Annotated in this window: 43 protein-coding genes and 4 pseudogenes; 19 read left to right on the top strand and 28 right to left on the bottom strand. The window is 69.2% G+C overall.

All coding sequences use genetic code 11. The features are described 5' to 3' along the window. From MCHLDSM_RS20430 to MCHLDSM_RS20415, 5 genes and pseudogenes are all read right to left on the bottom strand, one after another. Window positions 1–320, bottom strand: a pseudogene (locus MCHLDSM_RS20430) (acetaldehyde dehydrogenase (acetylating)); the annotation flags it as partial. Window position 321: 1 nt separating this feature from the next. Continuing rightward, window positions 322–754: pseudogene (locus MCHLDSM_RS39600) on the bottom strand (acetaldehyde dehydrogenase (acetylating)); the annotation flags it as partial. A 1-nt stretch (window position 755) separates the two neighbouring features. Then, window positions 756–1,040 (bottom strand): annotated as a pseudogene (locus MCHLDSM_RS39595) (acetaldehyde dehydrogenase (acetylating)); the annotation flags it as partial. 33 nt (window positions 1,041–1,073) lie between these two features. Further along, complete coding sequence (locus MCHLDSM_RS20420; protein ID WP_048471732.1) at window positions 1,074–1,868, bottom strand: 2-keto-4-pentenoate hydratase; 795 nt, start codon at window positions 1,866–1,868, stop codon at window positions 1,074–1,076. 92 nt (window positions 1,869–1,960) lie between these two features. Beyond that, the gene (locus MCHLDSM_RS20415) at window positions 1,961–2,794 is read right to left on the bottom strand and encodes an alpha/beta fold hydrolase (RefSeq protein WP_109788899.1); all 834 of its coding nucleotides are present in this window, start codon (window positions 2,792–2,794) and stop codon (window positions 1,961–1,963) included. Window positions 2,795–3,084: 290 nt separating this feature from the next. Between MCHLDSM_RS20415 and MCHLDSM_RS20410 the strand changes: the two genes are divergently transcribed. The 8 genes from MCHLDSM_RS20410 to MCHLDSM_RS20375 are packed head-to-tail and all read left to right on the top strand — an operon-like array spanning window position 3,085 to window position 12,301. Then, complete coding sequence (locus MCHLDSM_RS20410; RefSeq protein ID WP_048471754.1) at window positions 3,085–3,855, top strand: MlaE family ABC transporter permease; 771 nt, start codon at window positions 3,085–3,087, stop codon at window positions 3,853–3,855. Continuing rightward, the gene (locus tag MCHLDSM_RS20405; RefSeq protein WP_048471730.1) at window positions 3,852–4,715 is read left to right on the top strand and encodes an ABC transporter permease; all 864 of its coding nucleotides are present in this window, start codon (window positions 3,852–3,854) and stop codon (window positions 4,713–4,715) included. The genes MCHLDSM_RS20410 and MCHLDSM_RS20405 overlap by 4 nt, the downstream gene beginning before the upstream one ends. A 31-nt stretch (window positions 4,716–4,746) precedes the next feature. After that, the gene (locus MCHLDSM_RS20400; protein WP_109788897.1) at window positions 4,747–5,913 is read left to right on the top strand and encodes an MCE family protein; all 1,167 of its coding nucleotides are present in this window, start codon (window positions 4,747–4,749) and stop codon (window positions 5,911–5,913) included. Further along, window positions 5,910–6,941, top strand: a complete 1,032-nt coding sequence (locus MCHLDSM_RS20395) for an MCE family protein (RefSeq protein WP_048471728.1) — start codon at window positions 5,910–5,912, stop codon at window positions 6,939–6,941. The genes MCHLDSM_RS20400 and MCHLDSM_RS20395 overlap by 4 nt, the downstream gene beginning before the upstream one ends. Next, a complete protein-coding gene (locus MCHLDSM_RS20390) occupies window positions 6,941–8,023 on the top strand; it encodes an MCE family protein (RefSeq protein ID WP_048471727.1) in 1,083 nt (360 codons plus the stop codon). The genes MCHLDSM_RS20395 and MCHLDSM_RS20390 overlap by 1 nt, the downstream gene beginning before the upstream one ends. Beyond that, complete coding sequence (locus MCHLDSM_RS20385) at window positions 8,020–9,489, top strand: MCE family protein (RefSeq protein ID WP_048471726.1); 1,470 nt, start codon at window positions 8,020–8,022, stop codon at window positions 9,487–9,489. The genes MCHLDSM_RS20390 and MCHLDSM_RS20385 overlap by 4 nt, the downstream gene beginning before the upstream one ends. Continuing rightward, window positions 9,486–10,736, top strand: a complete 1,251-nt coding sequence (locus tag MCHLDSM_RS20380) for an MCE family protein (RefSeq protein ID WP_048471725.1) — start codon at window positions 9,486–9,488, stop codon at window positions 10,734–10,736. The genes MCHLDSM_RS20385 and MCHLDSM_RS20380 overlap by 4 nt, the downstream gene beginning before the upstream one ends. After that, complete coding sequence (locus MCHLDSM_RS20375; RefSeq protein ID WP_048471724.1) at window positions 10,736–12,301, top strand: MCE family protein; 1,566 nt, start codon at window positions 10,736–10,738, stop codon at window positions 12,299–12,301. The genes MCHLDSM_RS20380 and MCHLDSM_RS20375 overlap by 1 nt, the downstream gene beginning before the upstream one ends. Before the next feature lie 13 nt (window positions 12,302–12,314). Here MCHLDSM_RS20375 and MCHLDSM_RS20370 read toward each other — a convergent pair whose 3' ends face one another. Next, complete coding sequence (locus MCHLDSM_RS20370) at window positions 12,315–12,824, bottom strand: Rv2253/PknI dimerization domain-containing protein (RefSeq protein WP_109788896.1); 510 nt, start codon at window positions 12,822–12,824, stop codon at window positions 12,315–12,317. 142 nt (window positions 12,825–12,966) lie between these two features. On the opposite strand from MCHLDSM_RS20370, the gene MCHLDSM_RS20365 reads away from it, so the two are divergent. From MCHLDSM_RS20365 to MCHLDSM_RS20340, 6 genes are all read left to right on the top strand, one after another. Beyond that, window positions 12,967–13,320, top strand: coding sequence for a hypothetical protein (locus MCHLDSM_RS20365; RefSeq protein WP_048471753.1), 354 nt, complete (start codon window positions 12,967–12,969; stop codon window positions 13,318–13,320). A gap of 1 nt (window position 13,321) precedes the next feature. Then, window positions 13,322–13,753: an Rv2576c family protein gene (locus tag MCHLDSM_RS20360; protein ID WP_063840644.1), complete on the top strand. Its 432-nt coding sequence runs from the start codon at window positions 13,322–13,324 to the stop codon at window positions 13,751–13,753. A 118-nt stretch (window positions 13,754–13,871) separates the two neighbouring features. Further along, window positions 13,872–14,582 (top strand): Rv1363c family protein, encoded by a 711-nt coding sequence (locus MCHLDSM_RS20355; protein ID WP_048471722.1) that lies wholly within the window; start codon window positions 13,872–13,874, stop codon window positions 14,580–14,582. Then, entirely contained in the window at window positions 14,579–15,175 is a 597-nt protein-coding gene (locus MCHLDSM_RS20350) for a twin-arginine translocation pathway signal (RefSeq protein ID WP_109788895.1), read from the top strand. The genes MCHLDSM_RS20355 and MCHLDSM_RS20350 overlap by 4 nt, the downstream gene beginning before the upstream one ends. Window positions 15,176–15,258: 83 nt before the next feature. After that, on the top strand, window positions 15,259–16,116 hold the full coding sequence (locus MCHLDSM_RS20345; RefSeq protein ID WP_048471721.1) for an enoyl-CoA hydratase: 858 nt from the start codon (window positions 15,259–15,261) through the stop codon (window positions 16,114–16,116). Between the two features lie 17 nt (window positions 16,117–16,133). Beyond that, entirely contained in the window at window positions 16,134–16,394 is a 261-nt protein-coding gene (locus MCHLDSM_RS20340; protein ID WP_131722662.1) for a hypothetical protein, read from the top strand. Window positions 16,395–16,419: 25 nt separating this feature from the next. Here the strand turns inward: MCHLDSM_RS20340 and MCHLDSM_RS20335 are convergent, their stop codons facing one another. Then, a complete protein-coding gene (locus MCHLDSM_RS20335; protein ID WP_048471719.1) occupies window positions 16,420–16,851 on the bottom strand; it encodes a hypothetical protein in 432 nt (143 codons plus the stop codon). A 179-nt stretch (window positions 16,852–17,030) separates the two neighbouring features. On the opposite strand from MCHLDSM_RS20335, the gene MCHLDSM_RS20330 reads away from it, so the two are divergent. Continuing rightward, window positions 17,031–18,746 carry an FAD-binding protein gene (locus tag MCHLDSM_RS20330; protein WP_082168988.1) on the top strand — a complete coding sequence of 572 codons (1,716 nt, stop codon included), beginning with the start codon at window positions 17,031–17,033 and terminating at the stop codon, window positions 18,744–18,746. On the opposite strand, the gene MCHLDSM_RS20325 is transcribed toward MCHLDSM_RS20330, so the two are convergent. Next, window positions 18,673–21,204 carry a glycogen/starch/alpha-glucan phosphorylase gene (locus tag MCHLDSM_RS20325; protein ID WP_234714129.1) on the bottom strand — a complete coding sequence of 844 codons (2,532 nt, stop codon included), beginning with the start codon at window positions 21,202–21,204 and terminating at the stop codon, window positions 18,673–18,675. The two genes, MCHLDSM_RS20330 and MCHLDSM_RS20325, sit on opposite strands and share 74 nt — an antisense overlap. Before the next feature lie 111 nt (window positions 21,205–21,315). On the opposite strand from MCHLDSM_RS20325, the gene MCHLDSM_RS20320 reads away from it, so the two are divergent. Beyond that, a complete protein-coding gene (locus tag MCHLDSM_RS20320) occupies window positions 21,316–23,136 on the top strand; it encodes a sensor domain-containing diguanylate cyclase (protein WP_048471717.1) in 1,821 nt (606 codons plus the stop codon). On the opposite strand, the gene MCHLDSM_RS20315 is transcribed toward MCHLDSM_RS20320, so the two are convergent. The 5 genes from MCHLDSM_RS20315 to MCHLDSM_RS20295 all read right to left on the bottom strand — a co-directional run bounded on the left by MCHLDSM_RS20315 (window position 23,122) and on the right by MCHLDSM_RS20295 (window position 28,749). After that, window positions 23,122–24,144 carry an NAD(P)/FAD-dependent oxidoreductase gene (locus MCHLDSM_RS20315; RefSeq protein ID WP_048471716.1) on the bottom strand — a complete coding sequence of 341 codons (1,023 nt, stop codon included), beginning with the start codon at window positions 24,142–24,144 and terminating at the stop codon, window positions 23,122–23,124. The genes MCHLDSM_RS20320 and MCHLDSM_RS20315 overlap by 15 nt on opposite strands. Then, window positions 24,141–24,644 (bottom strand): isoprenylcysteine carboxyl methyltransferase family protein, encoded by a 504-nt coding sequence (locus tag MCHLDSM_RS20310; RefSeq protein WP_048471715.1) that lies wholly within the window; start codon window positions 24,642–24,644, stop codon window positions 24,141–24,143. Before MCHLDSM_RS20310 ends, MCHLDSM_RS20315 begins: the two co-directional genes overlap by 4 nt. 3 nt (window positions 24,645–24,647) lie before the next feature. After that, complete coding sequence (locus tag MCHLDSM_RS20305) at window positions 24,648–25,709, bottom strand: type III polyketide synthase (protein WP_234714131.1); 1,062 nt, start codon at window positions 25,707–25,709, stop codon at window positions 24,648–24,650. Window positions 25,710–25,714: 5 nt separating this feature from the next. Next, window positions 25,715–27,964: an MMPL family transporter gene (locus tag MCHLDSM_RS20300; RefSeq protein WP_048471713.1), complete on the bottom strand. Its 2,250-nt coding sequence runs from the start codon at window positions 27,962–27,964 to the stop codon at window positions 25,715–25,717. A gap of 95 nt (window positions 27,965–28,059) precedes the next feature. After that, window positions 28,060–28,749 (bottom strand): M15 family metallopeptidase, encoded by a 690-nt coding sequence (locus MCHLDSM_RS20295; protein ID WP_234714128.1) that lies wholly within the window; start codon window positions 28,747–28,749, stop codon window positions 28,060–28,062. Window positions 28,750–28,883: 134 nt separating this feature from the next. Between MCHLDSM_RS20295 and MCHLDSM_RS20290 the strand changes: the two genes are divergently transcribed. Beyond that, window positions 28,884–29,132, top strand: a complete 249-nt coding sequence (locus MCHLDSM_RS20290) for a hypothetical protein (protein ID WP_130376781.1) — start codon at window positions 28,884–28,886, stop codon at window positions 29,130–29,132. 4 nt (window positions 29,133–29,136) lie between these two features. Here MCHLDSM_RS20290 and MCHLDSM_RS20285 read toward each other — a convergent pair whose 3' ends face one another. The 13 genes and pseudogenes from MCHLDSM_RS20285 to MCHLDSM_RS20230 form a co-directional block, all read right to left on the bottom strand. Further along, window positions 29,137–30,339: an SfnB family sulfur acquisition oxidoreductase gene (locus MCHLDSM_RS20285; RefSeq protein ID WP_048471711.1), complete on the bottom strand. Its 1,203-nt coding sequence runs from the start codon at window positions 30,337–30,339 to the stop codon at window positions 29,137–29,139. Then, entirely contained in the window at window positions 30,336–31,505 is a 1,170-nt protein-coding gene (locus MCHLDSM_RS39590; protein WP_048471710.1) for an LLM class flavin-dependent oxidoreductase, read from the bottom strand. The genes MCHLDSM_RS20285 and MCHLDSM_RS39590 overlap by 4 nt, the downstream gene beginning before the upstream one ends. A gap of 18 nt (window positions 31,506–31,523) precedes the next feature. Continuing rightward, entirely contained in the window at window positions 31,524–32,975 is a 1,452-nt protein-coding gene (locus tag MCHLDSM_RS20275; RefSeq protein WP_048471709.1) for an LLM class flavin-dependent oxidoreductase, read from the bottom strand. Window positions 32,976–33,130: 155 nt separating this feature from the next. Further along, complete coding sequence (locus tag MCHLDSM_RS20270) at window positions 33,131–35,527, bottom strand: lysylphosphatidylglycerol synthase transmembrane domain-containing protein (RefSeq protein ID WP_048471708.1); 2,397 nt, start codon at window positions 35,525–35,527, stop codon at window positions 33,131–33,133. Between the two features lie 27 nt (window positions 35,528–35,554). Continuing rightward, complete coding sequence (locus MCHLDSM_RS20265) at window positions 35,555–35,857, bottom strand: hypothetical protein (RefSeq protein ID WP_048471707.1); 303 nt, start codon at window positions 35,855–35,857, stop codon at window positions 35,555–35,557. Window positions 35,858–35,985: 128 nt separating this feature from the next. Then, on the bottom strand, window positions 35,986–36,285 hold the full coding sequence (locus tag MCHLDSM_RS20260) for a hypothetical protein (RefSeq protein ID WP_048417729.1): 300 nt from the start codon (window positions 36,283–36,285) through the stop codon (window positions 35,986–35,988). 114 nt (window positions 36,286–36,399) lie between these two features. Then, entirely contained in the window at window positions 36,400–38,070 is a 1,671-nt protein-coding gene (recD, locus tag MCHLDSM_RS20255) for an exodeoxyribonuclease V subunit alpha (RefSeq protein ID WP_048471748.1), read from the bottom strand. 2 nt (window positions 38,071–38,072) lie between these two features. Further along, a complete protein-coding gene (locus tag MCHLDSM_RS20250) occupies window positions 38,073–38,975 on the bottom strand; it encodes an NYN domain-containing protein (protein WP_048471706.1) in 903 nt (300 codons plus the stop codon). Continuing rightward, window positions 38,972–42,277 (bottom strand): exodeoxyribonuclease V subunit beta, encoded by a 3,306-nt coding sequence (gene recB, locus MCHLDSM_RS20245; RefSeq protein ID WP_048471705.1) that lies wholly within the window; start codon window positions 42,275–42,277, stop codon window positions 38,972–38,974. The genes MCHLDSM_RS20250 and recB overlap by 4 nt, the downstream gene beginning before the upstream one ends. After that, window positions 42,277–44,612: pseudogene (gene recC / locus MCHLDSM_RS38555) on the bottom strand (exodeoxyribonuclease V subunit gamma); the annotation flags it as partial. The gene recB and the pseudogene recC, both read right to left, overlap by 1 nt. A gap of 1 nt (window position 44,613) precedes the next feature. Further along, window positions 44,614–45,644: exodeoxyribonuclease V subunit gamma (locus tag MCHLDSM_RS40500; protein WP_412178259.1), on the bottom strand; the 1,031-nt coding region annotated here is incomplete at its 3' end. Between the two features lie 6 nt (window positions 45,645–45,650). After that, window positions 45,651–46,268 carry an HD domain-containing protein gene (locus tag MCHLDSM_RS20235; protein ID WP_048471704.1) on the bottom strand — a complete coding sequence of 206 codons (618 nt, stop codon included), beginning with the start codon at window positions 46,266–46,268 and terminating at the stop codon, window positions 45,651–45,653. A 105-nt stretch (window positions 46,269–46,373) separates the two neighbouring features. Then, window positions 46,374–47,087 (bottom strand): DUF3060 domain-containing protein, encoded by a 714-nt coding sequence (locus MCHLDSM_RS20230; protein WP_053083039.1) that lies wholly within the window; start codon window positions 47,085–47,087, stop codon window positions 46,374–46,376. A 108-nt stretch (window positions 47,088–47,195) separates the two neighbouring features. Between MCHLDSM_RS20230 and MCHLDSM_RS20225 the strand changes: the two genes are divergently transcribed. Next, the gene (locus tag MCHLDSM_RS20225; RefSeq protein ID WP_048471702.1) at window positions 47,196–48,299 is read left to right on the top strand and encodes an NAD(P)/FAD-dependent oxidoreductase; all 1,104 of its coding nucleotides are present in this window, start codon (window positions 47,196–47,198) and stop codon (window positions 48,297–48,299) included. Here the strand turns inward: MCHLDSM_RS20225 and MCHLDSM_RS20220 are convergent. Next, window positions 48,277–49,278, bottom strand: coding sequence for a magnesium transporter CorA family protein (locus MCHLDSM_RS20220; RefSeq protein ID WP_048471701.1), 1,002 nt, complete (start codon window positions 49,276–49,278; stop codon window positions 48,277–48,279). The genes MCHLDSM_RS20225 and MCHLDSM_RS20220 overlap by 23 nt on opposite strands. A gap of 4 nt (window positions 49,279–49,282) precedes the next feature. Continuing rightward, the gene (locus tag MCHLDSM_RS20215; RefSeq protein WP_048471700.1) at window positions 49,283–49,984 is read right to left on the bottom strand and encodes a crotonase/enoyl-CoA hydratase family protein; all 702 of its coding nucleotides are present in this window, start codon (window positions 49,982–49,984) and stop codon (window positions 49,283–49,285) included. Between the two features lie 245 nt (window positions 49,985–50,229). On the opposite strand from MCHLDSM_RS20215, the gene MCHLDSM_RS38185 reads away from it, so the two are divergent. After that, entirely contained in the window at window positions 50,230–50,373 is a 144-nt protein-coding gene (locus MCHLDSM_RS38185) for a hypothetical protein (RefSeq protein ID WP_156455022.1), read from the top strand. Window position 50,374 lies beyond the last annotated feature (1 nt).

Raw genomic sequence — 50,374 nt, 5'->3', positions numbered from 1 at the left:
CGATGAACGTGGTGACGACGTGGTTGCCGCCGTTGACCACCGACGGCTCGTCGAACTGCGGCTCGTTGAGCAACCGGTAGCCCGGCACGTAGGTCTGCACCTCGGCCACCACGTCGGTGATCGACGCGGTGATCGCGGCGTGGTCGGCGTCTTCGGGGATCGCGCAGAAGATGGTGTCGCGCATGATCATCGGCGGATCGGCCGGGTTGAGGATGATGATCGCCTTGCCTCGCTGCGCACCGCCGATGTGCTGCACACCCGCGCTGGTGGTCTTGGTGAACTCGTCGATGTTGGCGCGCGTGCCAACATCGACGAGTTCANGGTGTCGCGCATGATCATCGGCGGATCGGCCGGGTTGAGGATGATGATCGCCTTGCCTCGCTGCGCACCGCCGATGTGCTGCACACCCGCGCTGGTGGTCTTGGTGAACTCGTCGATGTTGGCGCGCGTGCCCGGCCCGGCCGACGCCGAGGACACCGACGCGACGATCTCGGCATACGGCACCCCGACCACGCGGCTGACCGCGTAGACGATCGGGATGGTCGCCTGCCCGCCGCAGGTCACCATGTTCACGTTCGGGGCATCCAGATGCTCGCGCAGATTCGCCGGCGGGATCACCCCCGGACCGACCGCCGCGGGCGTGAGGTCGATGGCGCGGATACCCGCCTCGGCGTACCGCGGCGCCGCGTCCCGGTGCACATAGGCGCTGGTGGCCTCGAACACCATGTCGGGCATCTCGTCGCGGGCCAGCAGCNGCGGATACCCGCCTCGGCGTACCGCGGCGCCGCGTCCCGGTGCACATAGGCGCTGGTGGCCTCGAACACCATGTCGGGCATCTCGTCGCGGGCCAGCAGCCAATCCACACCCTGATGGGAGGTCTCCAACCCGAGCTTGCGCGCCCGCGCCAGACCCTCACTGTCCGGATCGATGCCGATCATCCAGCGCGGCTCCAACCACTCCGAACGCAGAAGCTTGTACAACAGATCGGTACTGATGTTGCCCGACCCGACGATCGCCACAGACGCCTTGTTGCCGGCCATAGAGCTCACTCCTGACATCGAAAGTGGACTGTCTCAGATGAATTCGACGAAGACTTCGCCGAGTCCGGTGAGTTCAGCTCGAAAATGGTCACCCTTGGCGACATCGACAGCGCGTGTGCACGAGCCGGACAGAACGATATGCCCCGCTTCGAGCGCGACGTCGTATGCGGACAGCGTGCGCGCCAGCCACGCGACCGCGTTGGCGGGGTGACCGAGGACGGCGCTGGTGGAGCCGCGGGTCACCAGTACGTCGCGACCGCCGAAGCCCGAGTGCAGCGCCGCATCCACAGTGGCGAGATCGACAGCATCGGGCGCCACGCGGTCAGGACCCAGGACGAATTTACCCGACGACGCGTTGTCGGCGATCGTGTCGATGATGCCGATGCGCCAATTCGAGATACGGCTGTCGATGAGTTCGGCTGCAGCGCAGACGTACTCGGTGGCGTTCAGGACGTCCTCGGGGGTGCAGTCTCCGGTCAACGCGGCGCCGAGAACGAACGCCACCTCCACTTCGATGCGAGGGTGACACAGCGACGACAGATCGACAGCGGCGCCGTTCTCGACGACCATATCGGTCAGCAGATGTCCGAAATCGGGCTCGTCGACGCCCATCATCTGCTGCATCACCGGCGAGGACAGGCCGATCTTGTGTCCGCAGATCTGCACGCCTGCAGTGAGACGTTCGGCGATGTTGGCACGTTGGATCGCGTAGGCGTCGGAGATGTCGAGATCTGGATAGGCGTCGATGAGCGGGTCGATCGGGCGACACTGCTGTTCGGCGTGGCGCAGCATGTGCGCGGCGGCGTCGCGAGTCGCGTTGTCCAGCATGGAGATCCCTTCGGCGGTACGGCCACCTACTAGTGCACCTTAGGAATGCGGCCGCGGGTAGCAGCCGGTGTGTTCCGCCCAGTGGACGTGTGCTAGGCCACCCGGCGAAGGAACGCGGTGACCACCGACTCGAACGCGGCCTTCGCTTCGATCATCGCCCAGTGCCCGCACCGGGGGAACACGTGCAGCTCGGCGCTGGGGATCGTGCGCATCGGTATCAACGCCATGTCCAGCGGGCTGACCCGGTCGTCGCGCCCCCAGGTCAGCAACGTCGGCGCCGCGACCTTGTGCATGCGCGCCCACGGCAGAGGCGCCTCGGAGGAGGCCATCGCGGTCATCATCGCGGCGAACGCTGCCTTGCCGTACATGCGGCGCGAAGCTGCCAACGTCTCGGGATCGGTGGCCAGCGCCCAGCGCTCTTCGATCAACTCCTCGGTGACGAGCGCCTGGTCGAAGACCATCGAGTTGAGCCAGTCGACCAGGCGTTGCCGCGTCGGATCCTCGGTGAACTCTTGAAGAAGCCGAATGCCCTCGCTGGGCCCGGGGGAGAAGACGTTGGTGCCGATCCCGCCGATGGTCACGAGCCGGTCGACGCGGTCGGGCGCGGTGATCGCGGTGTTGACACCCACCCCGCCGCCCATCGAGTTGCCGACGATGTGCGCCCGCTCGATGTCCAGCGCATCCAGGAACGGGGTGACGGTGCCTTGTGCGGTGACCATCGGATGCCCGCCCCAGTCGTCGGACACCCCGAAGCCGGGAAATTCGAGGACCAGACACCGGAAATGCTCAGTGAAAGCCGGAAGGACCCCACGGAAGTTGCGCCATCCTGTCACGCCGGGGCCCGAACCGTGCAAGAACAACACCACCGGCCCCTGCCCGATGTCGTAATAGCGCAAAGTCCCCGCACTGGTGGACGTTTCACGCAGTGTCTCAGCTGCGCCAGACGTGCTCGGGACAGCAGCGGTATGTGACACGGGTCCTCTTTTCGTCGCCGCGGATCGTCACGCCGAGCGTCACACGCGCGCAGCGGTGGGCGCAACGCCGCGTTCCGGTGACCGGTGACTCGGGCGACACCCGGTGGCACCGGATCGCGTTCTCCCGATGGGCGGGACACCCCATGGTCCGGCCGCCGCGAAGCTGCGAGGGTTCCCCGGGACCGAACGTGTCCCCGGTCACATCACCGCCTCAGGTGGTGACGCGCTGAATGGAGGAAGTGATGCCGCAGCGACAACTCGCCGTCCCGCTGCAGGGGATCGGCGGATTGTTCGCCATGTCGGTCGATGCCGCCAAGTTCGTCGTGCGCCGGCCGTTTCAGTGGCGCGAGTTCCTCGACCAGTCGTGGTTCGTGGCCCGGGTGTCCATGGCGCCCACCCTGTTGGTGGCCATTCCGTTCACCGTGCTGGTGTCGTTCACCCTCAACATCCTGCTGCGTGAGCTGGGGGCGGCCGATCTGTCCGGTGCAGGCGCAGCGTTCGGCGCGGTCACCCAGGTCGGTCCGATGGTGACGGTCTTGATCGTCGCCGGTGCGGGCGCGACCGCGATGTGCGCGGACCTGGGATCGCGCACCATTCGCGAGGAGATCGACGCGATGGAAGTGCTCGGCATCGACCCCGTGCAGCGGCTGGTCACGCCCAGAATGCTCGCCTCGGGTCTGGTCGCGCTGCTGCTCAACAGCCTGGTCGTCATCATCGGCATCCTCGGCGGCTATCTGTTCTCGGTATTCGTTCAAGACGTCAATCCCGGTGCCTTCGCCGCAGGCATCACCCTGCTGACCGGCATCCCGGAGGTCGCGATCTCCTGCGTCAAGGCCGCACTGTTCGGCCTCATCGCCGGGATGGTGGCCTGCTACCGCGGGCTGACCATCTCCGGCGGCGGAGCCAAAGCCGTCGGCAATGCCGTCAACGAGACCGTCGTCTACGCATTCATGGGCCTGTTCGTGGTCAACGTCGTGGTCACCGCGATCGGCATCCAGTTGACCAGCAGATGACAGGGGGCACCACGGTGGCTCTTCAATCGACGTACCCGCGCCTGGCGCGGGCGACGAGACGCCCGGCGCTCGTCGTCGGCGGCATCGGCGACCACGTGCTCTTCTACGGCAGAGCCTTGCGGGCCGTGCCGTACGCAGCAGCGCACTACCGCAGCGAGGTGATCCGCCTCATCGCCGAGATCAGCATGGGCGCAGGCACCTTGGCGATGATCGGTGGAACGGTGGTCATCGTCGGCTTCTTGACCTTGGCGACCGGTGGGGTCCTGGCGATCCAGGGCTACAGCTCGCTGGGCAACATCGGTATCGAAGCGCTCACCGGCTTCTTGGCCGCCTTCATCAACGTGCGCATCTCGGCGCCCATCGTCGCCGGCATCGGTCTTGCCGCCACGTTCGGTGCCGGCGTCACTGCGCAACTGGGGGCGATGCGCATCAACGAGGAGATCGATGCGTTGGAATCGATGGGCATCCGGGCCGTCGAATATCTGGTGAGCACCCGCATCGTCGCCGGCATGGTGGCCATCACACCGCTGTACTCGATTGCGGTCATCCTGTCGTTTCTGGCCAGCCAGTTCACCACGGTGGTGCTGTTGGGCCAGTCCGGCGGTCTGTACGCCCACTACTTCAACACCTTCCTCAACCCCATCGATCTGCTGTGGTCGTTTCTGCAGGCCCTGCTGATGGCCCTGGCCATCCTTCTGGTCCACACCTACTTCGGGTTCTTCGCCTCCGGCGGCCCCGCGGGTGTCGGGGTCGCCGTCGGCAACGCGGTACGCACCTCGCTGATCGTGGTCGTGTGCATCACCCTGCTCGTCTCGTTGGCCGTCTATGGCTCCAACGGCAACTTCAACCTCTCCGGTTAGCAGGAACCCGTTGTCTGCCAACGCTGTGCGCATGTGGACCGGCGCGGTTGCCGTCGCGGTGGCCATCGCCGTGATAGCCGGCGCCGTCGTGATGTTCCGCGGCGGGGTCGCCCCTACCGCCTCGGTGACAGTTCTCTCGCCACGTGCCGGTCTGGTGATGAACCCCGAAGCGAAGGTCAAGTTGCACGGCGCCCAAGTGGGCAAGGTGGTCGCCATCGACGCACTCCCCGACGGGCAAGCCGCGATCCGGTTGGCGATGGATCCCGACTACCTCTCGCTGATTCCGGCCAACGCCGGTGTTCAGATCGCCTCGAGCACTGTGTTCGGCGCGAAGTTCATCGACCTGGTGCCCCCACCGACGCCGTCGACCGACACGATGAAGCCTGGCCAGGTGCTCGACGCCCGCCACGTCACGGTCGAGATCAACACGGTCTTCGAGCAATTGGTCACGGTGCTTCGAGAAGTGCAGCCCGAGAAACTCAACGAGACCCTCGGCGCGCTCGCCCAGGCATTCGACGGGCGAGGCGACGAGCTCGGACAGACCGTGACCGACTTCGATGACCTGCTGGTCAAGCTGGACCCCAGTCTGCCTGCGCTACGCCGCGAAATAGCCGTAGCCCCCGGTGTTCTCAACGCCTACGCAGACGCCGCGCCCGCCCTCACCGACACGGCGGCCAACGCGACCAAGCTCAGCGACACCCTGGTCGATCGCCAGAACGATCTGGACACCCTGCTGGTCAGCACGATAGGGCTCGCCGACATCGGCAATGATGTCGTCGCCACCAACAGCGATCCGCTGATCGACGTCATGCGCCTGCTCGTTCCCACCACGACCTTGACCAACCAGTACAACCCCGCGTTGACGTGCGCGCTCAAGGGCGTCGAGCCGCTGGCCTTGGGTGCGCCTCAGCCGCTGCCGGGCGTCATGCTGCTCGACTCCTTCCTGCTCGGCACGGAACGCTACCGGTATCCCAAGAACCTGCCGAAGGTCGCCGCCACCGGCGGCCCCCAGTGCATGGACCTGCCCAACGTCGGCTTCGGGGCACGTCCTCCATTCGTGGTCACCGACATCGACGCCAACCCGGCCCAATACGGAAACCAGGGAATCCTGTTGAACTCCGACGCCCTCAAACAAGCGTTGTTCGGCCCGTTGGACGGCCCGCCACGCAACACCGCCCAGATCGGTCAGCCCGGATGAGCGGCCGCTACGGTACCGCGATCAAGTTCGGGGTGTTCGGCGTGATCATGACGCTGCTGACGGGCGCCCTGTTCGTCATCATGGGACAGTTCCGCACCGGGTCGACCAATGGGTACTCCGCGGTGTTCACCGATGCTTCCAGCCTCAAATCCGGTGATTCGGTGCGCGTCGCAGGATTGCGCGTCGGCACTGTCGACGACGTATCGCTGCAGCCGGACAACACGGTGGTGGTGCGATTCGACGCCGACCGGGATGTGGTGCTGACCACCTCCACCAAAGTCGCCATCCGATATCTCGATCTGGTCGGCAACCGGTATCTGGAGTTGCTCGACAGCCCCGGCTCGACACGCTTGCAACCGCCGGACTCACAGATCCCGCGGGAGCGCACCGAGCCCGCACTGGATCTCGATCTGCTGCTGGGCGGGCTCAAACCCGTCATCCAGGGCCTCAATGCGCAGAACGTCAACGCCTTGACCAACTCACTGATTCAGATACTGCAGGGACAGGGCGGCACCGTGGAATCACTGCTGTCGCATACGTCGACGTTCACCCAGGCGCTCGCTGACAACGGCCAGACCGTGCAGCAGCTCATCGACAACCTCAACACCGTCATGGCGACGGTGGCCCGAGACGGTGAGCAGTTCTCCGGTGCCGTGCAGCGTTTGCAACAACTCGTCACCGGTCTGTCCGAGCAGCGAGATCCGATCGGGGAGGCCATCACGGCCCTGGACAACGGCACCGCGTCATTGACCGATCTGATGACCCAGGCGCGACCCCCGTTGTCGGGCACCGTGGACCAGCTCACCCGGCTGGCGCCCCTGCTCGCCAGCGACGACGGCAAGGCGCGGTTGGACCTGTCGCTGCAGAAGGCTCCGGCGAACTACCGCAAGCTCGTCCGACTCGGCTCCTACGGCAGCTTCATCAATCAATACCTGTGCGGGATGAATGTCCGGGTCACCGACCTGCAGGGCCGGACCGCCTACTTCCCCTGGATCATGCAGACCACCGGCCGTTGTGGGGAGCCCTGATGTTGAAGTACCGCGGGTCCCAGCTCGTTCGCAGCGGACTCATCGGCTTGATCCTGATCGCGCTCGTCATCGCCGTCGGGTTGCAGCCCCAGGCTCTGTGGTCATGGGCCACGGCCATCAAGTACCGAGCTCTGTTCGCCGAAGCCGGCGGCCTCACTGCCGGCAATGACGTCAAGGTGTCCGGCGTGACGAAAGGTTCCGTCACCGACGTCTCGCTCAGTCACGGTAAGGCGTTGGTGACGTTCACCCTCGACAGCGGAGTGCACCTCGGCGCCGAAACAACCGCCCACATCCGTACCGGAACGGTGCTGGGCGCCCGGATGCTCACCCTGGAACCGGCCGGTGCCGGCACTCTGCACTCCGCGGACACCATCCCGTTGACCCACACGTCCTCGCCGTATTCCCTGACCGACGCGGTCAGCGACTTCACCGGCAACACCGCTGCGACGGACACCGGCGCGCTGAACCAGTCGCTGGACGCGCTGTCGGACACCATCGATGCGATGGCGCCCCAGCTTGGTCCGGCCTTCGACGGCCTGACACAGCTGTCGCAAACCATCAACGGCCGCAACGAATCGCTGGCCGATCTCCTGAAGAGCGCCGCGGATGTGACCGGGATCCTCTCCGAACGTAGCCAACAGGTCAACACCCTGCTGCTCGACGCCAATGCGCTCACCGAGGTGCTGGACCGGCGCCGCTACGCGATCGTCAACCTGCTGGCCAACACCTCGGCGTTGGCGCAGCAGTTGTCCGGACTGGTCCGCGACAACGAATCGGAACTCGCGCCGACGTTGAAGCAACTGAACTCGGTGAGCGAGATGCTCGAGAAGAACCGGGACAACATCGCCAGTGCCCTTGCCGGGTTGGCCAAATATCAAGTCACGCAGGGTGAATCGGTCAACAATGGCTGGTATTACAACGCGTTCGTCGGCAACCTGCTGCCGTCGCAGACGCTGCAGCCGTTCCTGGACTACGCATTCGGATTCCGGCGCGGTAACAACGCCGGCCAACCCCCGGACAACGCCGGTCCGCGGGCGGAGTTCCCATGGCCCCACAACGGGATTCCCGGAGGTAGCCGATGATCACCCGCCATCGCGCATCCGTCACGCGCGTCGCGCTGATCGTGCTGGTCGTCCTCGGTCTGGCCGGGGCCGGAGTGCTCGTGCGACAGAACGTCTTCGGGCCGACCACGATCACCGCCGATTTCACCTCGGCCACCGCGATCTACCCCGGAGACGAGGTGCGTGTCGCCGGGGTCAAAGTCGGCAAGATCACCAGCATCGATCCCGGCGGTGACCACGCCACACTCACTTTGGCCATCGATCACGGCGTGGCCATCCCCGCCGACGCCAAGGCGATCATCATGGCGCAGAACCTGGTCTCCGCCCGCTACGTCGCGCTCACCCCCGCCTACGAGGACAGCGGTCCGACGATGGCCGACGGATCGCGAATCGGGTTGCAGAACACCGCTGTTCCGGTCGAATGGGACCAGGTCAAAGACCAGCTCATGCGGTTGGCCTCCGACCTCGGACCCCTCCAAGGAGCGTCGGCCACCTCACTGAGCCGGTTCATCGACAGCGCGGCGGCAGCGATGGACGGCAACGGCGAGAAACTGCACCAGGCTCTCGGACAGCTCGCCGGGGTCGGCCGGATTCTCGCCCAGGGCAGCGGCAACATCGTCGACATCATCAAGAACCTGCAGGTCTTCGTCTCCGCCCTGCGCGACAGCAACACCCAGATCGTCCAGTTCCAGCATCGTCTGGCCAGCGTCACCAGCGTCATCGACGGCAGCCGCACCGATCTGGACGCGGCGCTGACCAACCTGGCGACCGCAGTGGGTGATGTCCAACGGTTCATCGCCGGTAGCCGCGACCAGACGGTCGAACAGCTGCAGCACCTGACCAACATCACGCAGAACCTCGTCGACAACAGACTCAAACTCGAGAACGTGCTGCACGTCGCACCCAACGCGATCGCCAACGGCTACAACATCTACAACCCCGACAGCGGAACCGCCGTCGGCGCATTCGCCCTGTCGAACTTCGCCGACCCGGTATCGGTGGTGTGCTCGGCGATCGCCGCGGTCAAGAACGCCACCGCCGCCGAAACGTCGAAACTGTGCGCCCAGTATCTCGGGCCGGCGCTGTCGCTGATCAACTTCAATTACCTGCCACTGCCGTTCAACGCTTACCTGCGCAAGGCGCCCAGCCCCGACAACCTCGTGTACACCGATCCCAACATCGCCCCCGGCGGCCAGGGCGGAGCGCCACAGCCGTTTTCGGAGCCGCCGGCAGTGTCGGCCTACACCGGGATCGGCGACGTACCACCGCCCGCCGGATGGGGCGCGGCCCCAGGCCCGCCAGGGGCGTACGCGCCGAACCGCTCGGTAGCGGCGAATCCTTCTCCGGCACTGTTCCCCGGCGCGCCGATCCCACCCGGTGTCCCCACGCCGGCCCCGGCAGCATCACCGCGCTCACTACAAGACATGCTGCTGCCGGCCGAGGCCGCGCCCGCCCCTGCAGCACCGGCACCCGGAGGCACTCCATGAGCACCCGTCGATGCCCCGGTCGCCTCGCCGCCGTGGGGTGCGCCGCGATGATCACCCTGACGGGTTGCGCGTTCAACGGCCTCAACTCGTTGCCGCTGCCCGGCACCGTCGGACGCGGCTTCGACGCGGCCACCTATCGCCTGGAACTGGCCAATGTAGGTACGCTGGAGGCGAATTCGCCGGTGCTGATCAGCGATGTCATCGTCGGCAGCGTGTCCCGGATGACCGTGCAGAACTGGCACGCGGACGTCGAGATCTCCGTGAAGCCCGATGTCGTCATTCCTGCCAACGCCGTGGCAACCGTGGGCCAGACCAGCCTGCTGGGGTCCATGCACATCGCGCTCGACCCGCCGCTCGGCCAGTCGCCGACCGGACGGCTCTCTCCGGGAGCGACGCTGCCACTCGACAAGACGTCGATGTACCCGTCCACCGAGCAGACTCTGTCGTCGCTGTCAGTGCTCGTCAACGGTGGCGGCCTGGGCAAGATCGGGGAGCTGGTCAGCGAATTCAACGCCGCACTCGACGGCAGACAGGGCAAGATCCGCGACCTGCTCACCCGTCTCGACGACCTCGTGGGAACGTTCGCCGATCAGCGCGACGACATCAACGCATCGATCGCCGCGCTCAACCGCCTCTCGGGCACGCTGGCGGGCCAACGCGACGTGATCACCGAAGCGCTGCACCGTATTCCGCCGGCGCTCGATGTGTTGGTCAGGGAGCGGCCTCGCATCACAACGGCGCTGGAGAAGCTCGGTCACTTCAGCGACACCGCCACCACCTTGATCAACGCGACCCAGGACGACCTGGTGACCAACCTGCGCAACCTCGAACCGACGGTGCGCGCGCTGGCGGACGTGGGACCCAATCTGGCTGCGGATCTGGCGTTCGTGCCGACCTACCCCTACCCGCAGAACTTCATCGACCGTGCGATCCGCGGCGATTACCTCAACGAGTTCATCACGTTCGACTTCACCATTCCCCGCCTGAAGCGGGGTCTGTTCCTGGGCACTCGATGGGGCCAGGAAGGCGCACCCCTGGTGCCCGCACCCGGAGATCCCTGGTATGCCAACTACACCAAGGATCCGATCAACATGCCGATCACGCCCGCGCCGACCGCCGTGACGACGATGCCGCCGCTGATCGACCCACCGGCAGAGAACGCCGACCCGTCGTCGGCACCGAGCGCACCTGTTCCGCCAGTCGGTGGCGAACCCGCGCCGGCGAACCCGATCGCAGGAGGCAGCTAGTGCTCACCCGGCTGGTTCGCACCCAGTTGATCCTGTTCGCGGTCGCCTCGGTGATCGGGATGACGGTGATGGTGGTGACGTATCTGCAGGCGCCCACCTTATTGGGTATCGGCCGCATGACGGTCACTTTGCAGCTCCCCGGAACCGGTGGCCTGTACCGCTTCTCGAACGTCACCTACCGCGGCGTGCAGATCGGCACAGTGACCGACGTGCGCCCCACCCGAGACGGCGCCGAAGCCACGCTGTCGCTGGCCACCTCGCCGAAGATCCCGGCCGACCTGCACGCCGCGGTGCTCAGCGTCTCCGCGGTCGGCGAGCAGTATGTGGACCTGCAGCCCCGTGACGACGCAGGTCCCTACCTGCGCGACGGTTCGGTGATCCCGGCGACGGACACCTCCATTCCGCAAGCCGTCGGGCCGATGCTCGATCAGGTCAGCGCCTTGATCGGGAGCATTCCCAAGGACAAGATCAGCCCACTTCTGGACGAGACCTTCACAGCCTTCAACGGAACCGGTCCCGATGTCGGATCTCTGCTGGACTCCTCCTCGCGCCTGATCGGCGACGCCAACGCCCACGCAGACCAGGCCAGGGCACTCATCGACGACAGCGCGCCCCTGCTCGACGGTCAGGCCGAGTCGGTCGACGCCATCCGGACCTGGGCCCGCAGCCTTGCAGGTATCACCGGGCAGGTCGCCGCCAACGACCCTCAGGTCCGCACGCTGCTGTCCACCGGACCGGGTGCCGCCGACGAGGCGTCCCGCCTTTTCGACCAGGTCAAACCCACGCTGCCGATACTGCTGGCCAATTTGACCAGCCTCGGTCAGGTCGGCGTCACCTACAAGCCCGCCCTGGAGCAACTCCTGGTGCTGCTGCCACCGGTGGTGGCTTCCACCCAGGCCTATGGTGCTCCGAAGAACAATCCGACCGGTATGTCGCTGGGTGACTTCACTCTGACCATGAACGACCCGCCGGCATGCACGGTGGGATTCCTGCCCCCCTCGGCGTGGCGGTCACCAGAGGACACGACCGACATCGACACCCCGGACGGCCTGTACTGCAAACTCCCGCAGGACTCACCCATCGGCGTTCGCGGTGCGCGCAACTATCCGTGTATGGGAAACCCGGGCAAGCGTGCGCCCACCGTCGAGATCTGCGACAGCGACAAACCTTACGAGCCACTGGCGATGCGCCAGCACGCCCTCGGCCCCTATCCGATCGATCCCAACCTGCTGTCGCAAGGGATTCCACCGGATTCCCGCGTCGACCGTGACGGCGCGATCTACGGACCGCTGGAAGGCACCCCGCCCGTACCCGCCGCGCCGCCGCCGGCCCCGGCACCCGCCGAGTCGGGGCAGCCGACAACGCAGAACGCACCACCCCCCGACAGCGCGGCGGTCGCGCCAAGCGCCTACAGCCCGAAGGAGTCGGACGGTCCGTCCGTGGCGTTCGCCACCTACGACCCGCAGACCGGCCAGTACGCCACACCCGACGGCGCTGTGTATCGGCAGACCGATCTCGTTCCGCATACCGGGCAACGAAGCTGGAAGGACTTCTTCCCCAGCTGAGATCTGTTGCAGCTCAGGTGATTTTGACGAGCTTGAACGGCATCGTGATGAACAGCACCTTGCTGCTCCCACACGACCCGCTCACTCCGGTCGTCGAGTCCTCGCCCATCAAGGTGGTCGATGACGGATCGGTGCCGCTGCCGTCGGCGGTCGCCGGGTAGAACCGGAAGACCTGCAGCCCGGGACCGGCGCTGCCGTCGGGGCACGGTTGCCATCTGTCGACCATCTTCTTGACGTACCAGACCGAACTCTTCTGATAGATCGTTGCGTCCCAACCGAAATCACTGTGCACGGTGCCGGTGCACTCGCCGGGGTAGCTGCACGTCGTGGTGATCGACCAGGTGCTGCGGATGCTGGCCTCGTTGTGGAAGACGTCGTTGGTCTTGGCCCACTCGCCGTTGGACGTGGCGACGTAGGTGCCGTTCAGACCCCACTCCGGGGACGCCTCGGCGACCGGTCCGGACTGACCGGCCCATGCTGCCGTCAGCACCCCCAGCGCGATCGACATCGTCGACAACCGCATGGCTCTCTCCTCACCTCGAGAGCACACTGTCCTTGGTTTGGCTCGGCCTGGCCGCAAACCCTCCCACCCAGTGGGCGATGCGATGACGCCTCGCGACGGCGGTGGCACAGTGTCCGACGTGCAGGCACGGGCGATCGCGACGATGGTGCTCCTCGTCGCGGGTCTCGCGGTCCCGGTGAAAGCCGTTGCCGCACCCCAGGAATGCAACGATCTATCCTGCGTGCCCGGTATCACCGGCGGCGTCGTTCTCGGAGCGCCGTGCGCCGACACCGCCCACTTCGTCTTCGGCACCACATCGTGGGGCAGGTTGGTGTTCTGCGGCTCCCCGCGTCGGTACGCCCCTCGCTACTTCCGGTCGCCGCCGCTGCAGGGCGTCCGTGAGGAGAACTCGCTGTGTGAGGGTGCGTTGAACACCGTCGCCCAGGCGCCCGACGGGCTATTCCTGTCCTGCATAGCCATAGACGGTGGCACCCGCTGGATGCGCGGAGACACCTGAGATGACGATCTCCCCGAGAAACGGCCTGGCCGGTTGCGTGCTGGTCCTCGGTGCTCTGTGCACGAGCGGAACAGCGACAGCAGGTGCCGACGACGGGCCGCCGCTGCACCAGGTGACCTACACCGTCAGCACCGACCACCCTCTCGGTGTCGGCATCTACTACCGAGACGTGGACCCCCCGACGTGGGCCGACTACAGCCACGACCCCTACCGGTACAGCCCGCGCGACGACATCCACCTCGAGCCTGGCGCACCGTGGGTGCATCAGGCCATGCTGGCCGACCCCGGTCGATGGGCAATGGTCACGGTGACCGCGGCCGGGCCGCCCACAGAAGTCGCCACCACTCTGCGCTGCCAGATGTCCGTCGACGGTGTGGAGGTCGATCACGCCGAGGGGCCACGTGGGGCGTTGTGCTCGATGCGGAACTGGTAGCCGGCCGGCGGTGACCGCTGGGTGGGAACCTTCGGTGACCGCCAGCAGTCCAGCCGCTTACCGTGTGGCAGCAGTCACAGCGGAGCCGATCCACGGTGCATGTATCTGGAGGTAGGCCATGCGGCTACTGAGCCGCGTCGACAAGACGAGCACGACGACGGACGAACAGTCCCTGGTGGGGCAGGCCGAGGCCGAGGCCATCGAGGCGGAGGCCCGGGCCGCGCAGGCCCGCGCCCGCGCCGACGAGCTGCGCGAGCGGGCGGCCCTGCAGTCCGATGACGTCAGTACCTCCGAGCCCGACGATCCAGGTGTCAGCCAGGGTCGAGCCGGCGCGCGAAGGTGGCGGCCCAGGCCGGCATCGTTGGCGGCCGTCGTCGCACTTCTCGCAGGCATCGCCCTCCTGGTGGCAAGCGGATACCTGCTGTGGGGACATCATCTCGAGCAGCGGGAACAGCAACGTCGTGCTGCCTTCGCCGCCGCCGCGTCGCAGGCAGTCGTCACCTTGATGTCCATCGACAGCGCCAAAGCCGAAGACAACGTCCGGCAGATCCTCGACAACTCGACCGGCCAGTTCCACGACGACTTCCAGGCCGAGGCCGGCGATTTCGTCAAGACCGCGCAACAGTCCAAGGCGGTGACGAAGGCCAGCGCGCAGGCGGTGGGCGTGGAATCGATGACGTCGACCACGGCGACCGTGCTCGTCACCGCCGCGACGACCGTCAGCAATTCCGCCGGCGCCGATCAACAGCCGCGCAACTGGCGTCTCAGCGTGGACATGGTCGACGACGGCCAACAGATCAAACTGACGAAAGTGGAGTTCGTGCCGTGACCGCCAGCATCGACGAGGACGCCTCCACCGTCCCTGCCGCACCCGAGGATGGCATCGAGAGCCCGCACGCCCCGGAAGCAGTCGCCTCGGCGAGAACGTGGCGCCTGTCGTTGGCGGCGCGCTGGCGGCTGCTCGCCGCCGTCTGCTTCCTGGTGATATCGATGGCGATCGCCGCGACGGTCTTCTTCGGGCCCCACCGTGACGACCGCGAAACCGCCGCTGCGTCGGCTGAGGCGCTCGCGGCCGCGCAGGAGGGGGCCGTCGCGCTGTTGTCCTACGCGCCTGCCAGTCTCGATCAAGACCTCGCGACTGCGCGGTCGCACCTCACCGGCGATTTCCTGACCTATTTCAGCCAGTTCGCCGATCAGATCCTGATCCCGGCGGCCAAGCAAAAGAATGTTCACGCCAGCGCGACGGTCGTGCGCGCGGCAGTGATGGACGCGCGCCCCGACACCGCGCACGTGCTGCTCTTCATCAATCAGACGACGGCCAGCCGCGACAATCCGACGTCGGCCCAGGCTGCGAGCAGTGTCAAGGTGGGGCTCACCAAGGTCGACGGCAGCTGGCGTATCTCCTCGTTCGACCCGGCCTGAGGTCCCTGGCATGTGATCCGCTCAACTCCCGATCAGCGGAACCTGTCCGGCCGCAACATCTTCGTGCGTCGCACCCTGAAGTCATGGCGACATCTGAGGACGACGTGGTGACTTACCGGTCCATCGGTCGAGTGGCGGTGGTGACGATGAACCGTCCCCGGTACCGCAACGCGCAGAATTCAGTGATGACCTATGCGTTGGACGCGGCGTTTCGGCGCGCGGTCGACGACGACGACATCGGCGTGATCGTCCTTGCCGGCAGTGGTGACCATTTCAGTGCCGGCCATGACATCGGAACTCCAGGCCGTGACCACCACGTGTCCTACGACAATCAGGCCGTGCTGTGGTGGGACCACGTCGGAAAAGAGGGCGGCGATCACCGCTACGCCCGCGAGATGGAGGTCTATCTCGGGATGTGCCGCCGCTGGCGGGACATCCCGAAGCCGATGATCGCCATGGTGCATGGCGCGTGCATTGCCGGCGGACTGATGCTGGCGTGGGTGTGCGATGTCATCGTCGCGTCGGAGGACGCCTTCTTCGCCGATCCCGTTGTCCGGATGGGGATTCCCGGTGTCGAGTACTTCGCGCACCCGTGGACTCTCGGCGCCCGACTCGCCAAGGAGATGCTCTTCACCGCGGACCGATTCACCGCACAGCGCGCCTACGAGGTGGGAATGGTCAATCGGGTGGTGCCGCGCGATGCGCTCGAGGGGACGACGCTCGACCTCGCTGAGCGCATCGCACAGATGCCCGCCTTCGGTCTGGCGCTGGCAAAACGGGCCGTCAACCAGTGCGAAGACCAGATGGGTCTGCGAAACGGCATGGAATCGGTCTTCGGGTTGCACCACTTCGCCCATGCCCACAATGCCGAGACAGGCACAGGCTCGCTCGGAGGAATGGACGCCAAGACCATGGCCGCCCGCGCGGCCGACGCCACGTGAAGCCACTGTCGGTGATGATGGACGCCGACCGCGTGGCCTGGCAGTTGGCCGAAGAGATGCGAGATCGACTTCCCGAAGAGGCCAGGGTGACCATGTACTGCACCTTGGGAACTGGCGACACCTTCGACGCCGTGACCGCGATCATGGAACTGGCTGTACGGCATCAGCAGACCGTCGCCCACAACACCGTCAGACAACTGCACGCCTGGCTCGACGGATACCGCGGCAATCCCGATGAACCACGCATGCGCGCGGCCATCCACGCGATCACTCCGTAGTCGCCTGGACCGCGGTACCCCCGGGCTACATCAGAGACAAAGAGAACGGGTAGGTCAGTGTCCCCGGCTTGCCGTCACAGCCGGCGTCGAACGACGACGTCAGTACGCCGATGCGTGTGGTCGCGTCCCAGGAATACACGTCGTGGGTGGGTATCGTCGTCCCGTAATAGATGTTGCCGCAGCGTAATCCGTCGGGGACATCGACGGTGAGGGTGTACCGGCCGTCTGCCAGGCGCGCGTCACCTGCATACGGGAATGCCCTCGCGATGGGTTGGGGGATCGCCTGAACGCGCACGCAGTCGCCGTCGCAGCTCGCCAGGGCCCAGATCCACGTGTGGAAGTCGTACCTGCCCTCCAGGCGCAGTTCGAAGTTGCCGTGGGGGGTGTCGGCGACGGCAGGAGTCGCGCCGAGAAGCGATGCGCACACCACCGTCAGGCTCAGCAACACCGCTTTCATGTCGTCCTCTCTTGGCCCGCCGAGTCACCCACTCGCGCAGCAACACAGCCACCCCACAGTGACAGCTGGTGGGGGCGGCCGAGGTCTGACTGACCGGTGAGCGGGAAGGACACAGCGCGCCGGAAACGCGGGTGACAAGCTCGCACTGGCGAGAACTCACCAATACCGGAGAGAGAAGCATGCTGACTGGCACCCGCTACGACGTCGTCGTCGTCGGATTCGGAGCGGCCGGCGCTGCCGCAGCGATCGAGGCGGCTGACAACGGCGCGCGGGTGCTCGTCCTGGACCGCGGTTACGGCGGGGGAGCGACGGCGTTGTCGGGCGGCATCGTGTATGCCGGAGGCGGCACGGAGGAACAGCACGCCGGGGGCTACCGAGATTCGGCGGACAACATGTTCGCCTACCTCCGGCGAGAGGTGGGTGACGCCGTCTCCGAGGCGACGCTGCGGCGGTTCTGTGAGCAGAGCCCCGCGATGATCGGCTGGCTCAAGGCGCACGGTGTGCCGTTCAGGGGCGGACAGGTGTCGTCGTACAAGACGTCGTACCCGACAGACTCGTACTACCTCTACTACTCGGGCAACGAGAAGGCGCATCCGTACGCTGATCATGCCCAACCGGCGCCGCGCGGGCACCGTGTCGTCGCGCCCGGGATGAGTTCGGGCCGAGTTCTTTTCGAGCGGCTGCGCGCATCCGCGGTGAGCAAGGGCGTCACCGTCCTGCCGCTCGCTCGCGTACACGAACTCATCACCGACGAAGACGGCGCTGTCATCGGCGTGCGTTATCGCGCCATGCCCCTCGGGCACCCCGACGTGCGCCGGCACTCGGCGCTGACGAAAGCGACGGGGAAAGTGGGCAATTGGCTTCCCGGTCTGGTCAAGGGGGTTGTCGGTCGCACGGAGCGACTGTGGGAACGCGCCGCGGAGCCGGGGGAGGCCTACGCCGGTGCCGTCGTGCTGGCCGCCGGGGGTTTCATCCACAACCGCGAGTGGATGAGGCAATACGCGCCGGCGTTCCTGGGAATCTCGCCGCTGGGGACGGCAGGAGATGACGGAGCCGGAATCGCGCTCGGAGTGGACGGCGGCGGGTACACGGCCAAGATGGGGAATGTCACGGCGTGGCGATTCCTGGCTCCGCCCAGCGCCTTCCTGGAAGGTCTCTCGGTGGGGGTCGACGGCCGACGCATCGCCAATGAGGATCTCTACGGCGCAACCCACGGCGACGTGATGATGCGGTGCTTCGGGGGAGCCGGATGGGTCGTCTACGACGCTCGGACATGGCGAAAGGTCCGCGCGCAGATCGGCGACCAGACGCAACTCTTCCAGCGTCTCCAACTGCTGCACCTGTTGACGGTCGGCCACGAGAGGGCGACGTCGATCGAGGGCCTCGCGGCGAAGAACGGTATCGACCCCACCGGTCTGCGGCGGACGGTTGACGAGTACAACGCCGGAATCCTCTCAGGCGCGGGTGATCCGGCGCACAAGGACCCCGAGATCGCTCCGGTGTTGGGCCGCGGGCCCTACTACTCGATCAACATCTCGGCTGACTCCTCGCTCTTCTATCCCATTCCCGGTCTCACTCTCGGCGGTCTCGTCGTCGACGAGGACACCGGTGCTGTGAAGCGTCGGGCAGGAGGAGTGGTGCCCGGGCTGTACGCGGCAGGGCGCAACGCTGTCGGGATCTGCTCCAACAGCTACGTCAGCGGGCTGTCCATCGCCGATTGCCTGTTCAGTGGACGGCGGGCCGGAGCATCCGCGGCCGCCCGGATGGGCGCGATTTCGGCGTGCTCGTCGACGCTCAGCGACGAAAAGCACGCCGAAATCGCTACAGGTCGACTGACATCGGTCCGACGCCCCAGATCTCGTCGCAGTACTCCCGGATCGCCCGGTCGGAACTGAACTTGCCGCTGCGGGCGGTGTTGCGGATGGACATCCGCGACCACACGTCGTCGTCGAGCCACACCCGCGACACCTCCGCCTGACGGTCGACGTAGGAGCGGTAGTCGGCGAGCACCAGGAACGGGTCGTGGTGGATCAGGTTGTCCACGACCGGCCGTAGCACCTCGGAGTCGCCGTGGGTGAAGGTGCCCCCGGCGAGCAGTTCGAGCACCGCGGCCAGCTCCGGATCGCGTTCGACGAAGCTCTGCGGCCGGTACCCCTCGGCCTTGACCGCCTCGACCTGATCCTCGGTCAACCCGAACAGGAAGAAGTTCTCCGCGCCGGCCTCCTGGCGGATCTCGACGTTCGCGCCGTCGAGCGTGCCGATCGTCAGCGCGCCGTTGATCATGAACTTCATGTTCCCGGTGCCCGACGCCTCCTTCCCCGCGGTCGAGATCTGCTCGGAGAGGTTGGCCGCCGGGTAGACCAGGTGGGCGTTCTTGACGTTGAAGTTCGGCAGGAACACGACTTTCATGTACCGGTTGACGTCCGGGTCGTTGTTGACCGTCGCGCCGACGGCGGTGATCATCTTGATGATCCGCTTGGCCATGGTGTAGCCGGGTGCGGCCTTGCCGCCGAACAGGAACGCCCGCGGCGGGATCACCAGCCCTGGATTGGTCTTGAGCCGGTGGTAGAGAGCCACGATGTGCAGCACCATCAGATGCTGGCGCTTGTACTCGTGGATCCGCTTGACCTGCACGTCGAACATCCACGTGGGGTCGAGCTCGATGCCGGTCGTCGAATGGACGTACTCGGCGAGCCGGGACTTGTTGGCGCGCTTGACCTCCCGCCACCGCGCGCGGAACGCCGGATCGTCGACGAACGACTCCAGCCCGCGCAGCCGCACCAGGTCGGTCAGCCAGCCGGGGCCGATCGACTCGTCGAGCAGCCCCCGCAGTCCCGGGTTGGACAGCGCCAGGAACCGCCGCGGCGTCACCCCGTTGGTGACGTTGCCGAAGCGCTCCGGCCATAACTCGTAGAAGTCCTTGAGCACACTGGATTTCAGCAGCTCCGAGTGCAGCGCGGCGACGCCGTTGACGGCGTGGCTGCCGACGGTCGCCAGGTGCGCCATCCGGACGCTCTTGCCGCCCTCCTCGCCGATCAGCGACATCCGTCCGACGCGCTCCTCGTCGTCGGGGAAGCGGGCCCGCACCTCGGTGAGGAAGCGCTCGTTGATCTCGTAGATCAGCTCGAGGTGACGCGGCAGCGCCTCGCCGAAGATGCGCAGCGGCCACGTCTCCAGCGCCTCGGGCAGCAGCGTGTGGTTCGTGTAGCCGAACGTGCGCACGGTGAGATCCCACGCCTCGTCCCAGCCCAGCTGGTGCTCGTCGATCAACAGCCGCATCAGCTCGGCCACCGCGATCGACGGGTGGGTGTCGTTGAGCTGGATGGCCCACTTGTCCGGCAGCGCCGACAGCGGCAGCTGCGCCCGCTGCAGATGGATGCTGAGGATGTCCTGCAGCGAGCACGTTACGAAGAAGTACTGCTGCAGCAGCCGCAGCCGCTTACCGGCCTCCGGTTCGTCGTTCGGGTAGAGCACCTTCGACACCGTCTCGGAGACGACCTCCTCGTCGACGGCCTTGTAGAAGTCGCCGGTGTTGAACGCATCGAGGGCGAACGACTCGACCGCCCGCGCGCTCCACAGCGTCAGCGTGTTGCAGGTGTTCACCCCGTAGCCCTGCACCGGGGTGTCGTAGGAGACGCCCTTGAGCACCCGCTGCGGCACCCAGCGCACCCGCAGCTTGCCCGTGACGTCGGTGTACTGCTCGGTGTGCCCGCCCCAGTTCACCAGGTAGCTGGCGTCCGGCTTGTCGATCTCCCACGGGTTGCCGTGCACCAGCCAGTTGTCGGTCTTCTCGACCTGCCAGCCCTCGGCGATCTCCTGCTTGAAGATGCCGAACTCGTACCGGATGCCGTACCCGATCGACGGCCGCTCCAGCGTGGCCAGCGAGTCCAGGTAGCACGCCGCCAGCCGGCCCAGGCCGCCGTTGCCCAGCCCGGGCTCACCTTCGCAGTCCAGAATCTCGTCGAGATCCTGGCCCAGGTCGGCCAGCGCCTGCCGGGCGGCGTCCTCGATGCCGAGGTTGAGCAGGTTGTTGCCCAGCTGCGGACCCATCAGGAACTCCGCGGACAGATAGCAGGTGACCTTCGCCGACAGGTCGAGCCAGTCCTGCGTGGTCGCCATCCAGCGCTTCTGCATACGGTCGCGGACGGCCAGCGCCAGTGCGCGGTAGTAGTGCTCGGCCCGCAGCACGGCCGGCGGGCGCGCGATCGAGTACACCAGGTGGTCGGACACCGCCGCGCGCAGCGCGTCGGCGGTCATGCCGGTCCGGGTCTGCCCGGTCGGGCCGGCCTGAGCACCGTTGACCTGGGCGGACTGTCCGGACGGGGCGTTCACGAGGTCGGTCACGGGCGTCATTGTGGCGACCGCATGTTTCGGGAATGGGTCACGGCCGTGAACGACGAAAATTTCGGCACAGATTGCCACCAGGGATTGCCGACCGGATTATTGACGCGGTTGACTGTTCTGATGACGACCGGCTCGCTCCGCTGGGCGCCGGTCAGGCGCGCGATACCCCCGCTACCGCAGCTGCTGGGCTGGACGCTGACGGTCGGTGCGCTGTGCTTCCTGGTGCGCGGGCTGGTGTACCTGGACAGCTGGTCCTACGCGATGGTGTGGCCGGCCGTCGCCCCGCAGTTGGTCGCGCTGCTGACGGCGCCGCGCCGGCAGTGGCCCGTCTACCTCGCCGCGTTCGCGGCCATCCAGATCATCCCGGGCCGGTTCGTGCTCGGGCTCTCCCCGGAGATCGGGGTGCTCTCGACGCTGACCGCCGTGGTGTTCGCCGCGATGATGCTGCACCGCGACCAGGACTGGGTGAGCGGCCGCAGCGACTCCCTGCGCAGCTGGCAGCGGTTCCTGTTCTACGGCGTGTTTGTCGCTCCGGTGCTGGCGAGCCCGATCGGTGTCGCCGGGCTGGCACTCAACGGGGAGGTCGGCACCGATGCGCGGGCACTGGCCTTCGCCGCGATGGCCTGGTACCTCACCGAGGCCGTCGGTATCGCCTTCCTGGTCCCGCTGATGCTGCGGTGGCGGCACTACGCGCGCCGGCACACCGTTCACGAGGTGGCGTGGTTCACGATGATGACCGCGGTGACCGTCGGCCTCTGCGCGGCGTCCGCGACGAAGTCGAGCTTCGTGCTGGTGTTCCTCACCGGGCTGCCCGCGCTGCTGGTGCTGATCCGCTCGGGCATCGCGTCGGCGTTCGCCGAGATGGCGATCGGCTCGGCTCTGGTGCTCGGCAGCACCTTTGCCGGGTACGGCCCGTTCGCCGCGTCGCTGGACGACCCCGGCCAGTCGATGATCTCCGCGCAGGTGTTCGTGCTGGGCGCGTTCACGATGGTCGTGCTGGTCGCCGCCGCGCTCGAGGACCGTGAGCGCCTGGTCGCCCTCGACGACGCCAGCCACAAGGCGTACGAACTGATCGCCGAACTGACCGGCGACGTGGTGATCCTCGTCGACGCCGACGGCAACGTGCTGCACCGCGCCAGCGAGGGCCACGAGATCCTCGACATCCCCGACGGCCCCATCACCAAGGCGCGCTGGCTCGACCACATCCATCCCGACGACCGCGACGCCCGCGCCGACTTCCCCGCCTCGGATCCCGGGGCCTCAGCACCGTTCCGTGTCCGGCGCACCGACGGATCATGGGGCTGGTACGTGCTGCACAGCCGGCGCACCGCCGACGGACTGACCGCCGCGATCATGCGCGACGTGACGCTGGAGCGCGAGGTGCAGGACTCACTGACCGACATGGCGAACACCGACCCGCTCACCGGGCTGGCCAACCGGCGCGGCCTCGACCAGCGGGCGGCCGAGATCTGGCGCCGCGCAGCCGAAGACGGCGAGCAGGTGACGGCGCTGTTCGTCGACATCGACCATTTCAAGTCGTTCAACGATCTGTACGGGCATCAGGCCGGCGACGAATGCCTCCGCCACCTCGCCGAGGTGCTGGCGCATCTGGCCGATCCCAGCGTGTGCGTGGCCGCACGTTACGGCGGAGAGGAGTTCGCGGTCGTGCTGTCGGGCTGCGACGACGCCTCCGGGTTCGCCAAGGGCCTGGTGCGGGCGATCCGCTCGCTTTCGATACCGCACGGCGGCACCGACACGGGCACCGTGACGATCAGTGTCGGTGTGGCGACGCTGCGGCCGTGGCGGCTCACCGGATCGGATCCCGACACCGCGGTGCGCGAGCTGCTCGACCGCGCCGACAAGGCGCTCTATGCCGCCAAATCCGAAGGGCGCAATGCGATCTCGATCTACCGCGACGGCGCGGTGCTACTCGGCGAGTAGGTTCACGATACGGGTGAACACCGGCGGCGCCAGGCGGGCGGCCGGCACGATGAGGGGCCGCAGCGGGGACCCGCTGGCCCGCAGCACCCCGGCGGTCATCAGCCGGTAGCGCCGGGTGGTCTTCCGCCAGCGCCGTTCGTAGTCGGCCGGCCGGTCGGCGACCACGCTGTCGACCAGCGTGCGGGCCGCCGCGAACGACAGCCCGAGTCCCTCACCGGTCAGCGCGTCGACGTAGCCCGCCGCGTCGCCCACGAGCAGGACGCGGCCCACCACCCGGCGCGCGACCCGCTGCCGCAACGGTCCCGCCGCCCGGTCGGGTTCGTTCGGGTGGCCGGCGAGCCGGTCGCGCAGCGCTCCGAACGCGGCCAGGTGCTCGTCGAACCCGCCCTGCCGGGAACTCAGGATCGCCACCCCGACGCAGTCCCCGGCGACGGGCGTCACGTACGCCTCCCCGGCAGCCGGGTCCGCGGCCCAGTACACCTCCACGCAGTCCGACCACGGTGCGACACCGACATGCCGGGTGAACCCCCACCGGCGGGTCGCCGGGCCGGGGCGGTGCAGGCCCAGGCCGGCGCGCACGGGGGAGTGCAGGCCGTCCGCCGCGGCCAGGTAGCGCGCCCGGATGCCGTTGACGCACACGCCGTCGTCGTCCTGGGTGACGGCACCGACGGTGCCGGTCTCGATGCGTACCCCGGCCGCGCCTGCGGCGTCGAGGAGCGCGCGATGCAGTGCCGTCCGGCGCACCCCCAGACCGGGTCCCGACGCGAACGCGGCGCTGACGGAACGCTTTCCGTCGAGGTAGGTGATGCCGCGGAACGGCACACCCGCGGGATGGGCGCCGAGCAGGCCGAGTTCGCGCACCGCGTGCGGCATCAGTCCCTCTCCGCACGCCTTGTCGATCGCGCCCGGGCGCTTCTCGATCACCACGGTCTGCAGACCGCGACGCGCGGCGTGGATCGCCGTCGCCAGGCCCGCGGGTCCGCCGCCGGCGACCAGCAGGTCGATCACGGCAGCCGCTCCAGGGCCCGGTTCTCGACGGTGATCCGGGTGCGCAATAGCCCGGCGTTGAGGGCCGTGAACACCAGCGCGGTGATCCACGCGGTGTGCACCAGGGGCAGCGCGATGCCCTCCACGACGACCGCCACGTAGTTCGGGTGACGCAGGTACCGGTAGGGCCCACCGGTGACGCGGCCTCCGCCGGGCACGACGACCACCCGGGTGTTCCACTGCCGCCCGAGCGTGGCGATGCACCACCACCGCAGCGCCTGCGCGGCCAGCACCACCGCCAGCATCGGCCACCCCAGCGCGGGCAGGAACTCGCGGTGCGCGGCCTCCACCAGACAGGCGACCAGCAGCGCGGTGTGCAGCACCACCATCACCGGGTAGTGGCCGGCGCCGAACTCCACGCCGCCCCGCTCCCGGCTCCATCGCAGGTTGCGTTGCGAGACAACGAGTTCGGCGATGCGCTCGGCGGCGACCGCGGCGATCAGCAGTGTGTAGGCCAGCACCGGTCACCGCCAGCGCAGCAGGACGAGCTCCGAGCAGAAGCCCGGCCCCATCGCCATCAGCAGCCCGGGCTGGTCGGCCGGTGGCTTCTTGGCGATGGTGTCGCGCAGCACGTGCAGCACCGACGACGACGACAGGTTGCCGACCTCGGCGAGCGAGCGCCACGTCAGCTCCAGGGCGTCGTCACCGAGGCCGAGCGCGGCGGTGATCGCCTCGATCACCTTGGGGCCGCCGGGATGCGACACCCACGCCGCGATGTCGTCGACCGCCAGGCCGTGCCCGCCGAGGAACGCGGACATGTCATCGGCCAGATAGCGGTCGATCAGATCGGGCAGATCGGCCGACAGGATCAGCGCGAAGCCGTTCCTGCCGACCTTCCACCCCATGGTGTCCAGTGAGTCGGGGTACATCCGGCTGCAGGTGTCCACCACCGCGGGACCGCGGGGGTCCACCTGTTCGGCGCGGTCCTCGCCGACGGCGACCACCGCGGCCGCGCCGTCACCGAACAGCGCGCTGCCCACCAGGCTCGCCATCGTCGGCTCGGCCGCCGGATAGGTCAGTGAGCACAGTTCCACCGACACGAGCGCGGCGGTCTGCCCGGGAGCTCCGCGCAGATAGTCGTGCATCCGCGCGATGCCGGCGGCCCCGGCGACGCACCCCAGCCCGAACAGCGGCACCCGGCGCACGTCCGGTCGCAGTCCCAGCCGGCCCGCGACGCGCGCGTCCAGGGAGGGCACCGCGACGCCGGTGACCGTCGTGGTGATGATCAGGTCGAGATCGCTTGCGCGCAGGCCTGCTTCGTCGAGCGCCGCGGTCAGCGCCTCGCAGCCGAGATCGACGGCGTGCTCGAGGTAGATGTCGTTGGCCTCGCCGAAGTCCTGCAGGGCCGGGTACCGGTCGAGGGGCAGCACGAAGTGCCGCGCGCGGACCTTGGCGTGTTCGTGAAGACCGCGCACCACCTCGTCGAGCCCGGCGAACGCCGGCACGGCGAGGAACGCGTCGGTGACCTCCTGCTGGCTGTAGCGGTGCGGCGGTAGGGCGCCTTGGACGCCCGCGATGACGCTGATGGGGGTCATGGCGATATCCGTTCTGTGGGTTCTCGTGGCGGCGGGGCCGCCGGTGCCTCCTCGAGGCCGAGGCGGCGGTGGATCCGCTTGAGCCAGTGCGGCGCCCACCAGTTCCAGCCCCCCATCAGGCGCATGAACGCGGGCACCGCGACCATGCGTACGAGTGTCGCGTCGACGAGGACCGCCAGCGTCAGGCCGAGGCCGAACATCCGCATCACCGACGTGCTCGCCGCGATCAGCGCCGCGAACGAGATCGACATGATCAGTGCCGCGGCGGTGATGATGCGGCCCGTGTAGGCGATGCCCAGCGCCACCGACTCGTCGGATTGTCCGGTGGCGAGCCAGAACTCGCGGATACGTGCGACGAGGAACACCTCGTAGTCCATTGACAGGCCGAACGCGATGCAGAACAGCAGCACCGGCATGTTGGCGACCAGCGTGCCGGTCGGGGTGGTGCCCAGCCCGCCCAGGTGGCCGTCCTGGAACACCCACACCAGCGCGCCGAACGCCGCGGTCAGCGAAAGGACGTTCAGTACAAGCGCTTTGAGCGGGACGACGATGCTGCCGGTGAGAAGGAACAGCAGCGCGAACATGATGACGGCGATCAGGCCGAGCACCAGCGGCAGCGTGGAGGTGATCGCGTCGACGCTGTCGCGGTTGGTCTGCGCGGTGCCCGTCATCTCGACGGCGCGACCGCCGGGTCCCGGCACGGCGTGCAGCCCGTCGAGTTGCCGCTCCGACGCGTCGGAGAACAACGGTGCGCTGCTGGCGACGGTGAGGAACGCGCGGCCGTCCTTCTCGCCGGTCGGTGCCGACGGCGGGCCCGACGCGACCCCGTCGACGTACGTGCCGGTCGGTGCGGAGACGGCGACCACGTCGGGCACCCGTGACAGTGCGCCGGCATAGGCGGACAGTTCGGCTGGGCCGAGGCCCTGGGTGTCGGGGACGACGACGGTGACCGCGGTGTCGGTGTTGTCGGCGAAGTCGCGCCGCAGCTGGTCGCCGACCTGATGCGCCGACGCCGACTGCGGCAGCACCCGGTCGTCGGGAAAGCCCCACCGCACGCCGAGGAACGGCAGGCCCGCGACGGTCAGCAGCACGACGACAGCCAGGCCCAGCGGCAGTGCGCGCCGCATCACCGTCTGCGCGCAGCGGTACCAGAAGCGCTGTTCGACCGGGACCGGTTGCGGGTCGGGCCGACGCAGCAGCCGGCGGGCCAGCCGGCGCACGTCGAGGGAGTCGTGCCGGTCACCGAGCAGCACCAGCGCGGCCGGGGTGACGACGACCGCGGCGGCCGCCGCGAACGCGACCGTCGCCACGCCCGCGTAGGCGAACGACTTGAGGAAGTGCATCGGGAACAGCACCATCACCGACATCGACAGCGCCACCGTCGTCGCTGAGAAGATCACCGTGCGCCCGGCGGTGGCCATGGTGCGGCGCACGGCCTCGGTGCGGCCGGCGCCGCCGGCGAGCTCGTCGCGGTACCGGCTCAGGATCAGCAGTGTGTAGTCGATGGCCAGGGCCAGGCCCATCGCGGTGGCCAGGTTCAGCGCGAAGATCGACACGTCGGTGGCGAAGGTGACCACCCGCAGCACCGCCAGCGCCCCGACGATCGCCATCACGCCGATCGCCACCGGCAGTGCGGCGGCCAGCAGCCCACCGAACACCCAGACCAGCACCAGGAAGCTCAGCGGGATCGCCAGGCCCTCCATCAGCAGCAGATCGCGCTGCGAGTGCTCGGTGATCTGGACGTTGACCATCGCGGTACCGCCGGTGCGCACCGTGACGCCCGCGGGCACGTCGCGCGTGACGTCCCGGTCGATCTCCTTGGCGTACGTCTGCTGCTCGGCCTCGGTGCCGGTGATACCGACGACGACCAGGCCTGACGTCCGGTCCCGGCTGATCAGGTCCGCCGCGGCGGCGGGCGGGGTGGTCCAGGCCGACGAGACGGTGGCGACGTGCGGATGGTCGGCGACGCGCTGGGCGATGCGCTGCCCGGTGTCGCGCGCGGCGGGGCTGTCGACACCATCGGGCGAGGACACCACGATCAGCATCACGACGTCGCCCTGACCGAAGGTCTCGGTCAGTGTTCGCGACGCGCGCGCCGATTCGCTGCCGGGGTCGGCGAAGCCGCTGGGGGACAGGCTGGCGGCCACCGGCACGCCGAGGACGGCGAGCGCGACGGTGAGCGCCGCCGCCGCGCCCACGATCCGACGTGGCGCGGCGAGAGCGAGCGAAGCGATTCGGTGAAGCAGCTCTGTCTCCCGTGTTCTCGAGAAGCGCCTAAATTTACGACACGGAAGAAACCCCGTGGGGGTTCACGATCTGACGAAATCGTGATGTGACGGCCTCAGCGCAGCTCGAAATGCTGGTAGTCCAGCGGTGTGCGCCAGTGACCGCCCCACCGCCAGCCCCGTGCGGTGAAGGCCTCGACGGCGGGGTCGCCGTCGTGGAACATGCCGGGGTCGGTGCGGGTGCGGTCCAGCCACGGGCCCCCGTTGGCGGGTTCGAAGTGGCCCCGGGCATCGAGGTAGGGATTGATCCGTGGGTTGATGTCCACCGCGCGTCCGTAAGCGTGCAGCGACCAGCTGTCCGAGCCCGGGATGCCGCGGCAGTTGTAGGCCGAGGTGTTGTTGTCGCGCATCGACAGCTCGTCCTCGGCGCCGGGGTAGCGGTCGGGGCTCTGCATCTTCTCGATCGGAAAGCGAAGGGCGGTGAGCTGGGCGAACACGTCGACGACGGCGTCCACCACGTCGGCGTTGACCACCAGTTCTCCGCGGTGGCGCCGTCCGTCGACGCCCCAGTGGTCCAGCTCGACGCGGCGCAGCGCGTCGGGGCCCACCGGGCAGCCGGGCCGCCAGGTCGCGCCGAGGTCGGCGGCGGTGACCGGGCTGACGGTCGGAGGTCGTGGGGCCGCTTGCGTCGACGGTTGCGGTGCCGGCGGTGGGTCGGGCGACGCCGGCGGCGGCTCCGGGGGCGGCGCGCACTGCACCAGCGTCATCGTCACGGCCGCCAGCGCGGCCAGCCTCGTGAACCTCACCGCGGACCACCGTACCCGGGTCCGATCATGCGGTTAGGCACGCTAAACACTTCTGTTAGTACAGCTTTCGACTTTTCTCACAGGTCACAAGATCGACGCCTTTGCTGTGATGTAGCTCATGGTGGAGTTATAGTGTGTCCGCAATCACAGAAAGGGCGGACATGGTCGGATTCGGCGAGGGCGCGATGGTCCCGCAGCAGGTCGAGCCATCGCATGCGGTTCGCGCGTCCCACGACATCAACTGGGTCGTCGCTTTTCTGATGATCACGGTGCTGATCGCCGCCGTCGCCGGCGTCGTCCTCGCGCTGTCCAGCGGAATGCCGAACGTGGCAATCGTCATCGCGCTCGTCACCGGTGCGGTGTTCGCCGGACAGCTCTGCTGACGCCTCAGATCTGACCGTGCCGCGGCGGCACGGTTCCCGACAGCGTGTACCGACCGATGTGCTGCAGTTTCCAGCGCGTCGGATCGTGCAGCGTGTGAGTGCGCGCGTCGCGCCAGAACCGGGACAGATTCGCTGCCGCCGAAGCGCTTCGCGTGCCGCCCAATTCGAACAACCCCTCGGCGGCTGCCAGCGCGGCGCGCGTGGCGGCCACCTTCGCCACCGCCACCGCGATCGACGCCTCCGCCGCCGACTGCGGCGTCAGGGCGTCCTCTGCCGCGTCCACCCGCCGAGCGGCCTCGGCGAGCAGCGCCTGCGCACCGCGCACCGTGACCGTCAGCTCGCCGGCGGCGGCGATGAGCGTCGGGTCCTCGGTCGCGGTCTGCACCCGCGCCTCGAAATGCGGCCTGGCGCGGCCGGACTCACGCACACCCGCGGCCAGCGCGCCGGTCGCGAGACCGACGTCGATCGCGGCGTGCCACAACTGCGCCCGCGCGCCGTAGGTGGACGGCCCCGCGAAGATCGGGCTGAACGGCACCACGTGCTCGGCGGGGACCACGACGTCGTCGAGGATCGCCGTCCCCGACGCCGTGGTGCGCTGCCCCATGCCGTCCCAGTCGTCGACCACCTCCACACCGGGTGTGTCGCGGGCGACGAACGCGATCGCCTTGGGTGTCGCCGCCGTCGGCGCGGCGCCGGAACCGTCAGTGACGGAGGCGCGCACCAGAATCCAGTCCGCGAACAGCGCGCCGGTGCAGTAGTACTTGCGACCCGACAACACATGGCCGCCGGAGGGCTGCCGCCGCAAGGACGTGGTGTCCACGTCGATGGTGTGCGGGCCCCGCTCGGACTGTGCGTTGGCCAACAGCGCGCCGTCCCCGACGCTGCCGAAGAAGAACTCCTTCTGGGCCTCGGTGCCCTGCAGGCGCAGCGCCTCGAGAAAGGTGACGTGCGACTGCGGGATCTGGGCGATCGAGGGGTCGGCGTGGGCCAGGAGACGGAACACCTCGGCCAGCACCGTCGCCGACGCCCCCGTGCCGCCGTACCGCTCCGGTACGGAAATGGTCAGCAGCCCGGACTCTTTCAGCGCTGCCACCTGGTCGTAGGGAAGCTGCCGCTGCTCGTCGCGGGTGGCCGCGTCGATCTCGAACTGACCGGCGAGCTTCGCCGCGACATCGAGGACCGCATCGGCCGGCAGCGACACCGTCACCGCGCGGCGCCGACGAACGGAATGGCCGCCGGCGCGGCCGTATGCGTCTGCGCCGCGAACAGGCCGCGGTCGCGCAGGATCGGGATCACGCCCTCGCCGAACCAGTACAGCTCTTCGAGGTGCGGATAGCCCGAGAAGATGAACTCGTCGATGCCCACCTCGGCGTATTCCGCGATGCGGTCGGCCACCTCCCGGTGACTGCCCACCAGCGCCGTACCGGCACCGCCGCGCACCAGCCCCACGCCTGCCCACAGGTTGGGCGCCACCTCCAGGGTGCGGGCGTCGTGCCACGAGCCGTTGCTGCGATGCTGCTCGTGCAGCGCGAGCATCCGCTTCTGCCCCTCGGATTCGCTGCGGTGCAGGCCCTGCTGCGCGCTGCGGACGGTCTCCTCGTCCAGCGCGCCGACCAACCGGTCCGCCTCGGCCCATGCGGCGTCGGCACTGTCGCGGGAGATGGTGTGCAGCCGGATGCCGAACCGCACGGGCCGCCCCTGCGCGTCCGCCAGCCCGCGGATCCACTCGATCTTCTGCCGGACCGCCTCCGGTGGTTCACCCCAGGTGAGGTACACGTCGGCGTGCCGGGCGGCCACCGGACCCGCGGCAGCGGAACTCCCGCCGAAGTACAACGGCGGCACCGGGTTCGGTGGACCAGCCAGCGAGGCCTCCTCGACGTGGATGTGCTCGCCCTGCAGGGAGACCGTCTCGCCGGCCCACAGCCGCCGCACCACGTCGAGGAACTCGTCGCAGCGTCGGTAGCGCCCGTCCTTGTCGAGGTGATCGCCGAAGGCGCGCTGCTCGTGGGCCTCGCCGCCGACCACCACGTTCAACAGGATGCGGCCGGGGGCGTGGCGGGCGAACGTCGCCGCCATCTGGGCCGACAGGGTGGGGCTCACCAGGCCGGGTCGGAACGCCACCAGGAACGCCAGCGACGTCGTCTCGCGGGCCAGCAGGGCCGCGGTGATGAACGCGTCCTCGCACCACGCGCCCGTCGGGATGAGCGCACCCGTGAAACCGAAGCTCTCTGCGGCCCGCACGATCGACGCCAGATAGTCGATGGATGCGTCCCGGTCGCTGTGCGCCGCCCCCGCGGGGGTGCCGTGCCCGCCGCCGACGATGAGCCGGCTGTCGCCGTATGTCGGCAGGAACCAGTGCAATTGGATGGTCATGTCTTCTCCTCCGTCGGGTCAGCGGCCGCGCGTCGGCTGCGCGGCGACCGACGCCGGCGACGACGGCACCGTGGATGGGCGGTCGATGATCGTCGAAGTCGGCCCTCCGACGCGGTATCCCGCGCCGCGGTGCTCGTCGGGCAGCCGGTCGCCGCGCCCGTGCAGCTTGTGCCGCAGCGTGCCCGGCGTGTACGCCGACTGGTAGGCACCGCGGGCGGTGAGTTCGGGCACCACATGGTCGACGAACTCTTCGAACGAACCCGGCGTGATCGCGTAGGCCAGGTTGAAGCCGTCGACATCGGTCTCGTCGACCCATTCCTGCAGCGAGTCGGCGACCTGCGCACCGGATCCCACGAAACGGGGACCGATGCCACCGATCTTTCCCCACTCGGCGATGTCGCGGACCGCCCACTCGCGGCCGTCGGGATCCGCGGACTGGAACGCCTCGACCGCGGACAGGATCGCGTTCGAATCGACGTTGCCCACTGGTTCGTCGAGGCCGTAGCGGGCCAGGTCCACGCCCATCCACCCCGACATGAACACGAGAGCACCCTCCGGGTCACCGTAGGACAGGTACTCGGCGTGCCTGGCGTGCGCTTCGTCCTCGGTGGCGGAGGTGATGATCGTCGACAGGTTGAAGATCTTCACCGAGTACGGATCGCGGCCGGCCAGTTCGAGCTCGCGCCGAACTGTGGACACGGTGTCCCGCAGGATCACCTTCGTCGGGGCCGCGGTGAAGATGGCCTCGGCGTTCTCGGCGGCGAACCGCACCCCGCGCGGTGAGGCGCCGGCCTGGTAGATCACCGGGGTGCGCTGGGGGGACGGTTCGGAAAGGTGGATGCCGGGCACGCTGAAATGCGTTCCCTCGTGGCCGATGTGGTGCACCTTGTCGGGATCGGTGAAGACGCCGCGCGCCGCGTCACGCACGACGGCGTCGTCCTCCCACGAACCCTCCCAGAGCTTGTAGAGCACCTCGAGGTACTCGTCGGCGTGGTCGTAGCGGGCATCGTGGGCGGGTTGGTCGGTCTGGCCCATGTTGCGGGCGGCCGCGGGCAGATACCCGGTGACGACGTTCCAGCCGATGCGGCCGCCGGTGAGGTGGTCGAGGGTGGAGATGCGGCGCGCGAACGGGTAGGGGTGCTCGAAGCCGGTGCCGGTGGTGATGCCGAAGCCCAGGTGCTCGGTGACGTACGCCATCGCCGACACCAGCAGCAGCGGGTCGTTGACCGGGACCTGGGCGGCCTGGCGGATCGCGGCCTCGTCACTGCCGCCGAAGACGTCGTAGGTGCCCAGCACGTCGGCGATGAACAGGCCGTCGAAGCGGCCGCGCTCGAGGAGTTGGGCCAGATCGGTCCAGTACCGCAGGTCCTTGTAGCGCCAGGACTGGTCGTCGGGGTGCTTCCACAGGCCGGGAGACTGGTGGGCGACGCAGTTCATGTCGAAGGCGTTGAAACGGATCACACGGGTCACCGCGAAATGGTGTCCGATCGCCGGCCTGCCGACACCGGTTTGTCTCACCGCGATTCTCTTACCCCGGTAGGCCCTGCCCGCGGAAGCGCATTCCTGGTCGCTGTGAGCGAGAAATCGCAACCCGGAACGCTATTCCGGCGCACAGGGGGGGGTGGTCAGATCATGTCGCGGCGGGTGAGCCAGCGCATGATCGGCCAGCCGATGAACACCGGCAGCCAGCACGTCAGGATCCGGTACAGCAGCACCGAGGGCACCGCGACCGCGGCGGGCACGCCGAACGCGGCGAGACCGCCGATCAGCGCGGCCTCCACGGCGCCGACACCGCCGGGCGTCGGCGCCGCCGAGGCCAGCGTGCCGCCGACCATCGTCACGATCGTGACTGTGACGAAGCTGGCGTTGCCGCCGAACGCCTCGATGCTCGCCCACAGCGCCAGCGCCGCACCGAGAGTCGTTGCCGCACAACCCAGTATGATCAGCGCGAGCCGCTTCGGCTCGCGGGCCAGCTCGACCAGGTCGTCGAGGACCTCCTTGAGCCGCGGCCGCACCGCGGTGGCCAGCCAGCGCCGCAGCTTGGGTACGAACAGGAACACCCCGACCGCGCCCAGCGCCGCACCGGCGATCAGGTACAGCACCGTGGCGCCGGGCACGAACCGGGACAGGTTCGCCGACGCACCCGCGGCGGCACTGAAGATGATCAGCAGCGTGATGTGGGTGAGCACCTGCACCGACTGCTGCAGCGCCACCGCCGTCGTCGCCCGCAGCGCGCCCAGCCCGCCCTTCTGCAGGAACCGGGTGCTCAGCGCGAGCCCGCCGACGCCCGCGGGTGTGGTGGTCGCGGCAAACGTGTTGGCCACCTGCATGATCGCGAGATTGCGGAAGCTGACCAGGCCGTCCGCGCACGCCCACAGCGCCGCGCCGGCACCCAGGTACTTCAGCGCCGAGACCAGCAGCCCGGCCACCGCCCACCACCAATTCGCCGACCCCAGTTCGGAGAAGAACACCGGCACCGAGCTGATGAACGGATAGGCGACATAGACGAGCGCCACCAGCAGCACCGTCTGGATCAGCTGGCTGCGGGTGAAACGCGTGATCGTCGCGGTGGTGATCTGGTCGGCCCCGGTCTGGCGCTTGACCTCCTCCCGCGCCGCCGACATCACCGAGCCCGCGTCGCGCACCGAGTTCCGGAGACCCTGGTGCATCGCCGCTTTGGTGAGCCGGCGGGAGGCGGCGAGGACAGCGTCGTTGCCGAACACCGTGATCGCGGCCGCCACCGCCTTCTCGGCGCCGTACAGGTCGGTGGTGGTGACGAGGAGCTGCGCGATGTCGGTGTGCAGATGTGCCTCGGAGGCACCGTATTCGGCGAGGGCGAAGCCGCCGAACTGCGGGGTGCCGTCGACGACGGTGATCTCCTTGCTGCGCAGATCACCGTGCGAGATCTGCTGACTGTGCAGGATTCCGAGCGCGTCCCAGACCCGGCTGACGGGCGTGTGTTCGGCGCAGGCGTCGAGGGGCGTCCCCCGCGCCGGCCGGTGCGCGTAGAGCGTCCAGCCGCGTTCGAGCGCCGACACCGCGATCGGCGAGGTGTTCGCCAGCGCCAGATCGCCGACCGCGATGGCCATCAGCGCACGGTGTTCCACCGCCCGGCGCATGGACGTCTGCAGCGGCGCGGTCTCGCTGTCGCGCAGCCGCAGCTTGCGCCAGAACTGCCGCAGGAAGCCGCCACCGCGCTGATGCGGCCCGTACAGTTCGACGACCGCGTCGCCCTCGTCGGGGTCGCCGTGGTCGACGGTACGGTCCTGAGTTGCGGTGAGCACCATGGGTCCTCGTCCCGCCGGCCGGACCACGCGCAGCGCTGCCACCCGGAAGCCGCGCCGCGCCATCGCGCGAGCGGCGCCGTCGAGAGGGACTTCGAGCGCGGGGGTGCCGACGACGAGGACGACCAGGGCGCCGACGAACCAGCCGACCGACAGGCCGAGCAGCGACCGGGCCGGCACGACGGCGCTGACGACCAGGTGGATCGGCACGAACGCCAGCAGCAGCGCCCACCACCAGCGTCGCCACCGCGCCGGCAGCCACGGACCCGACACCGTCAGCACCGCCGCGAGCATCCCGATCCAGCGCGGATCGTCGAGGAACTGCGAGAGCACGGTGTCGAGCCGCTCGCTGAGGTCGAAATGCCACTGCGGCGCCGCGATGCCGTTGCCGGTGATGGACAGCAGCAGGATCGCGGCGATCCCGGCCGCCGCGTACGCGCCCAGGAGTTTCCACTGCCGCGCGACGATCAGACCGATCAGGATCACGAAGGGCAGCGCGAGAATCGCGATGCCGTAGATCAGGTAGACGGTGTTGGACTGCGTGGGGCTGAGCACGCCGACGATCTCGGAGATCGACTGTTCCAGCGCTTCCCATTCGTTGCGGGTGATCAGCGAGCTGGTGATGACGACGACGAGGAAGATCCCCGAGAGCGCGAGCCGCAGAATGTCGTTGGTGCGCCGGGTCAGTGGTTGGAGCAGGCTCCCCGAGACGACGATGTCCCGCCCGTCAACGCGCATGGCTCAACGATCATAGCGGCTGACCCCTCACTTCACGGTGACGTAGACCGTCTGGTTGCTGATCGACCGGAAGTTGTCGCCCTGTGAGGTGGCGAACGGCACGCCCTGACGGACGTCCACGCCGTGGGTGATGGACACGACCGACGCGTCCCGCAGCGGGGTGCTGGAGAGCCGCGTGACGATCACGCGGTTGCCCTGGTCCTCGAGCGCCATGATGGTGGCGTCGGCTTGACCGGCGCCGGTCGGTGCGGCGAGGGCCGGGCCGGCCAGGCTCAGTGCCGCGGCGGCCAGTCCGGTGGCGATGCCCGCGAGGACGGTGGTCTTGGTCATGGTGGTGCTCCTTCGTGTCGACGACGTTGTCTTGCTGCGTGGTGTGGCCCTCTCGGCCCACCGTTACAGCTGGTTCCACGAAAAAGGGGCGCCCTCGGTTCGAGGGCGCCCCGATTTCGTCGAGCGGGTTATCGGACCGTGACGTACACGGTCTGGTTGCGCACCGTGCGGTTGTTGTCGCCCTGCGAGGTCGCGAAGGGCACGCCCTGCGGGATCGCGGGGCCCCGGGTGACCGAGACGACGGACGCCTTGTCCAGCGGCGTGCTCGACTGGCGGGTGACGACGACGCGGTTGCCCTGAGCCTCCAGCGCGCTGATGGTGTCGGCGGCGTTGCCGCCGGTCGGGGCGGCCAGCGCGGGGGCAGCCAGTCCGACCAGGCCGGCGGTCAGCGCGGCTGCAGCGGCGGTGGTGACGGTGAACTTCTTCATGATCGGGCCTTCTTCGTGGGTTGATCTTGGTGATCTGACCTACGAAACCGGCGGGTGCCCGGGTTCATTTCGGCTGGCAGAAATTGACCGACCGTTGGCAGAAAGTGCGCCCCGTCAGGCGAGGCGGCGGGCCAGTCCGGAGGCGCGCACTGCGCGCCGGGCGACGGCCGCCCGCACCGACGCCTCCGTGCCGACCACCCGCACGCGCGACTTCGCGCGGGTGACCGCGGTGTAGAACAGCTCGCGGGTCAGCAGCCGCGACTCCTCGGCGGGCAGCAGCACGGTCACCTCGTCGGCCTGGCTGCCCTGGCTCTTGTGGATCGTCATCGCGTGCATGGTCTCGACGTCGGACAGCCGGCCGGCGGCGAACTCCTGCTCGCCGATCGCCACGGTCAGCGACTCGCCACGCACGACGGCCACCCCGGTGTCGCCGTTGTAGAGCCTGCGCCCGTAGTCGTTGGCCGTCACCAGCACCGGTCGCCCGGCATACCAGTCCGCCCAGATCGGCTCGCCGGTCGCGTCGGTGAGCCACCTCTCGACCTGACGGTTCCAGTACGCGACGCCCGAGGGGCCGCGACGGTGGGCGCACAGCAGCCGGTGCTCGTCGAGCGTGCCGGCCGCCGCCCGCGCATCACCGAGGATCGCCGCCTCCCGCAGCCGCAGCGCGTGCGGCAGCAGCACGGGCCGCAGCCGTTCGCCCGGATCATCGACGGCCAGCCACTCGATGTGCTCCCCGCCGTCACGCAACACCTCGACCGCCCGGTCGGCGTCGCCGTCACGGATGGCCGAGGCCAGCGTGCCGATGCTCGCCCCGAACCGGTGCGAGGTCTGCAGCGCCGCGATGCGCACGCCGGTGCGGGCGCCCAGACCGTCCACGAGGTCGGCCAGCACCGCGCCCGCCTCCACCGAGGCCAGCTGGTCGGGGTCGCCGACCAGGATGAGCCGGCTGTCGGTGCGCACCGCCTCGAGGAGCCGGGCCATCAGCGTCAGCGACACCATCGACGTCTCGTCGACCACGATGACGTCGTGCGGCAGCCGGTTCTCCCGGTGGTGTCGGAAGCGCGACGCGTTGTCCGGCCGCGGCCGCAGCAGGCGGTGCAGTGTCGAGGCCGTCAGCTCCGGTAGCCGGTCGCGGTCCTGGGCGTCGAGTTTGTCGAGTTCCGCGCGCACCGCTTCGAGCAGACGTGCCGCCGCCTTGCCCGTCGGGGCAGCCAGCGCGATGCGCAGCGGCGGCCGGCCCGCGAGTGCGGCCTGCTCGGCGAGCAGCGCGAGCAGCCGCGCGACCGTGGTCGTCTTCCCGGTGCCCGGCCCGCCCGTCAGCACCGTGAGCGATTGCGCCAGAGCAACTTCCGCGGCGCGACGCTGCTCTTCCCACCCGGCGGGGAACAGCCGCTCGAGGCCGGGCACCGCGGCGGGCAGCGGCGAGGCCAGCAGCGCCAGCACGTCGTCGCGGACCTGCTGCTCCTCGCGCCAGTACCGGTCGAGGTAGAGCAGGTCGGCGCTGCGATCGGACATCAGATGCAGCACCTGCTTGTCCACCAGCGGGCTGGCCTGCACGGCCCGCAGCCAGGTCTGCGGTGCGGGCCAGGGCAATTCGGGCTGACCGACCTGCTGGGCGACCGATCGCAGATCCACGCACACCGAGCCGGCGCGTACCGCCCGCACCGCGAATGCCACCGCCAGGGCCACGGTCGGGTCCGACTCGCCGGTCAGCGTCGAGAGCCGCTGCGCCACATGGACATCGGCGGGTTCGAGCAGCTCGTCGAACGCGTCGAGCGTCGTCACGGTCACGGTGATTCCCCCCGCAGCCGGACCCGGCGGGCCGTCGAACTCTCGTCGAGCTCGACGAGGTCGTCGTGCGAGCGCAGGAATTCGCTGAACGACTTGTAGCCGAGCGACTTCTCGGAGAACGACGGGTCCATCCGCTTCATCTGGGCCTTGACCGCCGAATTGTGCAGCCAGTCCACGTCGTCCTTCTCCAAACCGATGTGCAGCGCGCGGGTGAGCAGTGCCGTCGCCGCATCCAGCGGGTCGGGCTCGTCCTCGGGTTCCACCGGGGTGTTGTCCTGCACCTTCGGGCGTCGGCCACGCTTCTTCGGCGGCGTCTCGGGCCGGGGCTCCTCGGGTTCGAACACCGGGACGCCGGGCAGCGCGTCGTAGGTGACGAACTCGTCGCACGCGGCGGCCAGCGAGCGGCTGGACGAGCCCGCCACCCCGATGCCGACGACGTAGCGGCCGAGACGCTTGCAGCGCTGCGCCAACGCGATGTAATCGGAGTCGCCACCGACGATCACGACGTGGGTCAGGTCCGGGAGCCGGAACATGTCCTCGACCGCGTCGACGGCCAGGCGGATGTCGGCGCCGTTCTTGCCGTAGGCGGCGGCCGGGAACAGCTGCACCAGATCGACGGCGCGGCCCACCAGTTGGTGCCGGTAGTTCGCGTTGACGTCGGACGACCAGTCGGCGTACGCGCGGGTGAGCACCAGCGTGCCGAACGACGACGCGAAGTCGACGATGGCGCCGACGTCGACGGTGGCGCGCCGCAGCTTGTCCGCGAACTCACCGGCACCGTCGTCCCGCGACCGGTCGCGCTGGTACGAGTTGCGGCCGTTGACCTGGTCGTAGCGGCTGATCACGATGTTGTCGAAGTCGAAATAGACCGCGACGCGGGAGGTCGAAGAATCCGTCATCGCACCAGTGTCTCCGAGTGGGCGGCGCCATCGAGCAGATTCGACACGGCCTCGATCAGTTCCGCGGGCGGCCGCCAGCTGAACACCCCGGCCGGATGCCCGTCAACCACCGGTGTGGCCGGCCCGCACATGCCGCGCACGAACAGGTACAGCACCCCTCCCAGGTGACGCTCCGGTGTGTACCCGGGCAGCCGCCATCGCAGGAAGCGATGCAGCACAACGCAGTACAGCAGCGCCTGCAGCGGGTAGTCGGAGTGCAGCATGGCCTCGGCCATCCGCGGCTGCCCGTAGTCGGCGGCGGTGAGGGCGCCGCCCGGGTCGCCCAGCCAGTTCGTCTTGTAGTCGGCGACCAGGTAGCGGCCGTCGATCCGGAGCACCACGTCCAGCGACCCCGTGAGGTACCCCTTGAGCGACTGGGCGGCCAGCGCGCCGCTGGACAGCCGGGCGGCGTACCCCGAGAGCGGGTCGTCGGGCGGCAGATGGGCGCGCAGCAGCGCGCCGACGTCGGCCAGGGAGATCGTCGGCGTGGCCCCGCGCAGATCGCCGCCGGCGAGCGGGAACTCGAAGTCCAACTCCCGCAACCGGTCCCGCAACCCGACCGCCCGCAGTGTGGCGCCGGGCGCCAGCGGTCCCAGCGGGGTGTCGTGCATCGGGATCAGCGCCGCGGCCAGGTCGGCCGGTGCGACGTCGACCGGCCACCACAGCGCATGCCGGCGGATCTGGGTCTCGAGTTCGGCCGCCAGATCGGCGGCGAACGGATCGGCGGTCTCCAGCACCGCGTGCACCAGCGTGCCGAACGTGGCGCCGGTCGGCAGGTCGGCCATCGGGGACGCGAGGTCAGCACCGAGGGCGCCCGACTCGGACACCGGGACGTCGGCGACCTCGTCGTCGAGCTCGGTCACCTCCGGTTCGCTCGACACCCCCGGCGCCTCCTCGGCCGCGCGGATCAGACCCGAGTACGACGTCCGGCGCCACGAGGTGTCGATGCGGCGGTGGAAGTGGCGGGCGTCCAGATCGTCTCGGACAGGCGCCTTCACGACCTGCGTCGGGGAGGCGATGACGGATTCCTCGAGCACCGGTCCGCCGGCGTCGGCCCATGCCCGCAGCAGCGCCATCGCGTCCGGATCGTCGATCCGGGGCGGGTCGCAGCGATCGGGCACCACCGCCTCGCCCGGGCGGCGCCCGCGCAGCAGCCGCGACAGGCCGCCGTTGGGTTCGTCGTTGGACGGCGCCCACCACGCGACCACCTGCGACTGCGCCCGCGTCATCGCGACGTAGGTGAGCCGGACGTCGTCACCTGCCGCCTCCCGGCGGCCCCGGCGCTGCACGTCGTCGTGGTCGGGGCTCTGCTCGCCGCCGATGTGCAGGCAGCGGGTGTCTCCTTCGTGGTAGAGCACCACGTCGCGGGTCTGGATGTTGCGGTTGAACGCGAACGGCAGATACACCACCGGGAACTGCAGCCCCTTGCTCACCCACACCGTCATGATCTGCACGGCGGCCGCGTCGCTGTCGAGCCGGCGGCTGCGTTCGATCGCACCGCCGCGTTCCTCGCGCTGGGTGCGCAGCCAGTCCCGCAGCGCCGGCAGGCTGAAGTGTTCGCGGTGCGCGGTCTCCTGCAGCAGCTGGGTCAGGTGCGCCAGGTCGGTCATGTGCCGTTCGCCGTCGACCCAGGACAGCACCCGCTCGCCCATGCCGGCACGCTGAGCCGCCTCGAACACCGCCGCCACGCCGCGTTCCCGGGCGTGGTCGGCCCAGCCGCGCAACGTCTCGGTGATCCGATCGGTCAACCGGTCACCCTGCGCGACAAGGGATTGCGCCGTCTCCCCGAAGAACATCGTGGTGGCCGCGGCGCGCACCAGGCCGGAGCGGTGCGGCTGGTCGAAGGCTTCGAGCAGGCACAGCCAGTCGTCGGCGGCGGGGGAGGCGAACACATCCGAGTCGCCGGTGTAGACGGCCGGGATGTTCGCGGCGGTCAACGCCTCGAAGCAGGCGCGGCCATCCCGGTGGCTCTCCACGATCACCGCGATGTCGCCGGGGACCAGCGGTTCCCCGCAGAACGTCGCACCGCCGGCGAGCAGCGCAGCGATGTCGGCGGCCATGTCCCGGGGGATGTGGCGGCGGAGCCGGTCGATCGGGATGACCTTGTCCGGGCGGACCCCGAACTGGTCGCGGGTGACCACCCGCAGCCGGAACGGCGCGTTGTGCGGCGCGCCCGCGAGGCGGTGCGCGGCGTGCGCGGCGGCGACCGGGCGCACCACGATGCGCGCATCGCCGAGCCGGGCATCGCGCATCACCGCCTGCAGGCTGTCGACCAGCGGTCCGTCGCTGCGGTAGTTGGTGCCGAGCGTGCGCTGGTGGCCCGCGGTGGCGGCGGCATGCAGATAGGTGACGATGTCGCCGCCGCGGAAGGCGTAGATCGCCTGTTTCGGGTCGCCGATCAGGATCACCGTGGAGTGTCCGCTGAACGCGCGGTCGATCACCTGCCACTGCACCGGATCGGTGTCCTGGAACTCATCGACCATCACGATCGACCAGCGCCGCCGCATCCGGGCGCGGGCGGGGGAGTCGTCGGCCTCCAGCGCGTCGGCCAGCCGGGACAGCAGGTCGTCGTAGTGCAGGATGCCGAGCCGGCGCTTGCGCTTCTCGAGTTCCGCGCACACCGCGGTCGCGAACTCGACCCGCACCGCCGGGTCCGTGCCGGGCGCCGGATCGACCGGCCGCAGTTCGGTGTGGGCACCGCCGACGACCTCGCGCGCCAGGTGCAGCGCGGCGTCGTAGGACAGCAGCGGCTCGTCGCGTTCCTGGCCGAAGTGCGCGAGATACAGATCGTCGACGATGTCGGACACCACGTCCTCGAGGCTCTCGACCAGCTGCACCCCGGAATCGGTGTCCCCGGCCACGCCCAGGCTCCGCAGCACCAGCTGGCAGAACTGATGCGTGGTCGCGATGGTGGCGGCGTCGAACCCGGCCAGCGCGTCACGCAGCCGCTCCCGCCGCACGTCGACCTCGTCGGGAGTGCCCGACACCAGGTGGGCGAGCAGCGCGTTGTCTCCCGCGCGGGACGGATCGCCCAGCGCCAGAAGGGCATCGAGGATCTGGGCGCGCACCCGCTCGCGCAGTTCCTGGCTGGCCGCGCGGCCGAACGTGATCAGCAGCATCTGGTCCAGCGTCGCCACGCCCTCGGCCAGATAGCGGGTGACCAGCCCGGCGAGGGTGAACGTCTTCCCGGTGCCTGCGCTGGCTTCCAGCACCGTGGTGCTGCGCGGCGCCGGCAGCGGACCGAGCAGATCGAACGGTTCCATCAGTCGAGGGTCCTCTCCGCGCGCAGCATCGGGGACCACAGCCGGCCCGCGTAGCCCGGCAGGCCCGCGGCCACCAGATCCACCAGCGGACGGCCGTGACCCCAGACCCTCACGTGGGCGGGTTCGGCGTCCTCGCCGGGATACTTGCCCGACTTCCACTTCCAGCCCGCTTCCCGCGCCGGTGCCCCGCGGTGGTGGTCGGTCTCGGCCCACGCGTAGGACGTCTTGGGCGGCAACGGAATCGGGGCGCGGCGGCCCTCGTCGTACATCGCGACGAGATCGGCGAGCACCCCGGTGGCGTCCTCGGGCGGACCGAGCAGCCGCTGGCGCGGCGAATCGCCGCGCTTGGCCCGGCCGATGCACACCGCCGTCCAGTCGTGGCCGGGATGGCGGGCGGTCAACGCCACCAACCGGATCCACGATTCGAGAAGATGCCTGCCGTCGAGCTTGGAGTACGTGACGGCCACCAGGCGCTCGCCGTGGACCCGCGGCACCGTACCCGTCACCCGCCGGCCGGCTCCGACGGCGACGTCGACGTCGAACGCGCGCGGCGCGGGCGTGCGGTGCTGTTGGGCCGCGGCCGCCAGGGCCGCCACCCGCCGCGCCAGTTCCTGGGCCTGCCGCCACCCGAGCCGCCCGGGCGGCAGCGAGCCGCGGCGCCATTCGGCCTGCTGCGCCTGCGCGGGGGTCATCCCGCGCAGCATGTCCTCGAGCATCCGGTCGCCGATCTTCCATTCCGCCAACGCGTCGATCTCGACGGGCATCCCGTCCTCGACGGCGTCGACGTCCCAGGGCAGCGTGTAATCGAGGGCCCGGAAGAAGCCCTTGACCGGGTCCTTGAAGAAGGCGATGAGATCGTCGAGCACGACGTCGTCAGCCGGCGGCGTGGGCAGAGGCGCACCGATCAGTGGTGGCTTGGCGGTGCGCTCGGCGGTCGCGACCTTCGCGGCGGTCAGCGCGGTGGTGTCGAACGTGAACGGCTCACCCGGCGGTGCACCCAGCGCTCCCGGCGTGACGTTGCGAACATCGAACGGCTGCAACGGATGCCGGATGTGGACATGGTCGCGTACCGGTCGGGGTGTGGTGACGTCGAGGACGTCGAGCAGCTCGACGAGCGGCACCGCGGGCGGTTTGCGCTGCCCCGAGTACTCGTTGGCGCCGGTGTAGGTGATCACCAGCCGCTCCGTGGCCGAGCCGATCGCGTCGAGCAGCAACTGGCGGTCCTCGGAACGGCTGTCCCGTTCCCCGGTCATCGGATCGCGGGCGAGTGCGTCGTCGCCGTCGGTCACGCCCTGGCGGGGGAACACCCCGTCGTCGAGACCCACCAGGCACACCACCCGGTGGGGCACCGAGCGCATCGGCACCATCGTGCAGACGGTCAGCGTGCCGGTCCGGAAGTTGGCGCGGGTGGGCCGGCCGGCGAGGTGACGGTCCAGCAGCGCCTTGACATCGGCCAGGCGCAGCAACGTCTCGGCCTGCGCTCCGGCGTCGGTGAGGATGTCGGCGAACTCCCGGTCGACCTGGGCGCCCTGCCACGCATCGGCGTCCGGGGCGGCGGTGAGCTGGTCGAGCCCGGAGCGCAGCGCCGTCAACCATGCGCGCAGAGTTTTTGTGCCGCTGAGGTTCTCGACACCGATGCGGAGCTGCTCGATGTACTCGGCCAGCCGGCCCGCCAGTTCCACCCGGTTGCTGCCGACATCGTCGAGGGGCAGTGTGGTGTCCAGCCAGGCGTGGGCGTCCTCGGACATCGCGACCCCGGCCAGCACCCGGTCGATGCCGAACCGCCAGGTGTTCTGCACGAAGTCGACGCCGTAGGGGTGGCGGTGCTCGCGGTCGAAGCCCCAGCGGATGTTGGCCTCCCGCACCCAGTCTCCGATGACGTCGAGGTCGTCGTCGGTGAAGCCGAACCGGAACCGGACCGGGGCCGCCTCGGCGAGGTTGAGCACCTCACTGGCGGTGGCGCGCCCACCGGCCAGCGCGAGCAACTGAGAGGCCACGCCCAGCAGCGGGTTGGTCTGGGTGAGCGCCCGGTCGGCCAGCTTGACGCGCAGCCGGTGGGCCGGATGCGCGCCCGTCACGACGTCGCCGAGACCGAAGCCCGCCACGATCAGCGGTGCGAAGGTCTCGATGTCGGGGCACATGACGAGGATGTCGCGCGGTTCGAGCGTGGGATCGTCGGTGAGCACACCGAGCAGCACCTCCCTCAGCACGTCGATCTGCCGCGCGGGTCCGTGGCAGCTGTGCACCTGGACCGAACGATCGGCGGCGTCGAACGAACGACCTTGCGCACGAACGGCATTCGCCGCGATATCGGACTGCAGCCAACCCAGCAGCGNCGCGCGGGTCCGTGGCAGCTGTGCACCTGGACCGAACGATCGGCGGCGTCGAACGAACGACCTTGCGCACGAACGGCATTCGCCGCGATATCGGACTGCAGCCAACCCAGCAGCGTCGGCGGACGGTCGGCGGAGCCGAGAAAGGAGTCCGACGCGGGGGCGGCCGGCAGGGCACGCTGCAGTTCACGCAGATCGCGGCCCAGCGCCGCGAGCAGCGGGTGACCGACGGCGCGGTGCGACGTGTCGGTGCGGCGCGGCACCGGCCCGTGGCTGTCCCTCAGCGCCACCCACAGATCGTCGCTGGGGTGCGGTAGCCACAGGTGCAGCTCGTGGTGCGCGCCGAGCGCGTGCAGCAGTTCGATCTCGGTGAGCGGCAACCGGGTGTGACCGAACAGCGACAACCGGCTCGGTAGATCGGTGGCGGAGTCCCGCAGCCGCGCAACGGCTTTGGCGTGCCGGACGGGCGGGGGGTCGGCGTCGACCCGGGCCAGCAGCGCGCGGTAGAGCTCGGGTTGCCACCTCAGGTCCGCGTCGAGCGCGTCGGTGCGGCCTTCGGCCCAGTCGACCAGCAGCTGCGGACGCTGTCGGGCGTAGGAGGCGAACAGGCCGGCGATCCGGCGGGCCACGGCGTAGCGGCGGCCCTGGCGCAGCTCCCTCTCCTCGCCCTGCTCGGTGTGGCCGAGGTGCGCGGCCAGCGTGGCGCACCACGGCTGGTCCAGCGAGCCGTCGATGACACCGAGCAGCGGCCAGACCATGGCGTCGGGCGCCCACGGGTCGTCGTCGGAGGTACCGGTCAGGTCGGCGACGAGCGAGCGCGGATGGCGGAAGACGATGCCGGCGCACACCCCGTCCTGGCCGTCGCCGCGGCCCAGGATGTGGGACAGCCGCTGGCTCAGCCAGCGTTCGGTGCCGCGCGCCGAGACCAGCACGAGGTCCTCGGCGAACGGGTCGGGGGGCGCAACGGCAAGCATCGAACCCAGGCCGTCGGCGAGCAGGTCGGTGCGATCGGCCCGATGGAGATGTAGCGCCATCGGGACTCAGACTACGACGGTGCGCTCCCGCTGTGTCACGAGGCGGGCCAACTCGTCGACCACGCGGCCCAGTTCGTCGACCATCCAGCTGCCGGCGCCGCGGCGACGGTAGGCGGTCAGCAGCTCGCGGTAGTACCACAGATGCTGCTGCGGGTCGGTGACCGTGAACCGCTGCCACAACTTCGGGCCGACGTCCCGGTAGTCGCGCAGCATCGCTCGGGCGTTGTCGAGTTTGTCGGCGACCGATACCAGCAGGGTGTCGGCACCGACCTCGTCGAGGTGCGCGATGTAGCGCTGCTTGCGTTCCCGCCACGGCGGCTTCGGGGTTTCGTCGGTGTCGCTACATTCGTCGACGATGCGGGCCACGTCCGCGCCGAAGTTCGCCCGGATCTCGGTCAGCGTCGCCGGTCCGCCGGCGTCCTCCACGGCGTCGTGCAGCAGCGTGGCGATCGCCTGCGTCTCAGTGCCACCGGCGTCGATGACCAGCCCGGCCACCGACAGCAGGTGCCCGATGTATGGGGCGCCGCCGCCCTTGCGCAGCTGGGTGTGGTGCTTGAGCTCGGCGAAGACGAGAGCTTTGGCGAACTGACCTGTCAGTCGCGGGTCGGTGGTGCCGGCGCCCATGGCGTCTCCTTCCTCCAGCGCACGCCCATGCGCGGCGAGCGTGCACGAACTCCCGGTTGCGTGCGGTGTGTCGGGTACAGACACGCACGCTCGCGGCAAGGGGGGTCAGCCGCGTTCGATGACGTTGCCCGTGCCCGATTGCGAGGTCTGCGGGTCGCCGCTGCGGTAGGTGACCCTGTTGTCGAAGCCCGAGGCGCCGATGGTGCCGGCCGACTCCACCGTGAGGGTGTTGTCCATGCCCGACACCGTCACCGCCGCGCAGGAGCCCTGCACCTCGATGGTGTTGTTCATGCCGCTGATGCTCACGGTGCCCTGGTTGCAGATCACCGTCTGCTTCTTGCCGACGCCGCCGATCGACAACGAACCGCCCGCCTCGACCGTGAGCACCTCGTCGGTGGGGCCGACGCCGGGGATCGACGGGATCGACGGGATCGACGGCATGGCAGGCATCGACGGCATGGCCGGCATCGTGGGCACGGCGACCGAACCGCCGCCACCGGACACCCCGGTGGTCGGGGATGTGCCGACGACGAAGTAGATGACGACACCGACGATGCCCGCGACGACCGCGACGCCGACGACGAGCGGGATCAGCCACAGCGCGGGCTGCCCCCGTTTGTGCACGACCTGCTGCGGCGGGGCGTAGTAGGGGGAGCCGTACTGGGGGTAGGGCGGGGCCTGGTAGGGGGCGGTCGGCGGGGCGCCGTACGGAGGAGGCGGGAGCGGCGCGGTGGCGCCCATCTCGGTGGCGCCGGCCTGCTCGGCGAGCGGCCGCTCGAGGTCGCGGATGCGGGCCTCAGGGTCCCCTGTTGGCTCCATGCGCCGATGCTCGCACACCGGGCGGCCGCGCTCAACGGATCTGACCAAACCCTGACCAGTTTGCTCCGGCCGCGGTTGGGCCGCTCCCGCACGTGGTACCCAGAGGCCATGGTGGCACCGGGATTCCTCGCCATCGGCAGTGGTCCCGCGGGGGTCAGCGCGGCCGAGACGTTCCGCGCACGGCACCGGCACATCCCGGTGCGGATCCTGTCCACCGACCCGGCGCTGCCGTATGCCAAGCCGCCGCTGAGCAAACAGTATCTGTGCGGCCGGCCCGCTGAGCTGGACCTGCACAGCGCAGGATGGTTCGACCGCAACGACATCGACCTGATCCTCGGCGTCACGGTCGACCGCATCGACCTCGCGGCCCAGGAGGTCGTCACCGCCGGCGGGATGCGCTACCCGTACTGGCACCTGGTGCTGGCCTCCGGTTCCCGCGCGGTGCCGTTGACGGTGCCCGGTGCGGAGCGGGCGCTGCCGTTGCGGTCGTTCGCCGACGCGGTCGCGCTGCGGATGGCGGCGCGGCACGCAGGCTCGGCGGTCGTGATCGGGGCCGGGTTGATCGGCTGCGAGGCGGCGGCCTGCCTGGCCGAGTGCGGGGTCGACACCACGGTCGTCGCGCCGGAGCCGGTGCCGTTGGCCCGCCGCTTCGGCGTCGACGTGGGCGAGCGCGTGGTCAAGATGCTCTCCGATGCCGGGGTGCGTTTCGTCGGGTCGGCGCCTGCCGCGGCCGTCGGGGACATCGGGGTGACCCTGGCCTCCGGCGAGGAGGTCGAGGGCGAGCTCGTCGTCGCCGCGACAGGGGTCCGGCCCGACGTGCGGCTGGCTGTCGAGGCGGGCCTCGACATCCGCGAGGGCCGCGTCGTCGTCGACGAACACATGCACACCTCGGCGCAGAACGTCTTCGCCGCCGGGGACATCACGCTGGCGCACAACGTCGCCGCCGGGCGCGCGGTGGCCGCCGAACACTGGCGCGACGCCGCCCAGCAGGGCCTGGTCGCGGGACTGACCGCCGCGGGCTACCCGGCGTCGTGGGACACGGTGCCCGGATTCTCCTGCACTATCGGCGCTTTCACGCTCAAGTACCGCGGCTGGGGCGCCGGCTGGGACGCGTGCGCGGTGTCCGAGCGGCGCAACGGGTTCACCGCCACGTACTCCGGTGCCGGCGCCGTCCTCGGAACACTGGACGCTACAGCCAGTCCCGCCGCTTGAACATCACGTACAGGACGAGCACCAGCACCACGATGATCGCCGAGCTGGTGAGGAATCCGGCGACAGTCTCGATACCGGGATAGTCCACGTTCTGGCCGTAGAACCCGGTGATCGCCGTCGGCACCGCGATGATGGCGGCCCAGCCGGTGAGCTTCTTCATCACGGTGTTCAGCCGCGCGTCTTGCAGCGACAGGTTGGTCTCGAAGACGGTGGTGACCATGTCCCGCAACGACTCCGTCCACTCGGAGACCCGCAGCACGTGGTCGTACAGGTCGGCGTAGACGGGGTCCAGCTCCGGTGCGGTCTTGGCGTCGAGCCGGCGATGCTGGATCGCCGAGACCACCTCGCGCATCGGCAGCACCACCCGGCGCAGCGCGACCAGATCCTTGCGCAGCTGGAACGTCTTGCGCTGCAGTCCCTTCCGGGGGGTCTCTTCGGCGAACAGATCGTCTTCGAGGCTCTCGATCGCGTCGTCGAGCACCTGCACCGCGGTGAAGTGCCCGTCGACCACCACATCGAGCAGACCGTGGACCAGCGCGCCCACCCCGTACTCCTGGCCGCCGAGCTCGTCGAACCGGCGCGACACCTCGTCGATGTCGAAATGCGGTGACAGCCGGACGGTGATCAGCCCACGCGGCAGCACGAAACCCGAGATCCGGTGCACCTCCAGCAGCGACGGCGACGCATCCCCGGGTGCGGTGTCGGGCGCCTCGGTCATCGTGACGCCGTACACGGTGAAGAACGTGTGGGTGCGGTAGACGACGGCCTTGGTGCGTTCGGCGTCGGCGAGCGCGTCTTCGACGGCCCACGCGTTCAGATGCAGTTCCTCGGCGAGGTCTTTGAGGATCGCGTGGTCGGGATCGTAGATGTCGCACCACACCAGGGTGTCCTCGGCGGCCAGGCAGTCGGAGATCGACGAGAACACGAAGTCGTCCTGGGGCTCGCCGTGTCGCCAGGTCCGGCCGCGCACGTGGGTCACGTGCCTACCCCAGGCTGAATTCGGTTGCCAGGCCGTCGATTCCGGCCTGGATCGCGTCCAGGGCGGGCTTGCGGGCCTTGAGTTTGGTGGCCAGGTGCGCTCCGGCGTGCAGCGTCGCCGCCGCCTCCGCGGCCACCTGCTGGGCGCGGGCGAGGACCTGGTCGGCCTCGACGATCTCGTCGAGCCAGCCGCCGGCGATCGCCTCGTCGCCGACGAATGTCGCGGCCAGTGCGGTGCCCCGCTCGAACGCCGCCGGGGTCAGCCGCATCCGCATGATCTCGATGGCCGAGATCGGGATGGTCATGCCGATGGCGACCTCGATGGCCTGGCAGCGCGACTTCGGCGCGCCGACGCGGTGATCGGCCGACAGCAGCAGGAAGGATCCCATCGCGATCGCCGGTCCGGTGGCCGCGATGATCACCGGTACGGGGAACGTCAGCGTCCGCACCGACAGCCTGAACCCGCCCGCGAGCATGTCGTGCGCGGCGGCGGCGTCACCGGACTGGAACACCGCGAGGTCGAAGCCGCCGCTGAACACCCGGGCGTTGCCGGCCAGCACGACGGCTTTGGCCTTGTCGGCCTCGGCCCGGTCCAGCGCCTCGTTGATGGCGGCCTGCATCGCCGGTCCCAGCACGTTGACCTTGCCGTCGTCCAGGGTGATGGTGGCGACGGAGTCGGCGAGTGCGTAGGAAACGGTGCTGGTCATGGTGGCTCCTGGGGGCGGTGGGTCGGGCGGATCGAAGGTAGCACCGGCGGGCAGGAGCGAAGCGACCCGGGAATGGCGCCGGCGAGAGAGGCCTTGACGACCCGGGAAACTACCCGCGCCGCTGCGGCACAGCGGCACGCGATACACGTAGCCGACTACGCACGACCCCGGCCGTGCACGTCCCTAGCGTTCCTGTCAGCGCGGCGGAACGAGGGGTCGCCGCGCTCCAGACGAAGGAGGACATCATGCGCGTCACCAGAAGGCAGTCGGCCGACGATCTCGGATCCGAGCGGCGCACCCGCCGCACGAAGAAGTCGAAGCGTCACGACGGCAACGGAATTCCGAAGCTCGGGCTCTGGGAGTGCGGGATCGGATCAGGCTGGAAGTAGC

This window comes from Mycolicibacterium chlorophenolicum (genome assembly GCF_001044235.1).
Taxonomy (GTDB): Bacteria; Actinomycetota; Actinomycetes; order Mycobacteriales; family Mycobacteriaceae; genus Mycobacterium; species Mycobacterium chlorophenolicum.
This window is presented reverse-complemented; position numbering and strand designations above follow the sequence as displayed.

Coding starts and splice junctions, on each gene's coding strand:
- MCHLDSM_RS20420 (WP_048471732.1), bottom strand. CDS start 1,868: ATGCTGGACAACGCGACTCGCGACGCCGCCGCGCACATGCTGCGCCAC.
- MCHLDSM_RS20410 (WP_048471754.1), top strand. CDS start 3,085: ATGCCGCAGCGACAACTCGCCGTCCCGCTGCAGGGGATCGGCGGATTG.
- MCHLDSM_RS20405 (WP_048471730.1), top strand. CDS start 3,852: ATGACAGGGGGCACCACGGTGGCTCTTCAATCGACGTACCCGCGCCTG.
- MCHLDSM_RS20400 (WP_109788897.1), top strand. CDS start 4,747: ATGTGGACCGGCGCGGTTGCCGTCGCGGTGGCCATCGCCGTGATAGCC.
- MCHLDSM_RS20395 (WP_048471728.1), top strand. CDS start 5,910: ATGAGCGGCCGCTACGGTACCGCGATCAAGTTCGGGGTGTTCGGCGTG.
- MCHLDSM_RS20390 (WP_048471727.1), top strand. CDS start 6,941: ATGTTGAAGTACCGCGGGTCCCAGCTCGTTCGCAGCGGACTCATCGGC.
- MCHLDSM_RS20385 (WP_048471726.1), top strand. CDS start 8,020: ATGATCACCCGCCATCGCGCATCCGTCACGCGCGTCGCGCTGATCGTG.
- MCHLDSM_RS20380 (WP_048471725.1), top strand. CDS start 9,486: ATGAGCACCCGTCGATGCCCCGGTCGCCTCGCCGCCGTGGGGTGCGCC.
- MCHLDSM_RS20370 (WP_109788896.1), bottom strand. CDS start 12,824: ATGCGGTTGTCGACGATGTCGATCGCGCTGGGGGTGCTGACGGCAGCA.
- MCHLDSM_RS20365 (WP_048471753.1), top strand. CDS start 12,967: ATGGTGCTCCTCGTCGCGGGTCTCGCGGTCCCGGTGAAAGCCGTTGCC.
- MCHLDSM_RS20360 (WP_063840644.1), top strand. CDS start 13,322: ATGACGATCTCCCCGAGAAACGGCCTGGCCGGTTGCGTGCTGGTCCTC.
- MCHLDSM_RS20355 (WP_048471722.1), top strand. CDS start 13,872: ATGCGGCTACTGAGCCGCGTCGACAAGACGAGCACGACGACGGACGAA.
- MCHLDSM_RS20345 (WP_048471721.1), top strand. CDS start 15,259: ATGGCGACATCTGAGGACGACGTGGTGACTTACCGGTCCATCGGTCGA.
- MCHLDSM_RS20340 (WP_131722662.1), top strand. CDS start 16,134: ATGGACGCCGACCGCGTGGCCTGGCAGTTGGCCGAAGAGATGCGAGAT.
- MCHLDSM_RS20335 (WP_048471719.1), bottom strand. CDS start 16,851: ATGAAAGCGGTGTTGCTGAGCCTGACGGTGGTGTGCGCATCGCTTCTC.
- MCHLDSM_RS20330 (WP_082168988.1), top strand. CDS start 17,031: ATGCTGACTGGCACCCGCTACGACGTCGTCGTCGTCGGATTCGGAGCG.
- MCHLDSM_RS20325 (WP_234714129.1), bottom strand. CDS start 21,204: ATGACGCCCGTGACCGACCTCGTGAACGCCCCGTCCGGACAGTCCGCC.
- MCHLDSM_RS20320 (WP_048471717.1), top strand. CDS start 21,316: ATGACGACCGGCTCGCTCCGCTGGGCGCCGGTCAGGCGCGCGATACCC.
- MCHLDSM_RS39590 (WP_048471710.1), bottom strand. CDS start 31,505: ATGACCATCCAATTGCACTGGTTCCTGCCGACATACGGCGACAGCCGG.
- MCHLDSM_RS20270 (WP_048471708.1), bottom strand. CDS start 35,527: ATGCGCGTTGACGGGCGGGACATCGTCGTCTCGGGGAGCCTGCTCCAA.
- MCHLDSM_RS20265 (WP_048471707.1), bottom strand. CDS start 35,857: ATGACCAAGACCACCGTCCTCGCGGGCATCGCCACCGGACTGGCCGCC.
- MCHLDSM_RS20260 (WP_048417729.1), bottom strand. CDS start 36,285: ATGAAGAAGTTCACCGTCACCACCGCCGCTGCAGCCGCGCTGACCGCC.
- MCHLDSM_RS20250 (WP_048471706.1), bottom strand. CDS start 38,975: ATGACGGATTCTTCGACCTCCCGCGTCGCGGTCTATTTCGACTTCGAC.
- recB (WP_048471705.1), bottom strand. CDS start 42,277: ATGGAACCGTTCGATCTGCTCGGTCCGCTGCCGGCGCCGCGCAGCACC.
- MCHLDSM_RS20235 (WP_048471704.1), bottom strand. CDS start 46,268: ATGGGCGCCGGCACCACCGACCCGCGACTGACAGGTCAGTTCGCCAAA.
- MCHLDSM_RS20230 (WP_053083039.1), bottom strand. CDS start 47,087: ATGGAGCCAACAGGGGACCCTGAGGCCCGCATCCGCGACCTCGAGCGG.
- MCHLDSM_RS20225 (WP_048471702.1), top strand. CDS start 47,196: ATGGTGGCACCGGGATTCCTCGCCATCGGCAGTGGTCCCGCGGGGGTC.
- MCHLDSM_RS20215 (WP_048471700.1), bottom strand. CDS start 49,984: ATGACCAGCACCGTTTCCTACGCACTCGCCGACTCCGTCGCCACCATC.
- MCHLDSM_RS38185 (WP_156455022.1), top strand. CDS start 50,230: ATGCGCGTCACCAGAAGGCAGTCGGCCGACGATCTCGGATCCGAGCGG.